Source organism: Herbidospora sp. RD11066, from assembly GCF_054661255.1.
Genome location: NZ_BAAGDO010000004.1, coordinates 270 through 56924 on the forward strand (window position 1 = coordinate 270; position 56655 = coordinate 56924).

At 69.8% G+C, this 56655-nt stretch carries 52 protein-coding genes (1 of these 52 cut by a window edge); 35 read left to right on the forward strand and 17 right to left on the reverse strand.

Annotation, left to right across the window (positions count from 1 at the left end):
- A partial coding sequence (locus ACYQ78_RS16855; protein WP_459801791.1) for a ricin-type beta-trefoil lectin domain protein occupies nucleotides 1-419 on the reverse strand: 419 nt, incomplete at its 3' end.
- Between the two features lie 172 nt (nucleotides 420-591).
- Between ACYQ78_RS16855 and ACYQ78_RS16860 the strand changes: the two genes are divergently transcribed.
- Both ACYQ78_RS16860 and ACYQ78_RS16865 read left to right on the forward strand, forming a co-directional pair.
- On the forward strand, nucleotides 592-1299 hold the full coding sequence (locus tag ACYQ78_RS16860) for a neutral zinc metallopeptidase (RefSeq protein ID WP_459801792.1): 708 nt from the start codon (nucleotides 592-594) through the stop codon (nucleotides 1297-1299).
- A gap of 17 nt (nucleotides 1300-1316) precedes the next feature.
- The gene (locus ACYQ78_RS16865; protein ID WP_459801793.1) at nucleotides 1317-2048 is read left to right on the forward strand and encodes a CPBP family intramembrane glutamic endopeptidase; all 732 of its coding nucleotides are present in this window, start codon (nucleotides 1317-1319) and stop codon (nucleotides 2046-2048) included.
- Here ACYQ78_RS16865 and ACYQ78_RS16870 read toward each other — a convergent pair.
- Together ACYQ78_RS16870 and ACYQ78_RS16875 are read right to left on the reverse strand one after the other, a co-directional pair.
- Entirely contained in the window at nucleotides 2037-2756 is a 720-nt protein-coding gene (locus tag ACYQ78_RS16870) for a PIG-L deacetylase family protein (protein ID WP_459801794.1), read from the reverse strand. The two genes, ACYQ78_RS16865 and ACYQ78_RS16870, sit on opposite strands and share 12 nt — an antisense overlap.
- A 58-nt stretch (nucleotides 2757-2814) precedes the next feature.
- Nucleotides 2815-3651, reverse strand: a complete 837-nt coding sequence (locus tag ACYQ78_RS16875; protein WP_459801795.1) for a M23 family metallopeptidase — start codon at nucleotides 3649-3651, stop codon at nucleotides 2815-2817.
- A gap of 139 nt (nucleotides 3652-3790) precedes the next feature.
- Between ACYQ78_RS16875 and ACYQ78_RS16880 the strand changes: the two genes are divergently transcribed.
- The 3 genes from ACYQ78_RS16880 to ACYQ78_RS16890 are packed head-to-tail and all read left to right on the forward strand — an operon-like array spanning nucleotide 3791 to nucleotide 7840.
- Nucleotides 3791-4555 carry a hypothetical protein gene (locus tag ACYQ78_RS16880; protein WP_459801796.1) on the forward strand — a complete coding sequence of 255 codons (765 nt, stop codon included), beginning with the start codon at nucleotides 3791-3793 and terminating at the stop codon, nucleotides 4553-4555.
- 46 nt (nucleotides 4556-4601) lie between these two features.
- Nucleotides 4602-6830, forward strand: a complete 2229-nt coding sequence (gene pcrA / locus ACYQ78_RS16885) for a DNA helicase PcrA (RefSeq protein WP_459802402.1) — start codon at nucleotides 4602-4604, stop codon at nucleotides 6828-6830.
- 59 nt (nucleotides 6831-6889) lie between these two features.
- Nucleotides 6890-7840, forward strand: a complete 951-nt coding sequence (locus ACYQ78_RS16890) for an amidohydrolase family protein (protein ID WP_459801797.1) — start codon at nucleotides 6890-6892, stop codon at nucleotides 7838-7840.
- A 1-nt stretch (nucleotide 7841) separates the two neighbouring features.
- Here the strand turns inward: ACYQ78_RS16890 and ACYQ78_RS16895 are convergent, their stop codons facing one another.
- On the reverse strand, nucleotides 7842-8693 hold the full coding sequence (locus ACYQ78_RS16895; RefSeq protein ID WP_459801798.1) for a hypothetical protein: 852 nt from the start codon (nucleotides 8691-8693) through the stop codon (nucleotides 7842-7844).
- Between the two features lie 184 nt (nucleotides 8694-8877).
- Between ACYQ78_RS16895 and ACYQ78_RS16900 the strand changes: the two genes are divergently transcribed.
- The 4 genes from ACYQ78_RS16900 (at nucleotide 8878) to ACYQ78_RS16915 (ending at nucleotide 13205) form a co-directional block, all read left to right on the forward strand.
- Nucleotides 8878-9279 carry a cobalamin B12-binding domain-containing protein gene (locus tag ACYQ78_RS16900; RefSeq protein ID WP_459801799.1) on the forward strand — a complete coding sequence of 134 codons (402 nt, stop codon included), beginning with the start codon at nucleotides 8878-8880 and terminating at the stop codon, nucleotides 9277-9279.
- A gap of 203 nt (nucleotides 9280-9482) precedes the next feature.
- A complete protein-coding gene (gene sucC, locus ACYQ78_RS16905; RefSeq protein ID WP_459801800.1) occupies nucleotides 9483-10664 on the forward strand; it encodes an ADP-forming succinate--CoA ligase subunit beta in 1182 nt (393 codons plus the stop codon).
- Nucleotides 10664-11539 carry a succinate--CoA ligase subunit alpha gene (gene sucD, locus ACYQ78_RS16910; RefSeq protein WP_459801801.1) on the forward strand — a complete coding sequence of 292 codons (876 nt, stop codon included), beginning with the start codon at nucleotides 10664-10666 and terminating at the stop codon, nucleotides 11537-11539. The genes sucC and sucD overlap by 1 nt, the downstream gene beginning before the upstream one ends.
- A gap of 130 nt (nucleotides 11540-11669) precedes the next feature.
- On the forward strand, nucleotides 11670-13205 hold the full coding sequence (locus ACYQ78_RS16915; protein WP_459801802.1) for a cell division protein PerM: 1536 nt from the start codon (nucleotides 11670-11672) through the stop codon (nucleotides 13203-13205).
- On the opposite strand, the gene ACYQ78_RS16920 is transcribed toward ACYQ78_RS16915, so the two are convergent.
- Nucleotides 13202-14500: a hypothetical protein gene (locus ACYQ78_RS16920; RefSeq protein ID WP_459801803.1), complete on the reverse strand. Its 1299-nt coding sequence runs from the start codon at nucleotides 14498-14500 to the stop codon at nucleotides 13202-13204. The genes ACYQ78_RS16915 and ACYQ78_RS16920 overlap by 4 nt on opposite strands.
- A 99-nt stretch (nucleotides 14501-14599) precedes the next feature.
- Nucleotides 14600-15001: a hypothetical protein gene (locus tag ACYQ78_RS16925; RefSeq protein ID WP_459801804.1), complete on the reverse strand. Its 402-nt coding sequence runs from the start codon at nucleotides 14999-15001 to the stop codon at nucleotides 14600-14602.
- Nucleotides 15002-15101: 100 nt separating this feature from the next.
- On the opposite strand from ACYQ78_RS16925, the gene purN reads away from it, so the two are divergent.
- Genes purN through ACYQ78_RS16940 form a run of 3 tightly spaced genes read left to right on the forward strand, consistent with a single transcriptional unit; the run spans nucleotide 15102 to nucleotide 18144 of the window.
- The gene (purN, locus tag ACYQ78_RS16930) at nucleotides 15102-15707 is read left to right on the forward strand and encodes a phosphoribosylglycinamide formyltransferase (protein WP_459802403.1); all 606 of its coding nucleotides are present in this window, start codon (nucleotides 15102-15104) and stop codon (nucleotides 15705-15707) included.
- 23 nt (nucleotides 15708-15730) lie between these two features.
- Nucleotides 15731-17272: a bifunctional phosphoribosylaminoimidazolecarboxamide formyltransferase/IMP cyclohydrolase gene (gene purH, locus ACYQ78_RS16935; protein ID WP_459801805.1), complete on the forward strand. Its 1542-nt coding sequence runs from the start codon at nucleotides 15731-15733 to the stop codon at nucleotides 17270-17272.
- 11 nt (nucleotides 17273-17283) lie between these two features.
- Nucleotides 17284-18144, forward strand: a complete 861-nt coding sequence (locus ACYQ78_RS16940) for a bifunctional methylenetetrahydrofolate dehydrogenase/methenyltetrahydrofolate cyclohydrolase (RefSeq protein WP_459801806.1) — start codon at nucleotides 17284-17286, stop codon at nucleotides 18142-18144.
- A gap of 45 nt (nucleotides 18145-18189) precedes the next feature.
- On the opposite strand, the gene ACYQ78_RS16945 is transcribed toward ACYQ78_RS16940, so the two are convergent.
- On the reverse strand, nucleotides 18190-18852 hold the full coding sequence (locus ACYQ78_RS16945; protein ID WP_062344906.1) for an FHA domain-containing protein: 663 nt from the start codon (nucleotides 18850-18852) through the stop codon (nucleotides 18190-18192).
- A 181-nt stretch (nucleotides 18853-19033) separates the two neighbouring features.
- On the opposite strand from ACYQ78_RS16945, the gene ACYQ78_RS16950 reads away from it, so the two are divergent.
- The 4 genes from ACYQ78_RS16950 (at nucleotide 19034) to ACYQ78_RS16965 (ending at nucleotide 23753) form a co-directional block, all read left to right on the forward strand.
- Nucleotides 19034-20155: a citrate/2-methylcitrate synthase gene (locus ACYQ78_RS16950; protein ID WP_459801807.1), complete on the forward strand. Its 1122-nt coding sequence runs from the start codon at nucleotides 19034-19036 to the stop codon at nucleotides 20153-20155.
- 60 nt (nucleotides 20156-20215) lie between these two features.
- Nucleotides 20216-20530 (forward strand): DUF3017 domain-containing protein, encoded by a 315-nt coding sequence (locus ACYQ78_RS16955; protein WP_459801808.1) that lies wholly within the window; start codon nucleotides 20216-20218, stop codon nucleotides 20528-20530.
- 49 nt (nucleotides 20531-20579) lie between these two features.
- A complete protein-coding gene (locus ACYQ78_RS16960) occupies nucleotides 20580-21794 on the forward strand; it encodes an NADP-dependent isocitrate dehydrogenase (RefSeq protein WP_459801809.1) in 1215 nt (404 codons plus the stop codon).
- A gap of 105 nt (nucleotides 21795-21899) precedes the next feature.
- Complete coding sequence (locus ACYQ78_RS16965; RefSeq protein WP_459801810.1) at nucleotides 21900-23753, forward strand: serine/threonine-protein kinase; 1854 nt, start codon at nucleotides 21900-21902, stop codon at nucleotides 23751-23753.
- Here ACYQ78_RS16965 and ACYQ78_RS16970 read toward each other — a convergent pair.
- Nucleotides 23750-24121 (reverse strand): hypothetical protein, encoded by a 372-nt coding sequence (locus ACYQ78_RS16970; protein WP_459801811.1) that lies wholly within the window; start codon nucleotides 24119-24121, stop codon nucleotides 23750-23752. The two genes, ACYQ78_RS16965 and ACYQ78_RS16970, sit on opposite strands and share 4 nt — an antisense overlap.
- A gap of 60 nt (nucleotides 24122-24181) precedes the next feature.
- Between ACYQ78_RS16970 and ACYQ78_RS16975 the strand changes: the two genes are divergently transcribed.
- Nucleotides 24182-24973: a COG1361 family protein gene (locus ACYQ78_RS16975; protein ID WP_459801812.1), complete on the forward strand. Its 792-nt coding sequence runs from the start codon at nucleotides 24182-24184 to the stop codon at nucleotides 24971-24973.
- Here ACYQ78_RS16975 and ACYQ78_RS16980 read toward each other — a convergent pair.
- Nucleotides 24948-25076, reverse strand: a complete 129-nt coding sequence (locus ACYQ78_RS16980) for a hypothetical protein (RefSeq protein WP_459801813.1) — start codon at nucleotides 25074-25076, stop codon at nucleotides 24948-24950. The two genes, ACYQ78_RS16975 and ACYQ78_RS16980, sit on opposite strands and share 26 nt — an antisense overlap.
- Nucleotides 25077-25117: 41 nt before the next feature.
- Nucleotides 25118-26056 (reverse strand): UDP-glucose 4-epimerase GalE, encoded by a 939-nt coding sequence (gene galE, locus ACYQ78_RS16985; RefSeq protein ID WP_459801814.1) that lies wholly within the window; start codon nucleotides 26054-26056, stop codon nucleotides 25118-25120.
- Between the two features lie 111 nt (nucleotides 26057-26167).
- Between galE and ACYQ78_RS16990 the strand changes: the two genes are divergently transcribed.
- Genes ACYQ78_RS16990 through ACYQ78_RS17000 form a run of 3 tightly spaced genes read left to right on the forward strand, consistent with a single transcriptional unit; the run spans nucleotide 26168 to nucleotide 29464 of the window.
- Nucleotides 26168-27457 (forward strand): hemolysin family protein, encoded by a 1290-nt coding sequence (locus ACYQ78_RS16990; protein ID WP_459801815.1) that lies wholly within the window; start codon nucleotides 26168-26170, stop codon nucleotides 27455-27457.
- A 42-nt stretch (nucleotides 27458-27499) separates the two neighbouring features.
- The gene (gene trpS / locus ACYQ78_RS16995; protein WP_459801816.1) at nucleotides 27500-28507 is read left to right on the forward strand and encodes a tryptophan--tRNA ligase; all 1008 of its coding nucleotides are present in this window, start codon (nucleotides 27500-27502) and stop codon (nucleotides 28505-28507) included.
- Nucleotides 28508-28531: 24 nt separating this feature from the next.
- Nucleotides 28532-29464, forward strand: coding sequence for a YihY/virulence factor BrkB family protein (locus tag ACYQ78_RS17000; protein ID WP_459801817.1), 933 nt, complete (start codon nucleotides 28532-28534; stop codon nucleotides 29462-29464).
- Here ACYQ78_RS17000 and ACYQ78_RS17005 read toward each other — a convergent pair.
- On the reverse strand, nucleotides 29449-30555 hold the full coding sequence (locus tag ACYQ78_RS17005; protein ID WP_459801818.1) for a D-alanyl-D-alanine carboxypeptidase family protein: 1107 nt from the start codon (nucleotides 30553-30555) through the stop codon (nucleotides 29449-29451). The two genes, ACYQ78_RS17000 and ACYQ78_RS17005, sit on opposite strands and share 16 nt — an antisense overlap.
- 197 nt (nucleotides 30556-30752) lie before the next feature.
- On the opposite strand from ACYQ78_RS17005, the gene ACYQ78_RS17010 reads away from it, so the two are divergent.
- The 8 genes from ACYQ78_RS17010 (at nucleotide 30753) to ACYQ78_RS17045 (ending at nucleotide 40095) form a co-directional block, all read left to right on the forward strand.
- Nucleotides 30753-31925, forward strand: a complete 1173-nt coding sequence (locus ACYQ78_RS17010; RefSeq protein WP_459801819.1) for a glutamate--cysteine ligase — start codon at nucleotides 30753-30755, stop codon at nucleotides 31923-31925.
- Nucleotides 31912-33183: an amidohydrolase gene (locus ACYQ78_RS17015; protein ID WP_459801820.1), complete on the forward strand. Its 1272-nt coding sequence runs from the start codon at nucleotides 31912-31914 to the stop codon at nucleotides 33181-33183. Before ACYQ78_RS17010 ends, ACYQ78_RS17015 begins: the two co-directional genes overlap by 14 nt.
- Nucleotides 33184-33339: 156 nt before the next feature.
- On the forward strand, nucleotides 33340-34413 hold the full coding sequence (locus ACYQ78_RS17020; RefSeq protein ID WP_459801821.1) for a BMP family lipoprotein: 1074 nt from the start codon (nucleotides 33340-33342) through the stop codon (nucleotides 34411-34413).
- A gap of 45 nt (nucleotides 34414-34458) precedes the next feature.
- The gene (locus ACYQ78_RS17025) at nucleotides 34459-36021 is read left to right on the forward strand and encodes an ABC transporter ATP-binding protein (RefSeq protein WP_459801822.1); all 1563 of its coding nucleotides are present in this window, start codon (nucleotides 34459-34461) and stop codon (nucleotides 36019-36021) included.
- Nucleotides 36018-37154, forward strand: a complete 1137-nt coding sequence (locus ACYQ78_RS17030; RefSeq protein WP_459801823.1) for an ABC transporter permease — start codon at nucleotides 36018-36020, stop codon at nucleotides 37152-37154. The genes ACYQ78_RS17025 and ACYQ78_RS17030 overlap by 4 nt, the downstream gene beginning before the upstream one ends.
- The gene (locus ACYQ78_RS17035) at nucleotides 37151-38419 is read left to right on the forward strand and encodes an ABC transporter permease (protein WP_459801824.1); all 1269 of its coding nucleotides are present in this window, start codon (nucleotides 37151-37153) and stop codon (nucleotides 38417-38419) included. Before ACYQ78_RS17030 ends, ACYQ78_RS17035 begins: the two co-directional genes overlap by 4 nt.
- Nucleotides 38416-38811, forward strand: a complete 396-nt coding sequence (locus ACYQ78_RS17040) for a cytidine deaminase (RefSeq protein ID WP_459801825.1) — start codon at nucleotides 38416-38418, stop codon at nucleotides 38809-38811. The genes ACYQ78_RS17035 and ACYQ78_RS17040 overlap by 4 nt, the downstream gene beginning before the upstream one ends.
- Nucleotides 38812-40095, forward strand: a complete 1284-nt coding sequence (locus ACYQ78_RS17045; RefSeq protein WP_459801826.1) for a thymidine phosphorylase — start codon at nucleotides 38812-38814, stop codon at nucleotides 40093-40095.
- Nucleotides 40096-40173: 78 nt separating this feature from the next.
- Here ACYQ78_RS17045 and ACYQ78_RS17050 read toward each other — a convergent pair whose 3' ends face one another.
- Both ACYQ78_RS17050 and ACYQ78_RS17055 read right to left on the reverse strand, forming a co-directional pair.
- Nucleotides 40174-41895 (reverse strand): MFS transporter, encoded by a 1722-nt coding sequence (locus ACYQ78_RS17050; protein WP_459801827.1) that lies wholly within the window; start codon nucleotides 41893-41895, stop codon nucleotides 40174-40176.
- A complete protein-coding gene (locus tag ACYQ78_RS17055; RefSeq protein ID WP_459801828.1) occupies nucleotides 41892-42548 on the reverse strand; it encodes a chorismate pyruvate-lyase family protein in 657 nt (218 codons plus the stop codon). The genes ACYQ78_RS17050 and ACYQ78_RS17055 overlap by 4 nt, the downstream gene beginning before the upstream one ends.
- Before the next feature lie 434 nt (nucleotides 42549-42982).
- Between ACYQ78_RS17055 and ACYQ78_RS17060 the strand changes: the two genes are divergently transcribed.
- The 3 genes from ACYQ78_RS17060 to ACYQ78_RS17070 are packed head-to-tail and all read left to right on the forward strand — an operon-like array spanning nucleotide 42983 to nucleotide 45845.
- Nucleotides 42983-44383, forward strand: coding sequence for an ATP-grasp domain-containing protein (locus ACYQ78_RS17060; RefSeq protein ID WP_459801829.1), 1401 nt, complete (start codon nucleotides 42983-42985; stop codon nucleotides 44381-44383).
- A complete protein-coding gene (locus tag ACYQ78_RS17065) occupies nucleotides 44380-45603 on the forward strand; it encodes a GNAT family N-acetyltransferase (protein WP_459801830.1) in 1224 nt (407 codons plus the stop codon). Before ACYQ78_RS17060 ends, ACYQ78_RS17065 begins: the two co-directional genes overlap by 4 nt.
- Nucleotides 45604-45611: 8 nt before the next feature.
- Entirely contained in the window at nucleotides 45612-45845 is a 234-nt protein-coding gene (locus ACYQ78_RS17070; RefSeq protein ID WP_459801831.1) for a hypothetical protein, read from the forward strand.
- Here the strand turns inward: ACYQ78_RS17070 and ACYQ78_RS17075 are convergent.
- On the reverse strand, nucleotides 45751-48966 hold the full coding sequence (locus tag ACYQ78_RS17075) for a transposase (protein ID WP_459801832.1): 3216 nt from the start codon (nucleotides 48964-48966) through the stop codon (nucleotides 45751-45753). The two genes, ACYQ78_RS17070 and ACYQ78_RS17075, sit on opposite strands and share 95 nt — an antisense overlap.
- Before the next feature lie 543 nt (nucleotides 48967-49509).
- On the opposite strand from ACYQ78_RS17075, the gene ACYQ78_RS17080 reads away from it, so the two are divergent.
- A complete protein-coding gene (locus ACYQ78_RS17080; RefSeq protein WP_459801833.1) occupies nucleotides 49510-50694 on the forward strand; it encodes a hypothetical protein in 1185 nt (394 codons plus the stop codon).
- On the opposite strand, the gene ACYQ78_RS17085 is transcribed toward ACYQ78_RS17080, so the two are convergent.
- Nucleotides 50621-51505, reverse strand: a complete 885-nt coding sequence (locus ACYQ78_RS17085) for a hypothetical protein (RefSeq protein WP_459801834.1) — start codon at nucleotides 51503-51505, stop codon at nucleotides 50621-50623. The genes ACYQ78_RS17080 and ACYQ78_RS17085 overlap by 74 nt on opposite strands.
- Nucleotides 51506-52020: 515 nt before the next feature.
- Nucleotides 52021-52425, reverse strand: coding sequence for a MarR family winged helix-turn-helix transcriptional regulator (locus ACYQ78_RS17090; protein ID WP_459801835.1), 405 nt, complete (start codon nucleotides 52423-52425; stop codon nucleotides 52021-52023).
- Between the two features lie 107 nt (nucleotides 52426-52532).
- Here ACYQ78_RS17090 and ACYQ78_RS17095 point away from each other — a divergent pair, with 107 nt between their 5' ends.
- The 3 genes from ACYQ78_RS17095 to ACYQ78_RS17105 are packed head-to-tail and all read left to right on the forward strand — an operon-like array spanning nucleotide 52533 to nucleotide 55646.
- Complete coding sequence (locus ACYQ78_RS17095; RefSeq protein WP_459801836.1) at nucleotides 52533-53945, forward strand: MFS transporter; 1413 nt, start codon at nucleotides 52533-52535, stop codon at nucleotides 53943-53945.
- Between the two features lie 37 nt (nucleotides 53946-53982).
- A complete protein-coding gene (locus tag ACYQ78_RS17100; RefSeq protein WP_459801837.1) occupies nucleotides 53983-55050 on the forward strand; it encodes an adenosine deaminase in 1068 nt (355 codons plus the stop codon).
- A complete protein-coding gene (locus ACYQ78_RS17105) occupies nucleotides 55047-55646 on the forward strand; it encodes a PH domain-containing protein (protein WP_459801838.1) in 600 nt (199 codons plus the stop codon). The genes ACYQ78_RS17100 and ACYQ78_RS17105 overlap by 4 nt, the downstream gene beginning before the upstream one ends.
- Here ACYQ78_RS17105 and ACYQ78_RS17110 read toward each other — a convergent pair.
- On the reverse strand, nucleotides 55643-56655 hold the 3' portion of the coding sequence (locus ACYQ78_RS17110) for a phospho-sugar mutase (protein ID WP_459801839.1). Its footprint extends 622 nt past the window's final position; 1013 of the gene's 1635 nt are visible here — the last part of the coding sequence; its start codon lies beyond the right edge, outside the window; it ends in the stop codon at nucleotides 55643-55645. The two genes, ACYQ78_RS17105 and ACYQ78_RS17110, sit on opposite strands and share 4 nt — an antisense overlap.

A 56655-nucleotide genomic window follows, 5' to 3' on the forward strand; every position in this document is an offset into this window, starting at 1 on the left:
GTGTTGTTGGCGCGGCTGTTGGTGGTGTCGAGGCAGACCTCGCGGGCGGTGCCGATGGTGTCCTTGACCTTGATCTGACCGGCGTCGATCACGAACTTCTGGTTGGCGTGGTCGAGGCACGTCCAGAGACGGACCTTGGTGTTGTTGGCGCGGCTGTTGGTGGTGTCGAGGCAGACCTCGCGGGCGGTGCCGATGGTGTCCTTGACCTTGATCTGGCCCGCGTCGATCACGAACTTCTGGTTGGCGTGGTCGAGACACTCCCACAGCCGGACTTCGGTGTTGTTGGCGCGGCTGTTGGTGGTGTCGACGCAGACGGGAGTCGCGACGGCCTGGACGGAGGCCGAGACGGGCAGGGCGAGGCTCACACTGGTGGCGGCCGTGAGGACGGCGCCGGACAGGATCGTGCGAATGATGGTCATGGTCGCTCCTTCGGAGAGGGTTGATCAGAGCGGAACCACCCTCGCTCACGAGCAGTAGTCGATCAAGCACCCCCGGTGACCCTGCATGTCCGGTGAGAACTCCGGTCTTCTCAAGAAATATCCGTATTTGATAGGCAGGATTGGGGGTGTGCAATTAACCAGGCTTCTCGTCGTGTCCCTCCTGGTCCTGACCGCCGCGTGTGGAGAGGTCACCGCCGCCGACCCATGGACGACCGAGCCCGTCCCCGAAGTGACGGTCCCCGACGCGATCGAGACCGACTTCGACCGGCCCGCCGCGGCCGTTCCCGGTGACGACTGCAGCGTGCAGGGTGAGACCTTCTCCGAGGACGTACGGCTGGCCCGCTGCCTGACCGAGGAGTTCTGGACCAAGCAGTTCGCCGAATCCGGCGGCACCTACCAGCCGATCAGCGAGTTCATCGAGTACAACGGCACCGACGGCCCCGCGTGCGGAGGCCAGCCCTCCGTACCGAACAACGCCTTCTACTGCCCCGACGGCCACTTCATCGCCTACGACGCGACGTGGCTCCAGAGCCTGTACGACCAGCTCGGCGACGCCGCCGTCTACATCGTGATCCCGCACGAGTTCGGGCACGCCGTACAGAACCAGCTCGAATCCGACCACGAGTTCACCATCCAGTCGGAGCTTCAGGCCGACTGCTACGCCGGCGGGACCCTCAACGGCCTGATCACCGGCAACCGCCTCCAGGCCCAGGAAGGCGACGACGCCGAGCTCATGGCGAACCTCGAGGCGGCCGGTGACCCCACCGACGCCTGGTGGGAGCCGGGCGCCCACGGAACGGGCGAGCAGCGGCAGCTCAACTTCTCGCGCGGCTTCGAGCGGGGGGTTGGGGCCTGCTGAAAGGGCAGACCTTACTGATGGCTCACGCGATGGCGAGTGGACAGGCCCGGCGACGAGGAGTTCAGCGACCAGGTGCGGCGATCGGGGCCGCGGTCGGGGTGCTGGCCGTGGCCAACGTCCTCAACAACACCGTGGCCAGGCGGTACGCCCCGCTGACCTCGGCCGTGGCGACGGGGGCGCTGCTCCTGATCGCCCGTCGGGCCGGTTCCGGCGCCCGTGACCTCGGGTTCGCCTCGCCCGCCCGGGGCGCGCTGATCGGCGGCGGCCTGGCCGCCGCCGTCGCGGCCGGTTACACCGGCGGGGTCCTGCTGCCGCCCACCCGTCGGCTGTTCCTCGACGAGCGGGCCCTGGCGCTGAGCCGGGCCCGCCTGCTCGAGGAGGCGCTGCTCCAGGTGCCGGTCGGGACCGTTTTGCTGGAGGAGGTCGCCTTCCGGGGCGTGCTCCCCGAGCTGTTCGGCCACTCGCTCAAGCCCCGGGCGGCCTCGGTGGCCTCCAGCGTGCTGTTCGGGCTGTGGCACGTGCTGCCCGCCCTCGACATGGCCCGCGCCAACCCGGCCGTGGCCAAGGGCGGCACCCCCCGGCTGGTGGCCGGGACGGTGGCGACCACGACCCTGGTCGGGCTGGGCTTCCACGAGCTGCGCAAACGCGGCGGGCTGCTGGCCCCCGCGCTCCTGCACATGGCCACCAACTCGCTCGGCTTCCTGGCGGCCAGAAGCGCCCGGCGTCTGAACCGCAGGTCAGGTCGTTGAGATCACGTGGAAGGCCTCCGCGTAGGTTCCCTCCGGCAGGCCCCCGGCCGCCGCGTTGGCCGACAGGAAGCCCTTGACCATGCCCTCCAGGTCGGGCATGTGGCCGGTCTGCGACTCGTGGGCGCGCAGGGCGGCGATCTTCCGGTCGACCGTGGCCGTGATGTCGACCCAGTGGTTCGGGGTGGGGGAGCCGATCATCCAGACCTCCTTCACCGTCCACGCCTCCAGGCCCTCCTCGGTGAGCAGGCCGGGGAAGGCGTAGGGGTTGCGGGCGTCGGGGTAGACCGCGTCGAGCGTGGCCGAGCCGACCGCGCGGTGGTCGGGGTGGCTGGGGCCGAGGCGCGCGTAGTTCCGCTCGGGCGTCGAGGTGATCACCAGGTCGGGCCTGACCTGGCGGATCACCCGGGCGATGTCCTTGCGCAGTCCCAAGGTGGCTTCGACGGCGCCGTCGGGGTAGCCGAGGTGGCGTACATCGGAGACCCCCACGGCCTTCGCGGCGGCCGACTGCTCGGCGCGGCGGATCTCGGCCATGCCGGCGCCGTCGGTCTCCCGGTCGAAACCGCCGGCGTCACCCGAGGTGGCCAACAGGTAGACGACCTCCACCCCCCGGTCGGTCAACGCCGCGACGGCGCCCGCGCCCCCGAAGTCGATGTCGTCGGGGTGCGCGGTCACCACCAGTACGGTCCGGATCTCAGCGGCGTCCAGCATGTGTCCTCCTCGTAGTCCGTTTCGGCAAACAGTAGGACGGACGCCGCCGATTCCCCGGCTAGCAGTCGCGGATGTCCACGCCGCTGTTGTCCTTGGCGACGTCGTTGCCCCAGCGGGACAGGTAGTAGGCCGAGACCCACTGGTTCTGCCAGGGGCTGCCCTCGTCGAGGTCGGTCCGCAGCCACCAGGTGTTCCAGTCGGAGCCGACCTGGACCTTCGGGCCCCGCGCGCGGCAGTAGACGTAGTTGGTGCCGGCGTAGAGCGTGCCGGTCCGGGTGCCGCCGGGGGAGGAGTGTCCGGGGGCGTTGGCGAACGTGTCGACGTACTGCTTCCCGGTGGAGGGCGGCGGGGTGGTGCCGCCGCCGCAGTTGGTGCTGGTCATGTTGAACGGGGTCGTCGGGGTCGGGTTGGCCACCTGGCCCTGGATGACCGGGATGACGATGTGCTCGTTGTCGGCGTCGGTCGTGCTGTTGGGGTTGGCGAGCTGCTCGTAGTGGAGGTGCGCGGTGCTCGTTCCGACGGTGCCGACGTAGCCGATGACGTCGCCGCGCTTCACGTTGCCGATGCCGCGCACGCCCGTCATGTGCAGGTAGACGGTGAACCAGCCGCCGCCGTGGGCGATCTCCAGGCCGCCGGGGGAGAACGTCTCGTGGATGTAGCCGTCGGCCGAGGCCAGCACGGGCACGCCCACCTGCGGCCCCGGCACCTTGTACATGTCGATCTTGCCGACCGGGGTGTGGCCGTTGTAGGTGGTGAGCGCCACGACCGTGTTGCACGCGTAGGGGAGCCGGAAGTCGGGACGCGGCCCCAGGGCGGCGCCGCTCGCGGCCTGCGGGGCCACCAGTGAGGCGGCGAAGACGGCGGCGCCGGCCGCGATGACGCGAAGTGTTCTCATGGCTGGAATGAAGCACGGGGGTTCGGGCAGGGGGCAGGGGTCCGCCGGTCAGAACGGTTCTGAACGGCGTTCTCGCATGTCAGGGGCTTTGTTCTGAATCGGTTGACCGCCCTGTCAAGGCCGGGGCATGATGTGCCGCGTGGCCGCTGCCGGAGCACCACCGCCCGATCCTGACGACGTCTCCACCTGGCCCGAGCTGACCGAGCGGCTCAGGGAGTTGCACGCCTGGTGCGGGAGACCGAAATATGCCGTTCTGTCGGCCCACTCGAATCTGGCGCCTTCGGCCATATCGGGCGTCATCGGGAAGAACCCGCTGACCCGCCCGCCCGAGGCCACCACCCTCCGCTTCGTCGAGGCGTGCCTGTCGTACGGCAAGGCCCCCGCCAAAGAGGCGCACCGCTGGGCCGCGGCCTGGACCCGGCTGGACCGGCAGCCCGAGATCGTCGAACTCGCCGAGCCGCCCCGATCACGACCCTCGTGGCGCCTGCCCGTCGTGGCCGGTGCCGTCGTCGCCGTCGCGCTGGTCGCCGCCTTCGTCCCGGGGCTGTTCGCCGGGGCCGACGCCCCGGCCACCTGCACGGCTCAGACCGAGCGCATCGACGACGCGCGCCGGGGCCTCGCCTGGAATGGCGTCTTCCGGTGCGCCAACACCCCGGAGATCTCCGTCTACGAGCATCCGCGCGCCGGGCTCGTCGTCGGTTTACTGGTCACCGGCACGAACTGGTTCGTCTGCTGGACGCGGGGCGAACCCCACCGGGGCGGAAACGACATCTGGTACTACACCCAGGGCGACCACTCGGCGGCCAAGAAGGAACTGGCGGCCTGGGGCTTCGTCCCCGCCTTCAACCTCGACACCAAGGCCGACCCCGACCCGGGAGTGGCCCGCGAATGTTCGTTCACGTGAGCGAAGTGTCAGTGGGCAGCCCTACGCTAGACGGGTGACTCATCCCTTGCTCGACGGCCTCAACCCCCAGCAGAAGGAGGCCGTCGTCCACCAAGGCGGCCCGCTGCTCATCGTCGCGGGAGCCGGGTCGGGCAAGACCAGGGTGCTCACCCACCGCATCGCCTATCTGCTGGCCGAGCGCGACGTGCATCCGGGCGAGATCCTCGCGATCACCTTCACCAACAAGGCCGCCCGCGAGATGAAAGACCGGGTCGACAAGCTGATCGGCCCGCGCTCGAAGGCCATGTGGGTGATGACCTTCCACAGCGCCTGCGTGCGGATCCTGCGCCGTGAGGCCAAGCGGCTGGGCTTCACCTCCAGCTTCTCGATCTACGACCAGGCCGACTCGCAGCGCCTGATGGCGATGGTCTGCCGCGAGATGGACCTCGACCCCAAGCGCTACCCCCCGAGGTCGTTCTCGGCCCAGGTCAGCAACATGAAAAACGAGCTGGTCGACTACGAGACGGCCAAGGACAAGGCGCAGACCCATCTGGAGAAGGTGCTCGCCGAGGCGTACACCACCTATCAGCGCCGCCTCACCGAGGCCGGCGCGATGGACTTCGACGACCTGATCATGCTCACGGTCACGCTGTTCCAGCTCTTCCCCGAGGTCGCCGAGCACTACCGGCGCCGGTTCCGCCACGTCATGGTCGACGAATACCAGGACACCAACCACGCCCAATACACGCTGGTCAGGGAGCTGGTCGGCGTCGAGGCCAAGCGCACTGCCGACGGCGACCTCGTCGGGTCGGCCACCGAAGACGCGCTGCCGCCCGCCGAACTCGTGGTCGTCGGCGACGCCGACCAGTCGATCTACGCCTTCCGGGGCGCCTCGATCCGCAACATCCTGGAGTTCGAGCGCGACTACCCGTCGGCCAAGACGATCCTGCTCGAACAGAACTACCGCTCGACCCAGACGATCCTCAACGCGGCCAACGCGGTCATCTCCCGCAACGAGAGCCGCAAGCCCAAGAACCTCTGGTCCGACCAGGGTGCCGGGCCGAAGATCGTCGGCTACGTCGCCGACAACGAACACGACGAGGCCTCGTTCGTCGCCCAGGAGGTCGACCGCCTCACCGACGACGAGGGCGTCAGCCCCGGTCAGGTGGCCGTCTTCTACCGCACCAACTCGGCCTCCCGGGTGTTCGAGGAGATCTTCATCCGCACCGGCCTGCCCTACCGGGTCGTCGGCGGCGTGCGCTTCTACGAGCGCAAAGAGGTCAAAGACCTGCTGGCCTACCTGCGGGTGCTGGCCAACCCCAGCGACACGGTCTCGCTGCGGCGGATCCTCAACGTGCCCAAGCGCGGCATCGGCGACCGGGCCGAGGCCATGGTCGAGGCGTTCGCCTCCCGTGAGCGCGTCTCCTTCTGGGAGGGCCTGCGCCGGGCCGAGGAGGCGCCCGGCATCGCGACCCGCTCCCTCAACCAGATCCGCGAGTTCGTGACCCTGCTCGACGACCTGCGGGCCAAGGAGCTCACCCTCTCCGACCTGGCCGAGGAGATCCTCACCTCGACCGGCTACCGCACCGAGCTCGAGACCTCCGGCGACCCGCAAGATGAGAGCCGCATCGAGAACCTCAACGAGCTCGTCTCGGTCGCCTCCGAGTTCGAGGCCGCCAACCCCGAGGGCACCCTGGTCGACTTCCTCGAACAGGTCTCCCTGGTCGCCGACGCCGACTCGATCCCCGACCCTGAGAGCGGGGCGGGTGGCGTGGTCACGCTGATGACCCTCCACACCGCCAAGGGCCTGGAGTTCCCGGTGGTCTTCCTGACCGCCATGGAAGACGGCGTCTTCCCCCACATGCGCTCGCTCAGCGACCCGAAGGAACTGGAGGAGGAGCGCCGTCTCGCCTACGTGGGCATCACCCGTGCCGAGAAGCGCCTCTATCTGTCCCGCGCGGCCGTCCGCACCGCCTGGGGCGCGCCCTCGTTCAACCCGGCCTCGCGCTTCCTCGCCGAGGTGCCGGGTGACCTGGTCGAATGGCGCAACGACCCGAAGAAGAACGCCTGGGGCGCCGCGACCAAGCGCGAGACCCGGCCGCTGGCCTCGCGGGGGAGCGGCAAGCCGGTCCTCCAGCTGTCGCCCGGCGACCGGGTCACCCACGACCAGTTCGGCCTCGGCACGGTGATGGTGGTCGAGGGCGAGGGCGAGAAGACCCGCGCCAAGATCGACTTCGGCAGCTCGGGCGAGAAGACGTTGATGGTCAACTACGCCAAGACCCTGGAGAAGTTGTAGGGACCAAGATCCCGGAATGTGATATTCCCTGACTCGGACACCCGAGAGACGAGGATCACATGGCCGCGGAACTGATCGACGTACACGCCCATTTCGTCACCGCCGACTACATTGAGGCGGCCGCGAGCGCCGGGCACGTCACGCCCGACGGCATGCCCCGCTGGCCGTCCTGGAGCCCCGAAGACCACCTCCGGCTGATGGACGCCCACGGCATCCGCACTGCGATGCTGTCGGTGTCCTCACCGGGCACCCACTTCGGCGACGACGCGGCGGCCCGGAAGCTGTCGCGGCAGGTCAACGACCACGCGGCCGAGGTGGCCCTGCGGCACCCCGGCAGGTTCGGCCACTTCGCCTCGCTCCCGCTGCCCGACGTCGAGGGCAGCCTGGCCGAACTCGCCTACGCGCTCGACGACCTGGGCAGCGACGGAGTCGCCCTGATGAGCAACGCCCACGGCCGCTACCTGGGCAACCAGGCGTATGAACCGCTCTGGGCCGAGCTCGACCGGCGGGGCGCGGTGGTGTTCGTCCACCCGACCTCGCCGCAGAACCACGAGCAGGTCGCGATCGGCCGTCCGCGGCCGATGCTGGAGTTCATCTTCGACACCACCCGGACCGTCTCCGACCTGGTGTTCGGCGGAGTGCTGACCAGGCATCCCGGCATCCGGTGGATCTTCACCCACGGCGGCGGCACCCTTCCGCTGCTCGCCGACCGCATGGAGCTGTTCCGCACCGCCTTCAACGGCGGTTCCCCCGACGACCCCACGGTCGTCGAGCAGGTGGCCGGGCTGTGGTTCGACATCGCCGGCACCCCGTTCCCCCGCCAGGTCCCGGCCCTGACCAGGGCCTTCGGCACCGACAAGGTCCTCTACGGCAGCGACTACTGCTTCACCCCGATCCCGGCCGTGGCCGCCCAGATCGCCTCGATCGACGAGGCCGGACAGCCCGGAGAAACGACCTGGCGGGCGCTGACCACCGTCAACGCCCGCCGGTTGCTGTCTCGCGACGCCTAGATCAGGACACCCGGCCGACGGCCCGGCCCAGCGGGGCGCTCGACTCGGACATGGCGCCCTCGAAGTCGATCTCGTCGATGTCCGCGACACCCTCGGTGGGGGCCTTGATGGACACCTTCGAGCCCCACGACAGGAACTTCGTGTCGGCGGAGACGATCCCGCTCTCCAGGCCGACGGCGCTCGCCTTGGTGCTGGTGACCAGGCGGACCACCAGGCCCTTGGCGTTCACGTAGACCTTGAAGGAGATGACGGCCTTCTTCTGGGCCGCCGTCGGCTTCTCGGTCGGCAGCGCGCCCTGCATCCACTTCGAGGTCGTGTAGACCTCGCCGAGGGTGATCTTGCCGGTGTACACGGAGCCGGTCCGCTTGCTCTTCTTGATGAGCTTCTGCAGCGTCGCGGGCTCGGTGGGGTTGATGATCTGGCCGAACGGGCCGGTCACACCGGTGGCCGGCCCGCCGGGGGCGCGCAGCCAGGTCTTGTCCTCGGGCAGCAGGCCGCCCAGGATCCCGCCCTTGATGTAGGCGGTGTTGCCGATCTTGATGATCTGCTCGGGCTTGAGCAGCGGCTGGATCTCCTCGGGCATCGCCGCGATGTCGGCGGCCTTGAGGTTGAACTTCATGGTGACGTCCGACGCGGCCACGCCGGCTCGACCGAACTGGAACGTTCCGGTCCGGCGGCTGAAGATCTCGCCCCCGGTGCTGAACTTGTCGTTGAACTTCACGCCGAGCCCGGTCTTGAACTGCGCCTTGAGGGCCGCGACGGGGTTCGGTGCGGCCTGGGCGGGCGCCGCGCTGACGGCGGTGACCGCCGCGACCGCCGTGGCGCATGCCGCAATGGCGAGGATTCGCCTCATTGGTGGGGTTCCTCCGGGATAAGTCCCTAAATGGGAGAGGGGACGGAGGGGATTCTGCCGGAACATCTATCTCAAATCGATCACTTATCGCGTCTTTTCACAAAATTCACACATGAAACCCCAACAAACCCCGTCAAGCGGAGGCTCCAGTGGGGCGTCCGGGCCACCCGGATACAGTGCGAACATGGAATCCAGGATCCGGATCGTCGTCGCCAAACCCGGCCTCGACGGTCACGACCGCGGCGTGAAGGTCGTCGCCCGCGCCCTGCGAGACGCGGGCATGGAAGTCGTCTACACAGGTCTGCACCAGACCCCGGAGCAGATCGTCCGCACCGCCATCCAGGAGGACGCAGCCGCGATCGGGCTGTCGATCCTCTCCGGCGCCCACATGACCCTGTTCGCGAAGGTGATGGAACTGCTCCGCGAGCAGGAGGCCACCGACATCGTCGTCTTCGGCGGCGGAATCATCCCCGAAGAGGACATCCCGGAACTCCGCCGGATCGGCGTGGCCGGTATCTTCACCCCCGGAGCGACCACCGACGAGATCGTCGAGTGGGTGAGGATCACGATCCCTGCCGCCGCCTGAACCGCCCATTCGGTACGTATCCGGGAGTCCCCGCACTCCCGGCGCGGACGTCTAGTACATAACGGGAAAGTCGGCAACCCCCAAACGCCCCCCTATGACCTCGCCGCGTACGCCCTGGGGCTAGGCTTTCTGCGCGGAAATGCCAGGCAGGACGACGGCGCCCTGTCCAGTGGCGCCCTCGACATTCAAAGGGACGGACCCTCGTGGACCTGTTCGAACATCAGGCGAAGGAGCTCTTCGCCGCGTACGGCATCCCGGTGCCGCGCGGAATCGTCGCGCACACCGTGGCGGAAGCGCGCACGGCGGCCGAAGAACTGACCGGACGGGTCGTGGTCAAGGCCCAGGTCAAGACCGGTGGCCGCGGTAAGGCCGGCGGCGTGAAGGTGGCCGACGACGCCGCCGACGCCGAGACGAAGGCCAAGGCCATCCTCGGCATGGACATCAAGGGCCACACGGTCCACAAGGTCCTGGTCGAGGAGGCGAGCAACATCGCGGAGGAGTACTACTTCTCCTTCCTGCTCGACCGCGCGAACCGTACCTTCCTCGCGATCTGCTCCGCCGCCGGCGGCATGGACATCGAAGAGGTCGCGCACACCGCCCCCGAGAAGGTGGCGAAGATCGCGGTCAACCCGATCGACGGCATCGACCGGGCGCGGGCCCGTGAGATCGCGGCGGCCGGTGGGCTGCCCGAGAAGTCGCTCGACGGCGCCGCCGAGCTCATCGAGCGCCTGTGGGCCGTCTTCGTCGACGAAGACGCCTCGCTCGTCGAGGTCAACCCGCTGATCCTCACGGCCGACGGCCAGGTGAAGGCGCTCGACGGCAAGGTCACCCTCGACGCCAACGCCGACTTCCGCCAGAAGGAGCACGAGTCCTACGTCGACAAGGCGGCGGAGGACCCGCTGGAGGCGCGGGCCAAGGAGAAGCACCTCAACTACGTGAAGCTCGACGGCAACGTCGGCATCATCGGCAACGGCGCCGGTCTGGTCATGTCCACGCTCGACGTCGTCGCCTACGCGGGTGAGCAGTTCGCGGGCTCGCCGAAGCCGGCCAACTTCCTCGACATCGGCGGCGGCGCCTCGGCCGAGGTGATGGCCAACGGGCTGGAGATCATCCTGTCCGACCCGGCCGTGAAGTCGGTGTTCGTCAACGTCTTCGGCGGCATCACCGCCTGTGACGCCGTCGCCAACGGCATCGTGAGCGCCTTCAAGCTGCTGGGCGACCGGGGCGAGGCGGTCTCCCGCCCGCTCGTGGTCCGTCTCGACGGCAACAACGCGGCGCTGGGCCGCGAGATCCTTCAGAGCGCCGCCCTGCCGGGCGTCGAGCTGGTCGACACCATGGACGACGCGGCCAAGCGCGCCGCCGAACTCGCTGCGGTAGGTGCGTAATGGCCATTTGGCTCACCGAGAAGAGCAGGATCATCGTCCAGGGCATCACGGGGTCCGAGGGCACCAAGCACACCCTGCGCATGCTGGCCTCCGGCGCCAACGTCGTCGGTGGCGTGAACCCGCGCAAGGCGGGCACGACCCACGAGGGCCTGCCCGTGTTCGCGACCGTCGCCGAGGCGATGGAGAAGACCAAGGCCGACGTCAGCGTCATCTTCGTGCCGCCGGCGTTCACCGCCGGTGCGGTGAAGGAGGCCATCGACGCCGAGATCCCGCTGGCCGTCGTGATCACCGAGGGCGTGCCGATCCACGACACGACCGAGTTCTGGGCCTACGCCACCGCCAAGGGCAACAAGACCCGGATCATCGGCCCGAACTGCCCCGGCATCGCCTCGCCCGGCGCCTCCAACGCCGGCATCATCCCGGCCGACATCACCACCCCGGGCCGCATCGGCCTGGTCTCGAAGTCGGGCACGCTGACCTACCAGCTCATGTACGAACTGCGTGACTTCGGCTTCTCCACGGCGGTCGGCATCGGCGGTGACCCGGTCATCGGCACCACCCACATCGACGCCCTCCAGGCGTTCCAGGACGACCCGGGCACCGACGCGATCGTCATGATCGGCGAGATCGGCGGCGACGCCGAGGAGCGCGCGGCGGCCTACATCGAGAAGCACGTGACCAAGCCCGTCGTGGCCTACGTCGCCGGCTTCACCGCTCCCGAGGGCAAGACGATGGGCCACGCCGGCGCCATCGTGTCGGGTTCGGCCGGCACCGCCCAGGCGAAGAAGGAAGCGCTGGAGAAGGTCGGCGTCCGCGTCGGCAAGACCCCCAGCGAGACCGCCCGCCTGATGCGGGAGATCATGCAGAACCGCTAGATCTTTCCCGAGAAACCCCGGCGCCAAGCGCCGGGGTTTTCTCTTTTCCAAGGACACCCCAAGGACAAACGGGACGCCCATCGGCGCGGCGTGACCGTGTTACGGCCCTCCCTTGAGAGCATCGGCTACTGTGACGGCGCTTCTCGACCAGATTCGGACAGTCCCCCGGGCCGTCTTCGGCGACGACGATCGGCGCCCGCTGCCGGTGTCCGGGATGCTGGCCGCGGCCGGCACGCTCGGCATCGGCCTGGCCGTGCTGACCACGCTGACGCTGATCGGCTGGATCGCGGCGCCGCGTGGCACGTTCGGCGCGGGCCTGCCCGGTGTGTTCCGGACCGCCTGCCAGCTGTGGCTGGCCGCCCACCACGCCGGTTTCGAGATCCCCGGCGGCGGCCGGGTCGGCCTGCTGCCGCTGGGCCTGATGATCCTGCCGGGCACCCTGCTCTACCGGGCCGGGCTGTGGATGGCCAGAGACGCCGACCTGCGGCTGCGCCTGCCCGCGCGGCTGCCGAAGGGTTCGTCCAAGGACCTGGCGAACGCCCGCCGCAAGGCGCAGCTCATCCTGATCGCCCGCGCCGGCATCTCGCTGGCCGCGCCCTACGCCCTGCTCGCCGGGATGATCGCGCTGGTCGGGCGCAACGAGGTGACCGAGCCGTTCGTGGCCGAGGCGCTGATCAGCCACCTGCTGCTGGCGTTCCTGGCCGGGTCTGTGGCGGTGGCCCGCACGATCGGCCCGTGGCGGGCGATGGTCCGGCTGCTGCCCGAGCGGCTGCGCTCGGTCGTGGTCGGCACGTTCGTGGCGGTGTCGCTGATGCTGGCCGCCGGGCTGGTGCTGGTGCTGGGCCTGATCGCGGTCCACTTCGGCGAGATCCAGCGGCTCACCGAGGCGCTCAGCCCCGGCGTGGTGGGCGGGGTGCTGCTCGCGCTGGTCGAGGGGCTCTACCTGTTCAACGCGGTGATCTGGGGGATGGCGTACATCACCGGACCGGGCTTCGCCATCGGGGCGGGCACGCTGGTCGCGCCGACCGGGGTGAAACTGGGCACAATCCCGTCGCTGCCGCTGCTGGGCGCGCTGCCCGAGTCGGGCCCGGTGTCGCCGTGGCTGATGGCCGTGGTGGCGCTCCCGTTCGCGGCCGGGGCCGTGGCCGGGGTGGTGGTGGCCAGGATCGCGCCCACGCCGTCGCTGGAGGCGGCGCCGCTGTGGGGGTTCGTCTGCGGAGTGAGCTCGGGCGCGGTCGCCGGGCTGCTGGCGGCGCTGTCGGGTGGCCCGCTGGGCGACGCGCGGATGGCCGCCGTCGGCCCCTCGGCCTGGGAGGTGGCCTTCACGGTCACCCTCGAAGTGGGGGTGGCGGCTGGCATCTCGGCCGGGCTGGTCAACTGGTGGCTGATCTCCCACACGCCCGCCCAGCAGCCGATCGCCGAGGTCGTGACCAAGGTCAAGAAGAAGCGCAAGGCCAAGAAGGAGCCCCTGCCCGGCCACTGGATGGACGCGACCGAGGCCGACACGATCGCGATCCCGGTCATCCGCGACGTCGAACCCGACGACCACGCGGTGGAGACCTTCGACCGCAAACGCTCGACCCCGATCAGGCCCGACGACGACGAGGAGCCGATCGACGATCCGACCGGCGCCCACGTCACCTATCTGAACAGCAAGACCGACTAACTGATCGTCACCACGCGTGAGATGACGCTCGGGTAGTTCTCTCCGCCGAGGAACTTCACGCGCCAGTGGCCGGGTCTGGTCTCGGCGACCCAGCCGGTGAAGTTGTGGCTCCAGTAGTTGTACGTGCCCTCGAAGACTTCGCGCCGGGTCCACTTCTGGCCGTCGAGCGAGAACTCGAACGCGATCAGCGCCGTGGCGGGAGCGGCGTCCGGGAAGTCGAGCACGGCGGAGAAGACCACGCCGTCGTCCTGGCGGGCTGCGCCGTACGAGGCGAAGACCGGCGGTTCCACGACGGTGATCTCCGCCTGACCCGCCGAGGCGGCCTTGAACGCGTCGTCGTAGGCCCAGTAGTTCACGGGGATCGTGGCCGACGCCTGAGGCGTGATCGTGACCGAGTAGCGGCCGTCCGCGTCGGTGGTGATCTCCTCCCAGTAGCCGGAGACGTAGGTGAGCCTCGCCCCGGCCAGCGGAAGCCAGCCGTCACGTGAGCGCCACTCCGCGACGCCCGACATCACCACGGATTCGCCTCGGAGGATCCGGCGGCTGCTCAGGTTGACCTTCACCCGGGTGGCCTGCTCTTTGGCGTTCACCACGATCTTCTCCGCGGCGGCGGAGAGATGGCCGGGGACGGCGTAGGAGTCGAACTCGGCCCAGATCTCGGCGCGGCTGGAAAGGGCCTTGGTGAGCTCGAACCGGCCCTGCGCGTCGGTGGTGACCGGGACGCCCTCGATGTCCACGTTCTGGTCCTTGATCCAGTACAGGAAGACGAGGTTCACGGTCTGTCCGCCGACGGGCTCGAGCCGGCCCGTCGCGGGCTGGCGGCCCAGCAGCCGGCCGCGAACGACGACGTCTCGGCGGTCGTAGGCGACGGTGTCGCGGTTCGAGCGGAGCGGCTCGAAGATGGTCTCGACCCTGTAGTTCAGGGTGCCGGCCCGTTCCTTCTTGACGTGGGTCCCCATCACGTCGGTCGCCTCGACGTCGACTCGGTAGACGCCCAGCTCGGCGAGCTGGACCCGGCTCCCCGCGGTGTACTCGTACCAGCTGCTTCCCGAGAAGATGGTGAAGTCGTCCACCGTGGCCAGGACGCTGCCGTCCTCGCCGATGACCTGGGCCGTCACCTTGGCGATGGGGTAGGAGGAATTCACGTCGACGGTCAACCGGCCCAGGTCGCCCGTGACGCTCCGGGCCCGGTCGATGGTGATCTGGCCTGGTGGCGAGGCCAGGGCCGGTTGGGCGCTCACCGCGAGCGATAGGGCGGTGAGCATGGTTAAGAGAACAGTGAGGATGCGGCGCATGATGTGACTCCCCGTTGGTGCCGTTGCTCGAAGAGTGCATTCCGCTCATCCGCCGCGCAATTTCATTTCATGCCAAACGCCGCATTTGGCGCAAACGGGCTAACCCGGCAGCGGCATGTTCGCCGGCCACGGCATCCCGAGCTTGGTCTCCAGCGCCGTCTTCAGCGCGTCGGAGCACTCGGTCTGCGCCGTGACGGTGCCGGCGCCCTTCAGGCACTCGGTGTACGCCGTCAGCTCGGTCCCCAGGTAGATCTGCACCCCCGTGGTGACCCCGCCGAGGATGAACGCCAGCGACGAGATGAGCACCGCCCCGGTCGCCATGCCGGTGGGCTGGCCGCCCTTCTTGAGCGTCCGCAGGTCGCGGATGCCCACGATGACGCCGAACACCGACAGGGCCAGGCCCATGGTCGGCACGAACAATGTGAAGATCAGCGCCATCAGAGCGAGCGCCAGCGCACGGCGCCCGCCCATTTCCGCGGCCGTCTGCAGTGGTGTGGTCACGATCGATGTCCTCGCCTTGCTGATAGGGCGTTCATGCCGCACGACGGCCTGACCGATACCCTTTGTCACGCACCCGTTCACTTCCCCGAAGGAGACCGCTCTGTCTTCCCGGCTCGTGGTCCTCGTCTCGGGTTCGGGGACCAACCTACAAGCCCTTCTCGACGCGGCGGCAGATCCGGCCTACGGCGCGACCGTCGTGGCCGTCGGGGCCGACCGTCCGGCCATCGAGGGGCTGGCCCGCGCCGAACGCGCCGGTCTGCCCACCTTCGCCGAGCGGGTAAGTGATCATACGGCCCGTGAGGCGTGGGATTCCGCCCTGGCCGAGAAGATCGCCGCCCACAAGCCCGATCTGGTGGTGTCGGCCGGGTTCATGAAGATCCTCGGCCCGGCCGTGCTGTCGCGGTTCACGGTGGTCAACACCCACCCGGCGCTTCTCCCGGCCTTCCCCGGCGCCCACGCCGTCCGCGACGCCCTCGCCTACGGCGTGAAGGTCGCCGGCTGCACCGTCCACCTGGTCGACGACGGGGTCGACACCGGCCCGGTGATCGCCCAGGCCGCCGTCCCGGTGGAAGACGGCGACGACGAGGCGGCGCTGCACGAGCGCATCAAGGTCGTCGAGCGGGCGCTGCTGGTCGAGGTCGTCGGGCGGATGGCCCGGCAGGGCTGGCGGGTCTCCGGGCGCGCGGTGCGCCTCGGCACCCTCTGAACAGAACAACAGGAGGCTACACAGTGACTCGGATCGCCATCCGGCGCGCGCTCATCGCGGTTTACGACAAGACCGGCCTGGAAGACCTGGCCCGGGGCCTGGAAGCGGCGGGTGTGGAGATCGTCTCGACCGGCGGCACCGCCGCCGCCATCGCCTCCTACGGCATCCCGGTCACCAAGGTCGAGTCGCTGACGGGCTTCCCCGAGTGCCTCGACGGCCGGGTGAAGACCCTGCACCCGCGCGTCCACGCCGGGCTGCTGGCCGACGGCGCCAACCCGTCCCACGTCACCCAGCTCGAAGAGCTGGAGATCGAGCCCTTCCAGCTCTGTGTGGTCAACCTCTACCCGTTCCGCGAGACGGTGGCCTCGGGCGCCTCCGACGCCGACTGCGTGGAGAAGATCGACATCGGCGGCCCGGCGATGATCCGCGCCGCCGCCAAGAACCACGGCACGGTCGCCGTGGTCGTCGACCCGCGCGCCTACCCGGCCGTGCTGGCCGCGATCGGCGAGGGCGGCTTCACCGTCACCGACCGCCGCCGCCTGGCCGCCTCGGCCTACGCCCACACCGCGAGCTACGACGTGGCCGTCGCCTCCTGGTTCGCCAACGTCTACGCCCCCGAGGGCGACTGGCCCGCGTTCATGGGCGCCGACTGGAATCTCAAAGACGTGCTGCGTTACGGTGAGAACCCCCACCAGCGCGCCGCCCTCTACTCCACGGGTTCGGGCGGCCTGGCGGGTGCCGAGCAGCTTCACGGCAAGGAGATGTCCTACAACAACTACGTCGACGCCGATGCCGCCTGGCGCTCGGCCTGGGATTTCGAAGACCCGGCCGTCGCGATCATCAAGCACGCCAACCCGTGTGGCATCGCGGTGGGGTCCGACGTCGTTGAGGCTCACCGCAAGGCCCACGCCTGCGACCCGGTTTCGGCCTACGGCGGTGTCATCGCGGTCAACCGCGAGGTCACCAAAGAGCTGGCCGAGCAGATCGCGCCCATCTTCACCGAGGTCGTCGTGGCGCCGTCGTTCGCGGCCGACGCCCTGACCGTCCTCCGGGAGAAGAAGAACCTCCGGCTGCTCGCCTGCCCGCAGGGCCCCCGCAACGCCGCCGAGTTCCGGCGGATCGACGGTGGCCTGCTCGTGCAGACGGTCGACCGGGTCGACGAGCCCGGCGACAAGGTCGACGGCTGGGAGCTGAAGGCCGGCCCGGCCGTCTCCGCCGAGGTCCTCGCCGATCTCGAGTTCGCCTGGAAGGCCGTGCGGTCGGTCAAGTCGAACGCGATCCTGCTGGCCAGCGACGGCGCCTCGGTCGGCGTCGGCATGGGCCAGGTCAACCGGGTCGACTCGGCGCGCCTGGCGGTCACCCGGGCGGGGGAGCGGGCGACCGGCTCGGTGGCCGCGTCCGACGCGTTCTTCCCGTTCGCCGACGGCCTGCAGGTGCTGGTCGACGGCGGCGTGACCGCGATCGTGGAGCCCGGCGGCTCGATCCGTGACGACGAGGTCATCGCGGCGGCGCAGGCCGCCGGCGTGAGTCTCTACTTCACCGGCACCCGCCACTTCTTCCACTAAGAGGAGTGTTCATGAGCGCAGGGATTCTCGACGGCAAGGCCACCGCGGCCAAGATCAAGCTCGACCTGGCGCTGCGCGTCGGCAAGCTCGCCGAGGCGGGCGTCACCCCGGGTCTGGGCACGGTCCTGGTCGGCGACGACCCGGCCAGCCACATCTACGTCGCCAGCAAGCACCGCGACTGCGCCGAGGTCGGCATCAACTCGATCCAGCGCGAACTGCCCGCCGACGCCTCGCCCGGCCAGGTCGAGGACGTCATCGACGAACTCAACGCCGACCCGGCCTGCAACGGCTACATCGTCCAGCTCCCGCTGCCGCGTCACCTCGACACGATGGCGCTGCTGGAGCGCATCGACCCGGCGAAGGACGCCGACGGTCTCCACCCGGTCAACCTGGGCCGGTTGGTCCACATGGTCGACGCGCCGCTGCCCTGCACCCCGCGTGGTGTGGTGCAGCTCCTGCGGGAGTACGACGTGCCGATCAACGGCGCCGAGGTCGTGGTGATCGGCCGCGGCATCACGGTCGGCCGTCCGCTGGGCCTGCTGCTGACCCGCCGCTCCGAGAACGCCACCGTCACGCTCTGCCACACCGGCACCCGTGATCTGGCCGACCACGTGAGGCGGGCCGACATCGTCGTCGCGGCGGCCGGGGTGCCCGGCCTGATCACCGCCGAGATGGTGAAGCCCGGTGCGGCGGTGCTCGACGTCGGCGTGTCACGGGTCGACGGAAAGATCGCCGGCGACGTCGCGCTCGACGTCGCCGAGGTCGCCGCGTGGGTCGCGCCCAACCCCGGTGGGGTGGGCCCGATGACCCGCGCCCTGCTGCTGACCAACGTGGTCGAGGCCGCGGAGCGGGACGCGGGTCTGCTGAACTAGAAGCGGAGACCCCTCGCCGAGCCCCGCGACACTCTCAGCCGGTGATCAACTCGCTCGGCGCCCCGCTGCGGGCGCCGACGCGGGATGTGCCGGAGTTCCGCCTCCCTCGGTCGCCCTCTGCGGGGGGACGACCGGGGTCGGGCGTACCAGCCCGAGCGCGACCACCTCGTTGGCGAGGCGGGTGCGCCGGTTGGTGCCCTCGGGAATGCGGAACTTCTGGTAGAGCCGCAGCAGGTGCTGCTTCACCGCGGCCTCCGTGACGACCAGGTCGTCGGCTATCTCGCGTGCGGTCGCGGGCGCCACGAACGCTTCGTCCGAGAGCGCCGGGCGACACAGCGAGGTCAGGACGTCGACCTCGCGCCGGGTGAGCTCGGGTGCGGCGGCCCGCCGCAACTCGACCTCTGGCGCCAGGTCTTCGCGCGGTATACCGCCCACCCGCGCGCGGGCGGCGCCGAACGAGACGACGTCGCCATCGTCAAGGACCCTCCGGGCGATCGGCCTGCCGTTCACCCGTGTGCCGTTGCGGGACAAGCCCAGGTCAACGACATACAGGTAAGGTCCCCGTCTGACGAACTCGGCGTGTAAACGCGACACGCTCGGGTCTGTCAGCCGGATGTCGGCACCTCGGCCCCGGCCGATCGTGGTGATCTCGGGGCGCAAGGGCACCACTTCGCCGGTGTCCTCGATCCGTATGAACGGCCCCTCCACGGCAGTTCCTCCCCAGGTAGCCCGCCGTTACTTTCACATCAGCTCCGGCTTACCCAAACGTGGGGAACGGGAATCGCCTTTACCTTGACCAGAATCGGCGCACGATTGGTCTGGACCTTTGGAGGGGTGCTTTACCAGCTCACGGGTAGACTTTCGCGGTAGATAAGCGGAGGAAACACTCATGGCAGACAAGCCCACCAAAGGCCTCGCCGATGTCGTCGCCGCGTCAACAGCGCTCAGCGACATCGACGGCAAGGCCGGTCTGTTGTTCTACCGCGGATACGACATCCACGACCTGGCCGGCCGCACCACCTTCGAGGAAACCGCCCACCTTCTCCAGCACGGCACCCTCCCGAACCGCGACCAGCTCGCCGAATACGGCGCGGAACTCGTCCGGGGGCGCACGCTCGGCAGTCTCGTCGAGCAGAACGTCGTGGAGATCGCCGAGAAGCAGGAGCCCATGGAGGCCCTGCGCACGCTGCTCTCGCTGACCAGCGCCGACGATCCCGACAAGGACTCCAACGCCGCCGACGCGAACCTGCGCAAGGCGGCCCGGCTGACGGCCCTGCAGCCCGTTCTGGTGGCCCGCTTCCACGCGGCCCGCCGGGGCGTGGAGATCCCCCAGCCCGATCCCGACAGGTCGATCGCGGCCAACTTCCTGCTCCAGATCACCGGCAAGGAGCCGACACCCAGGGAAGTCGAGATCTTCGACGAGTGCCTGGTGCTCCACGCCGACCACACGATGAACGCCTCGACGTTCGCCGCCCGGGTGTGCGCCGCCACGCTGTCGGACATGCACTCGGCCGTCGTCGCCGCCATCGGCACCCTCAAGGGGCCGCTGCACGGCGGGGCCAACGAGCAGGTCATGCGCACGCTGGAGACGATCGACGCCGGCGGCGTCGCCGAGTCGGTCCGCGCCAAGCTCGCCGGTGGCGAGAAGATCATGGGGTTCGGCCACCGGGTCTACAAGACCGAAGACCCGCGGGCGACCCACCTGCGCCGGTTGTCGGCGGAGCTGGGCGAGGCGTCCGGCGACGACACCTACTATCGGATGTCGAAGGAGATGGAGGAGGTCGTCTTCGCGGAGAAGGGCCTCTACCCCAACGTCGACTTCTACGCCGCCACGGTCTACCACTTCCTCGGCATCCCGACCGACCTGTTCACCCCGGTGTTCTCGGTCAGCCGGATGGCGGGGTGGACGGCCCACGTCATCGAGCAGCACGCCGACAACCGGCTGATCCGCCCGGACAGCGAGTACATCGGCGCGCGCGACCAGAAGTGGGTCCACATCGACGAGCGGTGAGAACCGCCACCACACCTGACACAAGAGACGGAACCGACCATCAACACCAACGCGAGGCGCATGGCCTGGGGGGCCTACATCATGGTGGCCGCGGGCGCGGCCACCGGCTTGGTCCTCATCGACATGTTCCCGGAACCCTGGCTGGGCGGCGTCGTATTGGGCGCCGCCTTTCTCGCGGGCGCGGTGCTGCGGCTACTGCTTCCCCGGCGCCACTCGGGCGGGCTCTCCGTCCGCTCCCGTGTGGCCGACACCGTGACGCTGACCCTGTTCGGGCTGCTGATGGTGGCGGCCGGGGTCCTGCTGGAGGTCGACCTCCATCCCTCCGACCTCATCGTCGACCAGGTGCGGCCGTCCGATAGCCTCGTCGGCCAGTGACCTCAAAAAGGACTCCGGCCACAGTTCGTTCAGAAGGGGAACCCCACGCATGCCCAAGATCAAGGTAGCGGGTCCGGTCGTCGAACTTGACGGCGACGAGATGACCCGGATCATCTGGCAGTTCATCAAGGACCAGCTGATCCTGCCCTACCTCGACGTCGACCTCAAGTACTACGACCTCGGCATCGAGCACCGCGACGCCACCGACGACCAGGTCACGATCGACGCCGCCAACGCCATCAAGCAGTACGGCGTCGGCGTCAAGTGCGCGACGATCACCCCCGACGAGGCCCGCGTCGAGGAGTTCGGGCTGAAGAAGATGTGGAAGTCCCCGAACGGGACCATCCGCAACATCCTCGGCGGCGTCATCTTCCGTGAGCCGATCATCATGTCGAACGTGCCGCGCCTGGTGCCCGGCTGGACCAAGCCGATCATCGTCGGCCGTCACGCCTTCGGCGACCAGTACCGCGCCACCGACCTGAAGGTCCCCGGCGAGGGCACGCTGACCCTGACCTTCACCCCGAAGGACGGCAGCGAGCCGATCGAGCTCAACGTCTTCGACTTCCCCGGCGGCGGCGTCGCCATGGCCATGTACAACCTCGACGAGTCGATCCGCGACTTCGCCCGGTCGTCGATGCGCTATGGCCTGTCGCGCAACTACCCGGTCTACCTGTCGACGAAGAACACGATCATGAAGGCCTACGACGGCCGGTTCAAGGACATCTTCGCGGAGGTGTTCGAGAGCGAGTTCAAGGCCGACTTCGAGGCGGCCGGGATCACCTACGAGCACCGCCTGATCGACGACATGGTCGCGGCGTCCCTCAAGTGGGAGGGCGGCTACGTCTGGGCGTGCAAGAACTACGACGGTGACGTCCAGTCCGACACGGTGGCGCAGGGCTTCGGGTCGCTCGGCCTGATGACCTCGGTGCTGATGACCCCCGACGGCCAGACCGTCGAGGCCGAGGCCGCCCACGGCACGGTGACCCGCCACTTCCGGCAGCACCAGCAGGGCAAGCCGACCTCCACCAACCCGATCGCGTCGATCTTCGCCTGGACCCGTGGCCTCCAGCACCGCGGCAAGCTCGACAACCAGCCCGAAGTGATCGACTTCGCGACCAGGCTCGAAGAGGTCTGCGTCGAGACCGTCGAGAGCGGCAAGATGACCAAGGACCTGGCCCTGCTGGTCGGCGGCGACGCCGAGTGGCTGACCACCCAGGACTTCCTCGCCACGCTCGACGAGAACCTGCAGAAGAAGATGGCCTAAAGACCCTCTTCCCCCAAGAGCCGCTCGCCTTCCCCGGTGGGCGGCTCTCGCGTTTGCCGTAAAGTCAACCTTCTTAGTTGATGACGAAAACGGTGGGAATCATTCATGATCGAGCCGCTCGGGTCGGGGGACCCGAAACAGCTCGGTCCCTTCACCCTGTCCGGGCGGATCGGCGAGGGCGGCCAGGGGACCGTCTACCTCGGCACCAATCCTTCGGGTGAGCGGGCCGCGGTGAAACTGCTCCACGTCAAGTTCACCGGCGACGCCATGGCCCGCGCCCGCTTCGCGCGCGAGTTACGGGCCGCCGAGCGCGTCGCCAGCTTCTGTACGGCCAGAGTCGTCGGCGCCGACCTCGAAGGCGACAATCCCTACATCGCCAGCGAGTACATCGACGGCCCGTCGCTCCGCGAGAAGATCGACGAATCGGGCCCGCTGACCGGCGACGACCTCGAACGGCTGGCCGTCGGCACCGCGACCGCGCTGACCGCCATCCACCAGGCGGGCATCGTCCACCGCGACTTCAAGCCCGACAACGTGCTGCTGGCCACCGAGGGCCCCCGGGTGGTCGACTTCGGCATCGCCCGCATCCTCGACTCCACCGGCACGATCACCAGCCGGGCGATCGGCACCCCCGCCTACATGGCTCCCGAGCAGGTCTCCGGAGACGACGTCGGCGCCTACACCGATGTCTTCGCGTGGGGCGCGACGATCGCCTACGCCGCCACCGGGCAGGCCGCGTTCGGCGCGAAGTCGATCGCGGCGGTGCTCAACCGGATCCTCAACCACGAGATCGACCTGACCCCGCTGCCCGAGCCGCTGAAGAGCGTCGTGGCGGCGAGCGTCAGCAAGCGCCCGGCCGACCGCCCGACGATGGGACAGATCCTGCTGCGCCTGCTGGGCCACCCCGAGACCGGCGACGCCTCGACCGTGGTGATGTCCGAGGGCGCCCTGGTGGCCAATCCGGAGACGGGCCCCTTCCCGGTGATCAGGGACGTCAACGAGGAGACCCGGATGTTCCGGCTCCCCGCCCCGCCGCCGAAGGCGCCCCCGGCGCCGAAGAAGAAGTGGTGGCTGCCCGCGTCCATGGCCGGCGCCGCGGCGCTGGTGCTGGGCGGGGTCGCCACCGTGGTCACGCTGATGATCAACTCCCCGGCGAACGATCCGGCGCCGTCCCCGACCCCGGGCCCGACCGGCCAGGCGGGCGCGGGGGTGCTGGAGAAGGCCGAGAAGACCGGCCGCCTCACGATCGGGGTCAAGGGCGACCTGCCCGGCCTCGGCTTCGACAACGACGCCGACGGGACGCCCGAGGGCTTCGAGGTCGAGGTCGGCCGCTACATCGCCAGGGAACTCGGGGCGAAGGTCGTCGAGGTGCAGACGGTGTCGGCGTTCAACCGGGTGCAGGCGCTGACCAGCGGGGCGGTCGACCTCGTGGTGGCGACCTACGCCTCCGACTCCTCCCAGAACGACGAGGTCACCTTCGCGGGGCCCTACTACCAGGCCCACAACGACGTGCTGGTGGCCGACGACTCCGGCATCTCCAGCGCCGCCGACCTGCGTGGCAAGCGGCTGTGCATCCGGCCCGGCACCAACCCGCCCGAGATCAAGCAGTGGCTCTCCGACCAGGGGATCGCCATGCAGGACGTCGCGGGCAAGGACGCCGGCGACTGCATGGACATGCTGCGCACCGGCCTGGTCGACGCCCTCCCCGGCGACGACATCATGCTGGCCGGGTTCGCCCACCGGGAGCAGGTCAAATACCGCGTGCTCGGGCTCGGGGTGGGGCTGGCCCGCTATTCGGTGGGCCTGCCGAAGGGCGAGGTGAAGACCTGCGAGGCGGTGCGCGCGGCGATCGTGAAGCTCTACAAGACCGGCACGGCCCGCCGTCTCATGACGAAGTATTTCGGCAACGCCGTCTTCACCCCCGACCGGGACATCCCGGCCGGGCTGCCCTGCCGTTAGCCGCGGCGGCGCGGCCGCAGCAGCAGGAGGATCATCACGAGGACCTCCAGCGCGAACGCCGCGCCCATCGCCGTCGGCGTCACCCATTCGGTGGAGCCGGGGCAGGTGGTCCGGTAGGGCCTGCCGTCGAGCAGCACGGCCTCACAGCTGAAGATCATCAGCGGGACGACGTACACCCACAGAACGCCCAGGGGCCAGACCAGCAGACCGAGCGCCTTCTCCCACGGCCGCCACCGTTTCGAGGCGAGCAGCATGTAGGCGCCGACCAGCCAGCCGACGACGAGCAGCAGGCCGCCGAAGGTCAGCAGCAGGACCGTGCAGACGTCGTAGAGCAGGGCGCGGACTTTGCCGTCCCGTGTCCCTTCCATGGGGTCGACGGTAGCGTGTCCGAACGATCATCTCGATGCCCCGGACGTTGAATTGGGGCCATGGGTCGATGGACGGTCGCGGCGCTCGCGTTCCTGGTCTGCGGTGCCACCGGTGGTCCCGCACTGGCGGCCGGGCCGGGTGGCCACGAGGGCCAGTGGGGCGGGGCCGATCTGTCGGTCTCCATCGTGGCCACGCCGAAGGTCGCCCAGCCGGGACAGTCGCTGACCTACAAGGTCATGGTGAAGAACGCCGGCCCCGGCGACGCCGTGCTGCCGACCCTGACGGTCCGCGTCCCGACCGACTTCAAGATCGTCAATGTGGACGTCGCCGAATGCCAGCCCGGCCGGGGCCTCGCGGAGGTCGTCTGCCGCTCGTCCAAGGACGTCGCGCCCGGCCAGTCGGGCGGGGTGGTGATCACCGGGGTGGTCCGGCCCAACGCGCTCGGCCCGCTGCGCGCGCAGGCCCGGCTGACCTCGGAGGTGGTCGACGGGCACGACTCCGACAACGAGGCCGAGTCGGTCACCAGGGTCGACGAGGGCGCCGACCTGATCGTGAAGCTGTCGGCCCCGCAGCGCGACGGCCGCCGCACGATGGTCGACGCGGCGGTCCGCAACCGGGGCCCGAGGGTCGTCCGCGACGCGATGGTCTACGTCGACGGCGCCCACTGCGGTGGCCGGAGCGGCTGCGTGGTGCCGCCGATCCGTCCGGGGGGCACGGCCTGGTTCCGGCTGGCCGTGCGGCCGGGCAAGGGCGCGGTGACGGCGATCGTGCGCTCCCAGGGGCGCGGCGACCGCCATCCCGCCAACAACCAGGCTTCTCTGACCCTCACGGACAGGGCGGCGTCCCGGTGACCATGTAGGCGCCACTGGTGGCGAACACCACGCCCGCTGCGGAGGCGAGGCTGCCCAGCACGACCAGCAACGCGACCCCCGCATATGCCAGCACTCGTCTCATAGCCGAGACCCAATCACATTTAACGCTGCGAATCCGGACAATTACCGAAGTGATGCCCAGGCGTCCGCGATCATCGAGGTCAGCCCGGTGTGCTCGGGCTGCCAGCCGAGCTCCTTCTGGATCAGATCCGACGACGCCACCAGCACCGCGGGGTCGCCCGCCCGCCGGGGCGCGATGTCCGACGGGATCGGATGGCCGGTCACCTCGCGGCAGGCGTCCACGACCTGCTGGTTGGAGAAACCGGCGCCGTTGCCGAGGTTGAAGATCTTGTGTACGCCCCTCTCGCACGCCGCCAGCGCCAGCAGGTGGGCGTTGGCGACGTCGGAGACGTGCACGTAGTCGCGGACGCATGTGCCGTCGGGCGTGGGGTAGTCGCCGCCGAACAGGCTGATCGACTCGCGCTCGCCGAGCGCGACCTTGAGGACGTTGGGGATCAGGTGGGTCTCGACCACATGACGCTCGCGGTAGCGGCCGTAGGCGCCGGCCACGTTGAAGTAGCGCAGGCTGACGGCCGCGATGCCGTACATCGCCGCGAAGGCGGTCAGCGTGGTGTCGACGGCGAGCTTGGAGGCGCCGTAGGGGTTGGTCGGGCGGGTGGGGTCGGTCTCCTTGATGGGGGTGTTCTCCGGTTCGCCGTAGGTGGCGGCGGTGGAGGAGAACACGATGCGGCCGACGCCGCCCTTGCGCATGGCCTCCAGCAGGCGGAGCGTTCCACCCAGGTTGTGGCTCCAGTAGAGTGCGGGCTTCTCGACCGACTCACCGACCAGCGACCGGGCCGCGAAGTGGAGGACCGCGTCGAAGCCGGACAGGTCGCCTGGTTCCATGAAGGAGCCCTGCACGAACCGCGCGCCGTCGGGCACCGCGTCGGCGTGGCCGGTCGAGAGGTCGTCGAGCACCGTGACCTCGTGTCCCGCCTCGACGAGCTGCGCCGCGGTCACGCTGCCGATGTAGCCCGCGCCTCCGGTAACCAGTAGCTTCACGTTGGATTCCGTTCGACTATGTTCGATTTTGTACGAGGCCCAGCCTAGCCGCGCACTGAGTACGCTTTCAGCTCTCTCGTCATCGGAAGTCGCCAGGGCGGAAACATTCCAGTGAACAGTCTCGCGGCCAATATCGCCCTCGTCTTGGTGTTCATCCTGATCGGCGGCTACTTCGCGGCGGCCGAGATGGCCCTCGTCTCGCTGCGCGAAAGCCAGGTCCGGCGGCTGGAGAAACTCGGCCGCCGGGGTGCCCGGGTGGCCAAGCTCGCCCGTGACCCCAACCGGTTCCTGTCGGCCGTGCAGATCGGGGTGACCGTGGCGAGCATGCTGTCGGCCGCGTTCGGCGCCGACAAGCTGGCCGGCGAGCTGACCCCGGCGCTGGAGCGCTGGGGCCTGCCCACCTCGGCCGCGCCGCTGGTCTCACTGGTGGTGGTGACCCTCTGCATCTCCTACGTCTCCCTGGTGCTCGGCGAGCTGGCGCCCAAACGGCTGGCCCTCCAGCGGGCCGAGGGCCTGGCGCTGTTCGTGGCCCCCTTCGTCGACCGCATCGCGTCGCTGTCACGGCCGATCATCTGGGCCCTGTCGAAGTCGACCGACGGCCTGGTGCGCCTGGTCGGGGGCAACCCCCAGGCCGACCGCGAGGCGATGACCATAGAGGAACTGCGCGACATGGTCGCCGGGCACGCCGAGCTGACCGCCGACGAGCGCCACCTGATCGCCGAGGTCTTCTCGGCCGGCAAGCGGCAGCTGCGCGAGGTGATGCTGCCGCGCACCGAGGTGGAGTTCATGGCGGCCGACACCACGCTGGCCGAGGCGGCGGTGCTGGTGGCCTCGCTGCCCCACTCGCGCTTCCCCGTCTACCGCAACTCCTACGACGAGGTGGTCGGGTTCGTGCACGTGCGCGACCTGCTCGACCCGGTGCTCACCGGCCGCATCGACCCGATCTCCGAGGTGGTGCCGATCCGCCCGGTCAAGCAGGTGCCGGTCACCAAGAGGGTGCTGGCCACCCTGTCGGAGATGCGCGACGAGGGCCACCACCTGGCCATCGTGGTCGACGAATACGGCGGCACCGCCGGCATCGTCACCCTGGAGGACCTGGTCGAGGAGCTGATCGGCGACATCCGCGACGAATACGACCAGGAGGAGCCCGGTTTCCGCCGCATCGCGGGCGACGTGGAGGTCGAGGGCCTGCTCCGCCTGGTCGACGCGCTGAGCGAGCTCGGCATCCGGCTGCCCGAAGGGCCCTACGAGACCATCGGCGGTTTCATGATGGCCCGGCTCGGCCACCTGCCCGAGGTGGGGGAGACCGTGGAGGTCCCGGGGGCCCGTCTGGCGGTCACCGAGATGGACGGCCGGAGGGTCTCCCGGGTCAGGGTCACGCCCGCCACCCCGGAGGCGTAAATCGTCGCGACCTGCCCGGGGTTGCTGGAAGAATGACGTGTTATGGCTCGTCCTCGTGTTCTTTCCGGCATCCAGCCCACTGCGAACTCGTTCCACCTGGGCAACTACCTGGGCGCGGTCCGACAGTGGGTCGCCCTCCAGGACACGCACGACGCTTTCTACATGGTCGTCGACCTCCACGCGATCACGGTCACGCCGAGCGCCGCCGAGCTGCGCTCCCGCACCCGCATCGCCGCCGCGCAGCTGTTCGCCTGCGGCCTCGACCCCGAGCGGTCGTCGGTCTTCGCGCAGAGCCACGTTCGTGAACACTCCGAGCTGGCCTGGATGCTCATCTGCATGACCGGCATGGGCGAGGCCGGCCGGATGACCCAGTTCAAGGACAAATCGGCCAAATACGGTGAGGGTTCGGCCTCGGTGGGCCTGTTCACCTATCCGATCCTCCAGGCCGCCGACATCCTGCTCTACCAGACCGACCAGGTCCCGGTGGGCGCCGACCAGAAGCAGCACATCGAGCTCACCCGCGACCTCGCCCAGCGGTTCAACACGCGCTACGGGCAGACGTTCACGCTGCCCAAGCCGTACATCCTGAAGGAAGTCGAGAAGATCACCGACCTGCAGGACCCGACGGCGAAGATGTCGAAGTCGTCGTCCAGCCCGCAGGGCATCCTCGACGTCCTCGAAGACCCGGGCCCGCTGCGCAAGAAGGTCATGCGCGCCGTCACCGACACCGGCACCGACATCGTCGCCGACGACGAGAACAAGCCCGGCGTCACCAACCTGCTGCGCATCCTGTCGGCCCTGACCACCACGCCGATCCCCGACCTGGAGGCGCGCTACGTCGGCGCGGGCTACGGCACCTTCAAGAAGGACGTCGCCGAGGCCGTGATCGAGACCTTCACGCCCATCCGCGAGCGGGCCGAGAAGCTGCTGGCCAACGAGACCGAGCTCGACCGGATGCTGGCGATCGGCGCCGCCAAGGCCCGCGCGGTGGCCAACGAGACCATGGAGAAGGCCCGCGACGCGATGGGATTCCTGCCCACCCACGGGTAGTACCCGGGCGTGATCAGTTCGTTGATGAGGTGGGTCGAGGCCGCCAAGGCGTGGACCCGCGGCAGAACCGAGAGCGCCCGCATCCGCTGGCGGTGGGTCGACCATCTCATCCGGACGATCCACCGCTACCAGGTGCTCCACGGCGACCGGCTGGCCGGGGCGGTCACCTACTTCGCGTTCCTGTCGTTCTTCCCGATCATCGCGCTGGCCTTCGCGGTGTTCGGCTACGTCGTGACGTTCCGGCCCGACGCGCTCCAGACCCTCAACCAGGCGATCAACGAGCAGCTCCCGGGCCTGGCCGACAAGCTCGACCTCAGCTACCTGGCCCAGGCCCGCAGCGCCGCCACGATCATCGGCCTCATCGGCCTGCTCTACTCGGGGCTCGGCGCGGTCGACACCCTGCGCACCTCACTGGCCGACATCTGGATGAACCGCAAGCCCCCGGTGAACTTCTTCCTGGGGAAGCTGTACGACCTCATCGCCCTCGTCCTGATCGGGCTCGCGATGATCCTCTCGACCGTCGTGTCGGGTGTGGCCAGCGGCGCGACCACGACGGTGGCCCACTGGCTCGGGTTCGGCGACTCGTGGTTCGGCTCGGCCAGCCTGGTGGTGGTCGGCATCGTGGCCTCACTGGCCGCCGACACCCTCGTGTTCCTCGTCATGTTCTGGTGGCTGGCCCGGCCGGCCCAGCCGTTCAAGGTCGTGCTGCGCGGGGCGGTGCTCGGCGCGGTGCTGTTCGGCGTCCTCAAGCAGTTCGCCACGCTGATCCTGTCGCACACCCTGGCCAACAACTCGCTCTACGGCGCGTTCACCGTCATGGTCGGCCTGCTGCTGTGGATCAACCTGTCGGCCCGGGTGATCTTCTACTCGGCCGCCTGGACGGCCACCGCCACCCTCGGCCCGCCGCCGGAGCCGACACCGGCCCCGGCCACCCACGACGGCTACGACGTCGACTGACGCCTCTTGCGGCGCACTCCCCAGCCGAGCAGCCCCACTCCGGCGACCAGACCGCCGCCCAGGACAATCGTGGCGAGCATCCCTGAATTTTCAGGTTTTGCGGCCGGGACGGGCTCGGAGACGGCGGCGTTGCCTTCGGGAACAGGTGCGGCCAGGGCCGACGGCGCCGGGGACGGCGGCGTGTCCGGCAGCGGGTCGACCAGGGCGCCCACGGCGGCGGTCCTGCCGCGGTTGGCGAAGCCCCAGTCCATGAGCGACTCGACGTCCTTCCAGAACGACTCCTCGTGCCGCATGACCGACACGATGATCGTGTGGCCGTCGCGCTTGGCGGCGCCGACGAAGCTGCCGAAGGCCTTGGACGTCCAGCCGTTCTTCACACCGAGCATGCCGTCGTAGGTCCACAACATGCGGTTGTGGTTGCCGATCTCGTAGTGGCCCTTCGGCGCCGGGAACTTGGCGGTCTTGGTGGAGATGTACTCGCGGAAGTCCTTGTTCTGCAGGCCCGCGCGGGCGATCAGCGCCAGGTCGTAGGCGGAGCTGCTCTGGCCGGGCTTGTCGAGGCCGCTGGGCGTCTTGGCGACGGTGTCGTTGGCCTGGAGGCGCTTGGCCACCTCGTTCATGTCGGCCAGGGTCGCCGGGATGCCGCCGTTGGCCTCGGCCAGGGCGTTGGCGCAGTCGTTGCCGCTGACCATCATCAGGGCGCGGAACAGGTCGTGCACCTTGTAGATGGGCTTGGGCACGAGGCCGACCGCGCTGCCCTCCTCGTTGACGGCGGCCCGGCTCGGCTTGATCGTCTTGTTCTTGTCGAGCTTCGGGATCAGCGTGAGCGCGGTCAGCGCCTTGAGCGTGCTGGCCGGGAGGAACTTCCCGTGCGGGTTCTTGGCCGCCAGCACCTCGCCGGTCTCGGCGTCGGCGATCACGTACGAGCTCGCCTTGGTCTTCGGTGGGGCCTTCACACCGGCCTGGACGATGACTCCCGTACCGGCCAGTTGCGGGCCGCCGATCGCGTCGGCCGCCCAGGCTGGAGACCCTCCCGCGAGCAGTCCCGTCGTGAGAACGGCGAGGCTGAGGGCACTCGTACATCTACGCATATCGCGAAAGATCCCCCAAAGATCACAGGCGTACGCATTGGACCCTACTCGTTGATTGACCGTTTGGGGGCAGTTGGCTGATCTGGGGGGAGAGGTCACGATGCACAAGAGGCCTTGATCGGATGTGGGCTTTCGGTTTGGCCGATTAACGCCACGTCGAGTGACGGTGCCTGAGACGATGGACTATGGAGGTTGTTGTGCCGATCGAGTTCAATCCGTCCCGCGGTGCGACTCTGGGCGTCGAGTGGGAGCTACAGCTCATCGACACGCACACGCGACGGCTCCGGCAGGACGCGCGCCACATCCTGGCCGCCGTGCCCGAACTGAGCGAGGGCGCCCGGCCCAAAGCCATGCACGAGCTCATGCAGTCGCAGATCGAGATCGTGACGGACATCTGCCACACCGCGGCGGAGGCCGTACAGGACCTGGAACGGAGCCTCACCCGGCTCCGCGAGGTCGCCGAACCCCGTGGCGTCTCGCTGGCCTGCACCGGGACCCACGCGATCAGCGACTGGCGGGACGCGGAGTATTCGCCGATGCAGCGCTACGCCGAGCTCGTCGAAGAGATGCAGTGGCTGGCATGGCGCATCCAAACATTTGGCGTACACGTTCACGTGGGGGTGCGGGATCGAGATAAAGTCATTCCCATAGTCAACGCACTTGCGGCCTACCTGCCGCATTTCCTGGCGCTGACGACCTCCAGCCCGTTCTGGGGCGGCCAAGACACCGGGCTCGCCTCCAGCCGGGCAATCGTTTTTGGGGCACTGCCCACGGCCGGGCCGCCGCATTTAATGGCGGACTGGGCGGGGTTCGAGGAATACATGGAGACCCTGATTCGTGCCGGCACGATCAAGAGCATCAAAGAGGTCTGGTGGGACATCCGACCCCATCCCGACTTCGGCACGATCGAGATCCGCATGTTCGACGGCATTCCGACCCTTCGAGAGGTCGGCATGGTGACCGCCTTGTCGCAGTGCCTTGTGACGCAGTTCGACCAGCAGCTCGACCGGGGCTACAAGCTTCCGAGCCCGGCGGCCTGGGTCGTACGCGACAACAAGTGGCGGGCCACCCGTTATGGCCTGGACGCCGTCGTCGTCACCGACGACAAGGGCTCGACCGCCCCGCTGCGCGACATGTTGTACGAACTCCAGCGTGAACTCGAACCGGTGGCCGAACGCCTCGGCTGCGCCGACGAACTGGCCGTGTTGGGCGATGTGCTCGACCAGGGCAGCTCGTGCGAGCGGCAGCGGGGAATTCTCGCCGCCGGTGGAACTCTTGAAGACGTTGTCGACGCGACCATTACCGAGCTGGCCCAAGACCGGTTCGTCACCGCGAGGAAGGCAGATGGAGCAGATCATGCAAAGCCATGATCAGGAGACGGAGTCCCCCGAGGGACATGGTCTGACGGGGGAGCTGGACGCGTTCCTCGCCGCTCACGAAAGTGAGCTCGTCGCGCTGCGCCGCGACATCCACATGCACCCCGAGCTCGCTTTCAACGAGCACCGCACCACCGGCAAGGTCGTCGACCTGCTGAAGGGGGCCGGTCTGGAGCCGCAGATCCTGCCCCGCGGCACCGGCATCCTGTGCGACATCGGCCCGGGTGGCGGCCCCACGATCGGCCTGCGCGCCGACATGGACGCCCTCGCCATGCCCGACGAGAAGGACGTGCCCTACCGGTCTCTTCAACCGGGCCGCTGTCACGCCTGCGGCCACGACGTGCACACCGCGATCCTGGCGGGCACCGGCGTCTTCCTGGCCCGCCAGGCGGCGGCCGGGCTGCTGCCCGGCCGGGTCCGGCTGATCTTCCAGCCGGCCGAGGAGATCGTCGAGGGCGCGCTCGAGGTCATGGCGGCGGGCGGCATCAGCGGCCTCGACCGGGTGTTCGCGCTGCACTGCGACCCGCGTCTGGAGGTGGGCCAGCTCGGCCTGCGTTCCGGCGGCATCACGGCGGCGTGCGACCGGCTCACCGTCCGGCTGCGCGGTCCGGGCGGGCACACCGCCCGTCCGCACCTGACGGCCGACCTCGTCTACGCCCTGGCGAAGATCGTCACCGAGCTGCCCGCGGCCCTCAGCCGCCGGGTCGACCCGCGTTCGTCGCTGTCCCTGGTCTGGGGCCGTGTGCAGGCGGGTTCGGTCGGCAACGTGATCCCCGAAGACGGCGTGATCGAGGGCACCGTCCGGTGCCTGGAGGACGAGGCGTGGCACGCCGCGCCCGACCTGATCAAGGCGCTGCTCGACGGCGTCGCCGGGGCCTACGGGGTGGAGGCCGAGCTCGACTACCGTCGCGGCGTGCCCCCCACGGTCAACGACGCCGCCAGTGTCGAGATGTTCCGCGACGCCGCGGTGCAGGTGCTCGGGCCCGACGCGCCCGCGCCGACGTCCCAGTCGCTCGGTGGTGAGGACTTCGCGTGGTACCTGGAGTCGATCCCCGGCGCGCTGGCCCGTCTGGGCGTGCGCACCCCGGGTGACAACCGCGACTTCGACATCCACCAGGCGACCTTCGACGTCGACGAGCGCTGCGTGGGTGTGGGCGTCCGGGTGCTGGCCGCCACCGCTCTGACCGCTCTCTGGGACGGTCAGCGCACGGCGGTCCGCAGGGGCTCCGAGTCGGAGGCTCTTCTGGCCTGACTCGGTCACAAGGTGGGATGAGCTGCATAACAGGGTGATTGCGGAGCTGTGCTGCCGTTTTGAGCATCCTTCCGGAACAACTATCTTCCGTGCAGGTTGCCGTGCGTTCCTTCGCGCGTGCGACGGAAGTGAACGTCACGGAAGGGGAGTCCCACCTTGCTCCGCAATCGTTTTGGCAAGGTCGTCGCCGGTGCCGCCACCGGTGCGATGCTGCTTGCCGCCGCCGCCTGTGGCGGCGGCGACACCACTGAGAGCGCTCCCAGCGCCGCAGCGACCGACGCCGCGTCGTCGGCCCCCGCGGCCGCCGGCGCCAAGGTCGGGCTCGCGTACGACATCGGCGGCCGTGGCGACCAGTCCTTCAACGACTCCGCCGCGGCGGGCCTGGACAAGGCCAAGGCCGAGCTCGGCGTCGAGGTCAACGAGCTGGAGGCCGGCAACGGCGAGGCCGAGTCTGCCAAGGAGGAGCGCCTGCGGCTGCTCGCCTCGGGCGGCTTCAACCCGGTCATCGCGGTCGGCTTCGCCTACTCCGCTTCGGTCGCCAAGGTCGCGGCCGAGTTCCCCGACACCAAGTTCGCGATCGTCGACGACGACGCCGCCAAGGGCGCCAACATCTCGAACCTGGTCTTCGCCGAGGAGCAGGGCTCGTTCCTGGTCGGCGCCGCGGCGGCGCTGAAGTCGACCAAGGGCGACGTCGGCTTCGTCGGTGGCGTCGAGGTCCCCCTGATCAAGAAGTTCCAGGCCGGTTTCGAGGCGGGCGCCAAGGCCGTCAAGCCGGACATCAAGATCCAGTCGAAGTACCTGACCCAGCCGCCGGACTTCTCCGGCTTCGGCGACCCGGCCAAGGGCAAGACGGCCGCCGAGGGCATGTTCGACGCGGGCGCCGACGTGGTCTACCAGGCCGCCGGTGGCTCGGGCGCGGGCGTCTTCGAGGCCGCCAAGGCCGCGGGCGGCATGGCGATCGGCGTCGACTCCGACCAGGCCAAGACCGCCGACCCCACCGTCGCCGACGTCATCATCACCTCGATGCTGAAGAAGGTCGACGTCGCGGTCTTCGACTTCATCAAGAGCTTCACCGCCGGCACGGTCGCGGCCGGCCCGAAGGTCTACGACCTCGCGGCGGGCGGCGTCGACTACTCGACGACCGGCGGCAAGGTCGACGACATCAAGGCCCAGCTCGACGACTTCAAGGCCAAGATCTCCAGCGGTGAGATCACGGTTCCCAAGGAATAACACGGCGACGTGAGTCGAGAGGCCCGGTGATCCCCACCGGGCCTCTTGGCACGCTTACCGCAGGAGGCCAGCATCAGCACCGAGACCACCGTCTCCGAGGTCGCCGTCCAGCTCGAGGGGATCACCAAGAGGTTCCCGGGAGTCGTCGCCAACCGCGACATCCACCTGACGGTCCAGAAGGGGCACATCCACGCCATCGTGGGGGAGAACGGCGCCGGCAAGTCGACCCTCATGAAGATCCTCTACGGCATGCAGCGCCCCGACGAGGGCGAGATCCGCGTCAACGGTTCCCCGGTGACCTTCCACACCCCGGGCGACGCGATCTCCGCCGGAATCGGCATGGTGCACCAGCACTTCATGCTGGCCGACAACCTGACGGTGCTGGAGAACGTGATCCTCGGCAGCGAGCCGAGGAAGGGCGGCCTGGCCCTCGACTTCGCCACCGCCCGTACCAAGATCAAAGAGATCTCCGACGCGTACGGCCTGGGCATCGACCCCGACGCCCTCGTCGAGGACATCGGCGTCGGCGCCCGCCAGCGGGTGGAGATCCTCAAGGTCCTCTACCGGGGCGCCCGCATCCTGATCCTCGACGAGCCGACCGCCGTGCTCGTGCCCCACGAGGTCGACGAGCTCTTCGAGAACCTCCACGGCCTGGTCCGTGAGGGCATCACCATCATCTTCATCTCCCACCACCTCGACGAGGTGCTGAAGGTCGCCGACGCGATCACGGTCATCCGGCGCGGCACCACCGTGGCCGAGGTCTCCCCGGAAGGCGTGACCGCCCGCCAGCTCGCCGAGCTCATGGTCGGCAGCGAACTGCCCAGCCCGGAGACCCGCGAGTCGACCGTCACCGACGTCGTCGCCCTGCACGTCGACGGCCTGACGATCGGCGCCGACGGCGAGCGCAAGGTGCTCGACGGGGTGACCCTGACCATCCACAAGGGCGAGGTCCTGGGCATCGCCGGCGTCGAGGGCAACGGCCAGGCCGAACTGGTCGAGGCGATCATGGGCATCCGGGCCTCCACCGGCACGATCACCCTGGCCGGCGAGGAGATCACCTCGTGGTCGACGCTGCGCCGGCGGGACGCCGGGATCGGCTACATCCCCGAAGACCGGCACCGCCACGGCCTGCTCCTGGAGGCCCCTCTCTGGGAGAACCGGATCCTCGGTCACCAGAAGGAGAAGGTCAACGTCCGGGGCTGGTGGATCAACCGCAAGGGCGCCCGCGCCGACACCGAGCGCATCGTCCGCGACTACGACGTGCGCACCCCAGGCATCGACGTCCTGGCCTCCGCCCTGTCGGGCGGCAACCAGCAGAAGCTCATCGTGGGCCGGGAGATGAGCGGTGAGCCGAAGCTGCTCATCGCCGCCCACCCGACCCGGGGCGTCGACGTCGGCGCGCAGGCCGCCATCTGGGACCACCTGCGGACCGCCCGCGCCGCCGGGCTCGCGGTGCTGCTCATCTCCGCCGACCTCGACGAGCTGATCGGCCTGTCCGACTGGCTCAAGGTCATCCACCGAGGGGAGATCGTCGCCGAGTTCGACCCCGCGACCGTCACCCCCGAACAGCTCGGCTCCGCGATGACCGGCGCCGGGGAGGAAGCATGAGCTCGTCATTCACCGACCGGCTGCTCGGACGGGTGAAGCTGACCGGCTGGGTGTCGCTGGCCGCGCCCATCCTGGCGATCCTGTTCGCCGCGGCCGTCACCGCGATCGTGCTGGTCATCACCGGTAACCCGGTGCTCGACACCCTCGTCACGCTGGTCGACTACGGCTCGCAGCCGCGCTCGCTCGTGCTGATCGTCAACAACGCGACGACCTACTACCTGTCGGCGATCGCGGTGGCCGTCGGGTTCCGGATGAACCTGTTCAACATCGGCGTCGACGGGCAGTACCGGCTCGCGGGGCTGGTCGCGGCGGCGGTCGGCGGGGCGGTCACGCTGCCCGCGCCGTTCCAGCCGATCCTGATCATCCTGGTCGCCATGCTGGTCGGCGCCGGGTGGGCGGGCATCGCGGGCCTCCTCAAGGCGACGCGGGGTGTCAGCGAGGTCATCTCGACCATCATGCTGAACACGATCGCCACCGGCATCGGCGCCTACCTGCTGCTGGAGCACTGGGGTGTGCAGCTCAGCGCCAACGACATCGGCACCAGGCCGATCCCGCCGTCCGGCCAGGTGTCCGGCCTCGCGCTGATCCCCGGCACCCAGACGAAGGTGTTCGGCCTGATCTTCCTGGCGCTCGCCGTCGGCATCGGCTTCCACGTGCTGCTCAACAAGACCCGCTTCGGGTTCGACCTGCGCGCCACCGGCCGTTCCGAGCAGGCCGCCGTGGCCAGCGGGGTCAACGTCAAACGCATGGTGGTGTACGCCATGCTGATCTCGGGCGCCACCGCCGGCCTGATCGGCATGCCCCAGTTGCTCGGTGAGTCGCACACCTACAACCTGAACTTCCAGGCGGGTCTCGGCTTCACCGGCATCGCCATCGCGCTGCTGGGCCGCAACAACCCGATCGGCATCGCCTTCGGCGCGCTGCTCTGGGGCTTCCTGGACGTCTCGTCCAACATCCTCGACCTCCACAAGATCTCACCGGAGATCGTCACGATCATGCAGGGCGTCATCGTGCTGTCGGTGGTCATCGCGTACGAACTCGCGCACCGCTACAGCGTCGTCGCCGAGCAGAAGCGGGTGAGCCGGGAACTGGCCGGCGCCGCGTCCACCCAGAAGGAAGGAGCGGCGGCGTGACCACCACCATGAAGGCCCCCGCCCCCGCCCCCGCGCCCACGGCGCGGAAGTTCCGGCTGACCTGGCAGATCCTGCTCCTGGGCCTGCTCGCGCTGCTGTTCCTGCTCTCGGTCGCCCGGGTGCTCACCGGCGCCAACGACATCACCTCCGGCGGCGCGATCAGCGCGGCCCTGGTGGCGGCCGTCCCGATCGGCCTGGCGGGCCTCGGCGGCCTGTGGTCGGAGCGGGCCGGTGTGGTCAACATCGGTCTCGAGGGCATCATGATCCTCGGCACCTGGTTCGGTGCCTGGGGCGCCCTGATCACCGGCAACCCCTGGGTGGGCGTGCTGGCGGGCGCGATCGGAGGGGTGCTCGGCGGGCTGCTGCACGCCGTCGCGACCGTCACCTTCGGCGTCGACCACGTGGTGTCGGGCGTGGCGCTCAACATCCTCGGCCTGGGCATCACGAAGTATCTGTCGACGCTGGTCTTCGCCGACATGGCGGGCGGCGGCGACACGCAGTCTCCGCGCATCCCGGTGATGGAGCCGGTCAGCCTGCCCTGGATCGGCGGCCCGCTGGAGGACCTGGAGGCCAGGCACTGGTTCTTCGTCTCCGACCTGGCGGGCGTGCTGCGCGGCCTCACCCAGGACGTGTCGCTGTTCACCATCCTGGGCGTGCTGCTCGTGCCGCTGTCGTTCTGGCTGCTCTGGCGCACCGCCTTCGGCCTGCGGCTGCGCTCGGTCGGCGAGAGCCCGGTCGCGGCCGAGTCGCTGGGCGTCAACGTCTACTTCTACAAGTACGTCGCGGTCCTGGCCTCCGGCGCCTTCGCCGGTGTCGGTGGGGCGTTCCTGGCGATCATCTCGGCGGGCACCTACCGTGAGGGGCAGACCGGTGGACGCGGCTTCATCGGCCTGGCGACGGTCATCTTCGGCAACTGGCGCCCCGGCGGCCTGGCGGCCGGCGCGGGCCTGTTCGGCTACACCGACGCGCTCCAGCTCCGGCAGGGCGGCACCTCCGTGCACGCGCTGCTGCTGGTCGTGGCGTTGCTGCTGGTCGCCGTGGCGATCTGGCAGTTCGTGAAGCAGCAGCGGCAGCGGGCGGCGCTCCTGACGGGAATCGCGGCCATCGCGATCCTCGTGGTGTTCGCGCTGACCGACACGATCCCCGAGCAGTTCACGTCGTTCACGCCGCACCTGACGACGCTGCTGGTGCTGTCGCTGGCCTCGCAGAGGCTGCGGATGCCGGCCGCTGACGGATTGCCCTATCGGAGGGGACAGGCGAAATGACAACTGTTGACTGGGACGCCCTGCGCAAGGCGGCGGGGGAGGCGATGCGGAACGCGTACGCGCCGTACAGCCACTTCCCCGTGGGCGCCGCCGCGCTGGTGGACGACGGCAGGATCGTGACCGGCTGCAACGTGGAGAACGCGTCGTACGGCATCGGCCTGTGCGCCGAGTGCGGCCTGGTGTCGGCCCTGCACGCCACCGGCGGCGGGCGGCTCGTGGCCTTCACCTGCGTCGACGGCCACGAGGAACTGCTGATGCCGTGTGGCCGGTGCCGCCAGCTGCTGTTCGAGCACGGCGGCCCGGAACTGCTCGTGGAAACTCCTGAGGGGCCGTGGCCGATGGCGAAGTTCCTGCCGTTCGCCTTCGGGCCCGACGATCTTTCGGGGAAGTAGATGGCTTTCGACGCGATCGACATCATCGTCACCAAGCGTGACAAGGGCGAGCTTTCGGTCGACCAGATCGACTGGGTGATCGACGCCTATACGTCCGGATCCATCGCCGACGAGCAGATGTCGTCGCTGGCGATGGCGATCCTGCTGAACGGCATGAACCGCCGCGAGATCGCCGACTGGACCGCCGCGATGATCCGGTCGGGCGAACGCATGGACTGGTCGATGCTCGACCGCCCGACCGCCGACAAGCACTCGACCGGCGGCGTGGGCGACAAGATCACCCTGCCGCTCGCCCCTCTGGTGGCGGCCTGCGGGGCCTACGTCCCGCAGTTGTCGGGCCGCGGCCTCGGACACACGGGCGGCACGCTCGACAAGCTGGAGTCGATCCCGGGCTGGAAGGCCTCGCTCTCCAACGACGAGATGCTCGCCGTCATCCGCTCGGCGGGCGCGGTCGTCTGCGCGGCCGGCACGGGCCTCGCACCCGCCGACAAGAAGCTGTACGCCCTGCGCGACGTGACCGGAACCGTCGAGTCGATCCCGCTGATCGCCTCCTCGATCATGTCCAAGAAGATCGCCGAAGGCACCGGCTCACTGGTATTGGACGTGAAGGTCGGCTCCGGCGCCTTCATGAAGACCGTCGCCGACGCCCGCGAGCTGGCCCGCACGATGGTCGAACTGGGCACCGACGCGGGCGTCCGCACCGTGGCCCTGCTGACCGCCATGGACCGCCCGCTCGGCCTGAAGATCGGCAACGCCCTCGAAGTCGAGGAGTCGATCGAGGTCCTGTCCGGCGGCGGCCCCTCCGACGTGGTCGACCTCACCCTGACCCTGGCCAGGGAGATGCTCGAAGCCGCGGGCGTCTCCGGCAAGGACCCGGCGGAGGCCCTGAAGGACGGCTCCGCCATGGACGCCTGGCGCCGCATGATCACCGCCCAGGGCGGCGACCCCGACGCCCTGCTCCCGCGCGCCGCCGAGACGATGCAGATCACCGCCCCGTCCTCCGGCATCCTGACCAGGCTCGACGCGCTGGGCGTCGGCGTGGCCGCCTGGCGGCTGGGCGCCGGCCGGGCGCGCAAGGAGGACCCGGTGTCGTTCGGCGCCGGGATCGTCCTGCACGCGAAGCCGGGCGACATCGTCAGAGCGGGCCAGCCGCTGATGACCCTGCACGCCGACGAGACGAGCCGCTTCGAGCGAGCGCTCGACTCCCTCGACGGCGCCTACGAGGTCACCGAGAACACCGACCCGGGTCTGCTCCCCCTGGTCGTGGAGCGCATCACCGCCTGAGCACAGAAAAAAGCCCGCCCGGTGTCCCGAGCAGCGGGTCACCGGGCGGGCTGGCTTCACGGGGTCATCGGAGCGGGGTCATCGGGGCGGGGGCTTCTGCTCCAGCAGGACGTCGGCGATGAGGTTGATGCGGTTGGTCGTCTCCTTGAGCCTGCGCAGCATCTCGGCGGCCACCGGGTCGCCGGTCTGCTCCGGCACCGGGGCCGACAGCGGGACGGCCCGGCGCGGCAGCGGGATCGACGGGTGGGTGACGGGGCCCTGGGGGGCCGCGTGGCGCTGGGGCGGGGGAGCGGGCGGGGTGGCGGGTTTCGTGGTGGGTTTCATGGCGGGTTTCATGGCGCCGAAGAACAGGCCCAGGCAGCCGGCGAAGACCGCGACCGCCAGGGAGCCCAGGACGACGCTCGTGTAGCCGGGCATCGGCGCCTCGACCATCGGGCGTTCGAGCAGGACGACCGTCAGGGCGACGCCGATCGTGCCGCCGACCTGGCGGACGGACATCGTCGCGCCGACCGCCGTGGCGTAGCGTTCCGGGCCGGCGGTCAGGGCGGCGGCGGCCGAGGAGCCCGCGTTGAGCAGGCCGAAGCCGAAGCCCAGCGCGGCGTTCAACGGGAGCCAGGCGCCCAGGATGTCGAGGTCCTGGCCGGTGCCGATGACCAGGTGCAGCAGGCCGATGCAGCTGGCGGAGATGATGACCGCGCCGCCGTAGATGACGGTGCGGGGGCCGCGGCGTTTGATCAGGGTTCCGGCGATGATGCTGCCGAACAGGACGCCGGCCGCGTTGGGGGCGATGGCGGCGCCGATCAGTTCCGGCGACTGGAGCCACACGTCGCCGAGGAACAGCGGCATGATCACCAGCAGGGGGAGCGAGACCAGGCCGTACAGGGCGGAAAGAGCCCCGGCCAGGGCGAAGCGGCCGTTGCGCCACAGGGCGAGGTCGACGGCGGGGGCCTTGTGGTGGGCCGAGCGGGCCATCGTCGCCAGCAGCATGAGCGTGCCGCCGGACACCGCGGCGATGATCGACGGATCCCAGCCGCGGCGGGGGAACTGGACGATCGCCCAGGTGAGCATCGCGAGGGCGGCGCCCAGCAGGAGGCAGCCGACGATGTCGGGCACCGCGCCCCGGATGTGCGGAGGCCGGGGCAGCGTCATCGCAAGCGTCAGCAGGAGCAGGGTGATGAACGCGCTGGGCACGAACAGCACCCGCCAGCCGAGGTCCATGTTCTGACTGAACCAGCCGCCGAGGGCGTACATGGCCGTGCCGGCGACGCCTGTCGCGGCGCTCCAGATGCCGATGGCGGCGGCCCTCCGGGTGGCGGGCACCGTCGCCAGCAGCATCGCGAGCGAGGCGGGGACCATGAGCGCGGCGCCGATCCCCTGGGCGGCGCGGGCGACGAGCAGCAGGCTCCACAGGGGGGTGACGACCGTGCAGAACGCCGCGAAGGAGAACAGGGACAGCCCGATGGTGAGCAGCCGCCGCGGGCCGAACACGTCGGCGAGCCGTCCCCCGACGGGCAGCAGCGCCGCGTACGGGAGGGCGAAGGCGGTGAGCAGCCACTGGGTGTCGATGGGAGAGGAGGGGCCGAAGGCGCTCTCGGCGAGCTGGGGCACTCCGAGGGTGGCGCCGAGGGTGTCGGCCATCGTGATGCCCATGATCCCGGCGCACACGATGACGGGCAGGTAGCTGGTCCGGCGCTTGTGCGAGGTGACCGGTGGCCGGGTGCGTCCCTGGTGGCGGCGCGGGAGGTCGGTGAGCAGCGGCGGCAGGCCGTCGTCACCGCGCCGCTGCGTGAGAACGCTCATTCGGCCGGCTTGCGCGCGGGTGCGGGGGGCTGGGGGAGGGTGACCCGGGGGTCGCTGATGTACGTGTGCATCTCGGGTCCTTGGCGGGAGTGCGCCGGCCGGGCCGAACGCGCTTTTGTGGGCCACGGCCGGGGATCCTCCTCCAAGAGGGGGAGGTCCCTGATGGGCGTCACGATCGCGGGGTGGAACTGCTCTTCGACGTGGAGGAATGGCCTGCCTCCCGCGAAGACGAGATAGGAGCGGTAGACGCTGGGACGGCCGACGCCTCCCCATTCGCTCATCCGGCAGCCGGTCTCGGTGATCACGCGGCGCTGCTCCACTGCGCCCTGCAGCACGCGGCCGAGAGGGGTGCCCCCGCTGTCGACGATGCTGCGGGCGACCAGGTGACTCGACGTCATGATCACCGTATTGACCGAGATGGCCCTGCCGTCCGGGCGGACGAGTTGCGATTTCCTGACGACCAACGGTTCGTCGGCCTCACCGGGCACCAGAGCCTTGACCGCCGCGCGGTGCCGTACTTGCGAGGACGGCAGCCCCCGCTGGTCGAGCACACGGACGCGCAGAGGGGTGCCGAGTAAAGCCGAAAGTAATTGCGTGGTCGATCCGTCGTTGGCGAGGACCATTCGGGTCACGGCATCTGCCGGGATGCTCATATGACCCTCCCTTCGCGTTCTGACAAAGAGTCTGACACAAGTTGAGATCTTAATTACTTTCTGCATTTCTGCAAGAGGGTTCACTTTCGGCCATAGTGGATTGGTCTCGTTCCTGCACGAAGTCGGTGCTGGTGGGGGTATCGGTCCTGCTGTAAGAGTTCTTGTCAAATTCCTTTACAGAAATGCGAGTGACACAAGATACGTGAGTCCTGATTGTCCGGTTATGTAGTGGTATGTCTACTCCAAGGTCCACGGCAGATATGCATTTCCCCTTCCGTCACATTTCGCCTTGACATCGGACTGTAAATACTTCCAACATCATTCGCAGCAAGCCTGCGCGAACCCTCCTCCGTAAAGGCGGAAGTCAAGTGAACGTGCAATACCTCTTCGTTCTGAATGGTGAAAGGGCCGGCGTCCCCCTCCCCCGGGTGGCCATGACCCGGCGCCATCTGGTCGTGAACCGCCGGATCCCCGAGCGCCGGGTTCCCTGGCCCCACCGGGTCGCCGTACGGCCCTCCGTTCCGCATCGGGGGACCGTGGCGCTGGTGGGCGCCGGCGGTCCGGCGGACGCCGGTTCGCTGCTCGCCCAGCTCCGTGAGGGCGGTTTCGACGTGGTGCTCGTCGACGCCGGCGACGCGCCCGCGGGCCGGGTGGGGCACACCGACCTGCTGCGCGTGCCGTCCATGACGACGGGCGCGGTCGTCGCGGCGATCGAGGGTTTCTCCCGCCGGGTCGACGGTGTCATCTGCTGGGAGCCGCGCTACCAGGAGGTCGCGGCGGCGGCGGCCGTCCGGCTGGGGCTGCCCTCGTTCGGGGAGACGGCCGCCATCGGCAGCGCCGACCCGCTCAGCACCCAGGTCCTGCTGGCGGCGGCGGGCATGCGCACGCCCCGGTCGATCCTCGCCGTCTCGCCCGAGGAGGCGAACCGGGCCGCCCAGCTCATCGGCTGCCCGGTCCTGTTCGTCGCCCGCACGCCCGGGGGCAACCTGTCCCGGCGCCGGGTGAACGACCTGGCCGGCATCCCGGCCGGGTTCGCCGGAGCCCAGGCGTCGACCGGCGACATCGGGGCCGTCCTGGTCGAGGAGGTGCCCGTGGGTTCACCGGTCACAGTGGAGTGCTGGGTGCGTTCTGGCGCGCCGATCGCGGTGGCGGTGATCCGCCACTTCGGCGACTACGACATCGTCGACGCCGCCGACCCCCTGTTCGACGACGACGCCGTGGCCTCGGTGATCGCGGCCGCGGTGGCGGCCGTGGGGGTGCTCGACGGGCACTGCGGCGTCGACCTGCTGCTCGCCGACGACGGCCGCGCCGTCGTGACGGGCCTGCGGGCCGGACCGCCCGAGGGGCTGCTGAGCCACGTCGTCGAGCTGGTCACCGGCGTGAACCTGCCGGCCTCGGCGGCGGCGATCAGCTGCGGCCGCGAACCCGAGCAGACCCGGCACCACCAGCGCCGCTCCGCGCTCGTGACGCCCGTCGACATCCGCGCCCCCCGCCTCGACGACCTCGACCAGGACCTGGCCTACGCGGGCTGGATCGAGCGCTACGAGCCCGGCGGCCGGGCCGTCGTCACCGGGCGCAGCCCCCGCGAGTGCGCCCTGCGCGCCGCCCAGCTCCGGGAGGCCCATCTGCGCGCCGAGCACCTGTACATCCCGGCCGAGTGGCCGTTCCTGCCCCCGTCGGTCCAGCGCGTCCAGGAAGTCGAGCACGTCGTGGAGCCGGAGGACGTGCCCCAGGCCATCGAGAGCCCGGCGGCCCAGCCGGAACTCGAAGCCGCGCCCCCACCACGACCCGAACGGCCGGTCATGCCGCCGAGTATGGCGAAGGCCGTCCAGTGAGGGCGACGGCCGTCTCCTTCTACGAGGAGACGCGGCGGCCGGTCATGCGGCCGGGCGCCGACGAGGTCCGGCTGAGCATGGCCCCCCTCCGCTCGGCTCCGGCGCGGTGGGACGAGCTCGTTCCCCGTACGGCGGCGGGGCTCTTCAACAGCCGCGCCTGGCACCAGACGCACGCCGACCCGGACGCGGCCGCCTGGCACGGGGTCGTGCTCGGCTGGGTGGGCGGCGCGGGACGGCCGTCGCTGCGCACCGTGGTCCCCGTGAGCAACTACGACCGGGCGCCCGCCCGCGCCATGCTCGACCCCTCCCGCCTGTTCGGCTCGATGCTGCGGGGCGGACGCCTGCGCACCCCCGAGGCGTGGGGGCGGGTCACGCTGATCGGCGCCAGCGCCGGATACCGCACCGTCCCGGTCTGCCACCCCGACGACGAGCACCTGTGGGCGCGGGCCGTGGAGTACGCGATCCCCGACGACGGCACGGCCGCGATCCTCTACCTCGACGGCGCCACGGCGGGCCGGCTGACCCGCTACTTCCCGCGCGCGCCCCTCATCCTGACCCACGCGCGGACCACTCTGCGGATGCAGGGCTCCACCTTCGACGAGCACCTGGCGGCGCTGCCGCGCTCGCGGCGGACGCTGGCCCAGCGCGAGGAGCGGGTGTTCGGCGACGGCGCCCGCGCGATCAAGGTGGTGCCGCTCACCGCGGCCCTGCTGCCCGACCTGGCCCGCCTGCACCCGACGCCCAAGGAGGCGACCTCGGCCGAGCGGGAGCTGCGCCGCTACCTCGCCTCGCCGCTCGCCGGGTCGGCGCACGTGATCCTCTGCACTCACAACGGCGTCCCGATCGGCTACCGGCTGGTCTTCCAGCACGGCGACGGCCTGGTCGCCCACCGCATCACGATGGACCCCCGGCGCACCGGCCACTTCGCCGAGCAGCCGGTCCTCCAGTCGCACGCGCCGGTCCGGATGTGCCTGTCGCGGCACCTCCAGGAGGTCGACTTCGGGGTCGGCGGCTTCACCGAGAAGCTGCGGCGCGGCGCCCGGCTGGTGCCGCTGTGGTCGATGCTGCTGCGCACCCCGCTCGGCTGGACCGCCCGGCACACCCGCGAGGTCAACCGCAGGCGCGCGGGCGAGCTGTTCGACGCCTACGCGCCGGACATGGACGTCGACGACCTGGCCCTGCTCAGGCTCATCTCACAGACCGGCATGTTCGCCGCCTAGGGAGAGACATGACGCACTCCATCTTCGGCTCGTTCGAGGACGAACCCGCCGGCCGTCCCTTCGTCGACGCCGACTCCATCACGACCCTGGTCCACTCCTTCCGGATGACGGCCAGCGACGACGACGTCCGCGAGCTGTTCGACCAGCTCAACTACCATCTGGTCGCGGTGGAGAGGCTGCTGACGTCCTGGTATGCGCGGAAGCACCCGGAGCGTCCGCTGCCGCGCCGACCAGCGTCGTGATCGTGCGGGAGTCGGTGCCCGCGCAGACGGCCAGCACGGCCGGGTCGCCGACTCCACCCGCCCAGGCGGCCAGCACGGCCGTGTCCCGGGCCACCGTGGCCAGCGCCTCGGCGTGGGCCGCCTCCGCGACGTCGCGGAGGGTGCGCGCCACCTCGTCCAGCAGCGGACGGCAGGCCCGCGCCAGGCCCGCCGTCCGCCTGTCCAGTTCGGCCCGGCTCGCCGCCAGGGCCGCCAGGGCCGTCTCGCGGGTGGGGGCGGGCCGCAGCCCGCGTACCCGCGCCTGGGTGAGGTCACCGGCCGCCGCGAGCAGCCCGACGACGTTGACCCCGGCGGCCAGCGCCGCGCGCACCTCGTCGTCGCGGGCGGTCCGCGCCTCGGCCAGCAGCAGCGCCGCGCGCGACACCCGCGCCAGCACCGCCGTTCCGGGGTGCTGAGCCGGCCGCTCCATCAGCTCGGCGCCGAGCCCCTCCAGGATCCGGGCCAGCGTGTACGGGCTGATCCGCGCCACCTCGCACATCGTCGTCACCGTGCGGTGTCCCTCGCGCCAGGCGCGGCGGACGGCGTCCCCGTGCTCCTCCCGCCTGGCCCTTACGGCGGCCGCCGCGGCGGTGATCCGAGCCAGGAACGCGGCCTCCTGGGCCCGCGCCTTCACCCGCACCTCCCGCCGCAGGGCCCGCACCCGCGTCTCCGGCAGCCCACTGACCCGCATGAGGGTGGCGAGCGAGGTGACCCCGGTCCGGACGCACGCGCGCAGCAGCTCCACGTGCTCCCGGTCGAGCGGCTCGGAGACGAACGGGATCTCGCTCTCCGGCAGCCCGGTCCACGCGGCGACCAGAGCGGTGTCCCCGGCCCCGGCGGTCCGCAGGGCGGTCAAGGCGGCCCGTGAGGCCCTCCCGGCCCTCTCACCGGCCGTACGGGCCACCGTGAGCTCGGCCGCGGCGGCGCGCACGGCGTCCAGCAGCGGGCCCGACCGCTCCCCGTGGATGGCCAGGCGGCGCGAGCGGCGGGCGTGGGTGCGGCACTGGTCGCCCATGACGGCCCGGTTGGCGCACCCGGCGGGCCACACGCACAGGTAGGGCACGCCGTGCGCGACGACCAGGACGGGCCGCAGGGCCAGGGCGGCGGCCAGTTCCTTGGACTTCCACCCGGCCTCGTCGGTGACGACCAGGCAGAGGGGGGCCTTCACCTCGTCCAGGAGGAGTTCGGCGAAGGAGATCAGCGTGGCCGCGCGGACCCGGCCGCGATAGCGCGCCTGCGGGTACCAGGCGAACCGGGTCTCCCCGTCGCGGTCGAGGGCGACCAGGAGGCTGAGGTCGCCGCCCAGCCGCGCCTCGGCGACGAACCGGACGGCCGCGCCCTCCCCGGCGTGCGCCAGGTAGCGCGGCAGCGTCGCCTCCTCCCAGGGGCCGGGCTCGACCACCGGGGTCTCCTCGGGCCACAGCCCGCCCTCGCGGAGCACGGCGACGGCCCGCGCCGCGTCGACGGGCCGCCCGTACGCCCGGGTGAGCAGGGCGGTGAGCGTCCGCATGGTCAGCAGGGCGGGCGGGCCCGCCAGGACGAGCTCGCGCAGCCGCTCGCCCGCCGACACCGGTTGCCGCCGGGCGCGCTCGCGGGCGGCGGCGATTCGCACCTGGCGGTCGGCCGTCCCCACGGGGCCGCGCGGCGGGTGCTCCATCTCCAACGAGGGGGTCTCGTCGTGGCCGAGCTCGTGCCGCCGGGGGTGGTGGCGGCGGCACAGCGCCTGGACGGGGTCGCCCTCCACGGTCCGCCAGACCCGTTCGCCGCAGCCGTCGGGCCAGGTGCAGTAGAAGGCGTCGCCCACGGTCGTCGCGGTGGCGTCGAGTTCGCGGGAGTGCCAGCCGGAGTCGTCGGTGACGAGCAGGCACAGCGGGTCGGGGAGGTCGCGGCGCAGCCGCCCGGTGAAGTCGGCCAGCGTCGCGGCGCGCATGCGGCCCTGGTAGCGGGCCTCCTCGTACCAGGCGAAGCGCCGTTCGCGCCCGGGAGCCACGGCCACCAGCAGCGTGCGCCCACCCGGCAGCGGCACCTCCTGGACGAACCGGACGTCGGCCCCCACCCCCGCCTCCGCCTGGAACAGCGGCAGCACGTCGTGGCACCAGCGGCCTACGGAGGGTGACCCCGGCGGCACCACGGGCGGTAGCGGTCCCTCAGGCCACAGGTTCTGCGCGTAGAGCAGGACCTCGGCCTCGCCGGTACTGACCGGATGCCCGAAAACCCGGCCGAGTTTCCGGGCCAGCGCGTCCATCGTCCACAGTCCCCGCGACGGCTCGCCCAGGACGATCGGCAGCAGATCGGGCGCCGTCGCGGTGGGCCGGACCGGGGCCGGCCGCAGCGCCCAGGCGTCGCCGCCCTCGCGCACCCAGACGGTCATCGGCAGCCCCGCCACGCCGCGCGCGCACTCGTCGAGGTCGAAGACGTCGTGGTGGGCCGTGATGAGGCAGGTGTGACGGCCGGTCTCGGCCGTGAGCCCGGCGGCGAAGTCGAGGAACGTCGCCGCGCTCGCCGGCCCCGAGTAGGCGCGGAACAACAGCGGGCCGCCGGGAATCAGCGCGTAGGCCAGGTGAAAGCCGAAAGTCGCGGCGGGGTGCGCCGAACGGGGCAGGGGGGCGCCGATGTCCACCAGCCCCCCGCGCATCAGGAGCGCGTCGTGTTCCCGGGCTTTCTCTTTTATGTACGCGTAACGCTGTTTCCACAATCGGGCGGAGCCGTCCGGCCATGTGACGAGAGAGTGACGCGGCCATAAACCGAGTGAACGCAGCAGGCGGCCGATGCTGGTGAGCGTCAAAGAGACGCCGTGGTCACGGGTGACGAGCTCGTTTACGAGTTCCCGCGTCCACAACCGTCCTGTCAAGCCCGACTCCGACGGGTCGGCCAGCAGCGCGGTCGCCAGGTCGTGCAGGCCGTCGGGGGAGAGCGCGGACGGGCGTCCCTGGAGCGGGCTGGCCAGCAGCTTCTCCGGCGCCGAACGGGCCTGGCGCAGCCACTCGTACACCGACGACCGGGAGACGCCCATGTTCCTGCTCACCTGGGCGACCCGCTCACCGGCCTCCACCCGGGTCACGGCTGCGGTGCGTAGCGACGCGAGGAAGGCGCGTCCGTCCACATCCCGCATTCGATGCGGTCGACTTGTCAAATTCTCGTCAATGACCGTGTAATGATCCACGTGCGACCAAATAACACGAATTCCGCACTAATGCAAACATTCATCCCGTCAAACGTGTCAGGAAACCTGACACAAATAGCCCCCATCCGGGGGAGCCGCCCTGACCAGTGCCCCGGAGGGTGGGTATCTGACAGCCGGAACCATAATTTCGGTCCAGGCAAGACGGGTATGGCCCGAGAAAGCCACACTGATTAGTCCTGTGAACACGTTTGCTGGTGGTCAAGTTGCTCTGTCACGTCTATGCTCCGTTTGACGCACTTGATCTAGGCGTCGATATACGCACCGTGTTAGGCGAGGAGCACAGTGCCCGAGAAGATCGCTCAACGCGTTCGAGCCGCTCGCCTGCAGAGAGGGTTGTTGCCATTCCAAGTGACGTCCGAACTGGACGCCGACTCGATCGAACGGATTGAAAGCGGAGACCTCGAACCCACCGCGGCCATGATCAGAATCATCGCGCGAGGACTCCACTGCTCCCCTCTGTGGTTGACCGACGGACTCGACCCCCACACGATCGCCGGCCTGAGAGCCGAGGCCGCCAAGGCGGGCACCGCCCTGGCGGCCGGTCTGTTCTCCGAGGCGAGGGACCGCTACGCCGCGCTGCTCCGGCAGCCGTCGCTCGGCATGGTCCCCAACCTCTGGCGGCAGGCCGAGCTCGGCCAGGCCCAGGCGGGTGAACGCGAGGGCGACCTGTCCCAGGTGATCAGCCGCGTCACCCGGCTGCTCGACTCCCACCTCGACGAGCCCTCCGAGGCGCTGGCCCGGTCGAGCGGCCACTGGACGCAGTTCGTCGACTACCGCGTCCGGCTGGCGACGCTGCTGTGCCGCTGTCTGCTCGAGTCGGGTGACATTTCGGCCAGCGTGACCGTGGGAGAGCGGGCGCTCGACCGTGAGATCGCCGCGGCCGGATGGACTTCCAGCGTGATCGAACTCGGTTGCGCCCTCGTCGCGACGTACAGCGAGCAGTTCGACCTCGGTTCCCACCCGGAAGAGGCCGGACATGGTTCGCATCTGCGATTGCATCTGCTGCTGAGCGAGTTGACGAGTGCCGCGATAGAGCTCGGAGAGCCCCGCGGACGAATTTCGGTCGCCTGGCAGAACGGAATCGCCGCGGCGAGGTCGGGATTGTCGACCACCGCTCGGGGTCTTTTCGAGCAGGCCCTATCTCTCTACGCCGAGGGCTTCCACGATCCCCACGGTCTGGCGTGCCTGAAGGCGGCCATGGCCGGCGAGCTCGTACGGGCCGAACCGGGGGCGGTGGAGGAGTTCTTCCCGCTGCTTCTGCGGGCCCAGGCCGAACTGGTGGAGGCGGGGGCCGGAGTCGTCGACAGGGGCTTCTGCGCCCTCGCGCTGGCCCGTGCCGACATCGTCAGAGGCGAGTTCCACCACGCGATCGACCGGGCCAACGAGGTCGTCAAAGCGGTCGGTGAGACCGCCGCGCTGCTGCTCGTGCACGCCTCGGAGGTCATCGCCGAGGCACACCTTCGGCTCGGCGAGACCTGGGAGGCCGAACAGGCCCTCGTGGTCGCCGCCGAGCACTGGGAGGCGATGACCTCCCGGGAACGCGCCTCGGCGATGTGGATGCGGGTCGCCGACCTCAGATTCCGTGGTGACGACGTGGAAGGCGGTCGCGCGGCCCTGGACCGGGCGCTCGCCGTAATGGCGGTCTGAGCCCGCGCAGCAGGTCGCCAGGCTCCCGTCCCAGATGCCGCAGCACGCAGCACAGGTGCGGGTAGACGACGTCGGCGCGCGGGTAGCGGTCGGTGGGAGCGGCGCGTTCGTGCGCCTCGAAGGCGGCTACCAGCGCCTCCGGGTAGTCGGCCAGGTAGACACCGGAGATGCGCGGCGCGAACGCCGACAGCTCGCGGTCGAGCTGCCAGTAGTACGACACCAGATCGGTGAGCGGCTCACAGGCCTTGACCAGGTCGTCGTGGTTGTCGAAGCGGGGCACCGGATGGTCGTGGTCGCAGAAGGGCACGTCGTCCTCCGGGGCCGTCTCGGGCCGTCCGGGGTCGAGCGGTACGTCGGGGAACTCGATCTCGTTCTCTCCGCCGATCTCCAGGAGGATCCGGCGGGCCGTGGCCAGCGGCGGGTAGCCGAGGGTCAGGCCGCGCAGGGCCCTCGGCAGCTCGGCGAACGCGTCCATGCCCGCGAAGGTGTGGTTTGCGGGGGATTCCTTGCGGTGCGACAGCAGCGCCCAGGCGGCCGTCTCAGCGGCCTCCGGCGGCAGGACGTCTCGATAGCTGGCGACGAGCGCGTCCAGTTCGAACAGCTCGCCGTACGTCTCCTCACGGCCCGCGGTGATGTGCAGCGCGTTGCCGTCGACCCTTTCGCGGTGGTACTCCAGGCCCACTCTGCGGGCGCGGGTGCACCAGGCCTGTGCCTCGTCGAGCGGGAGGGTGAACCGGCCGAACGGCTTGCGCCCGGTGAGGAGGGCGCCGGCGATCCAGCGTTCACTCCAGCCGGTTCCGTCGTAAGGCACGGGATTGGCGGGATCTCTGAGTAGTCCCTGCGAAAGGATCTCGTTCCAGGGGCTGACTAGAGAACTTCTGAATCCGTTCATGACGGGCCCGGTGAAATCCCAGATCCGGTATCCGTGCCAGACGGCCAGTAACCGTGTCCAGGAGCCGAACTCGCTTTCCGTCCGCTGTCCCTCGTAAAGGCCGTGTAATGGGTTGCCGAAGTCGTCCTGGAAGGGTCCGGGCTGGCACCGTCCAACGGGGCTCACCGGCGTTCGATCATCAATTAGGGGCATCCAGCCGCGCACGGGGCCGGGCCTCCTTTCCGCCATAGGGATTGTCAGGCTCCCCACCGGCACCTTCAGAAGCGCGCCGAAACCGAAAAGAATTTTGCCCGATCAACGATCGGTCGCGCAATGCACCAAATTAACCATGGTGGGCAATTTGAGCTGCACGTGCATCTTCGCGTGCCTTCGAAAACTACTTTCCCTTTTGTACGGTCCGAATTCACCGTCTCTTCGGGACCGTTGGGACGGGATCAGCCAGCGGTGGCGGCTGACGCCGGTTCGAGGTGCGCCCGCAGCACCCGCCGCTGCGTCGGCAGGGCCTCAGAATGACGTACGCGCCCGGCGTCGGTGAGGTTCACGAACACGCCGCGCCGGTCGTCGGAGCACATCGACCGCAGCACGAACCCCGACTTCTCCAGGCGGGCGATCAGCCGCGACAGGGCGCTCTGGCTCAGGTTCACCCCGGCCGCCAGCTCCTGGACGCGGAACTTCCCGTCGGGGCTCAGGCAGACACCCTCGACCAGCCGGTCGAGCACTTCGAACTCGCTCACGCCGAGGTCGTGGTGCTCCTGCAGCTCGCGCTCCAGGTCGGACACGATCGCGGCGTGCCTGGCGGAGAGCTCACGCCAGGTCGAGACGACATCGGTGTCGGTCATCGTTCCACTCCTGAATTCCTTCGCCGCACCATAGCACCGGTCCGGTGTATGTGCAAACGCATTATTTGCTTGTGCATTGAATGCATGTGCATGTAACGTCCGTGACCATGATGTCTACTCGTGAGGGCCGCTGGGGGGCCTCCCTTTGGGGCGTCCTCATCGTGCTCTGCACCGTCGTCTTCCTCGACGGTCTCGACGTTTCGATGGTCGGCGTGGCGCTGCCGTCCATCCAGGCCGAACTCGGCATGTCGACCTCGGCGCTCCAGTGGGTGGTCAGCGGGTACGTCCTCGGTTACGGCGGCCTGCTGCTCCTCGGCGGTCGGACCGCCGATCTGCTGGGGCGGCGCCGGGTCCTGCTCGTGGCCCTGGGCGTCTTCGCCTTCGCGTCCCTGCTCGGCGGCATCGTCGACAGTGGCGCCCTGCTGATCGCGGCCCGGTTCGTGAAGGGCATGTCGGCCGCCTTCACCGCGCCCGCCGCACTGTCGATCATCACCACGACCTTCGCCGAGGGGCCCGAGCGCAACCGGGCCCTGAGCATCTTCACCGCCTGCGCGGCCAGCGGCTTCTCCCTCGGGCTGATCCTGTCGGGGCTGCTGACCGAACTCGGCTGGCGCTGGACCTTCCTCATGCCCGTGCCGGTCGCCCTGGTGGCGCTCGTGGTGGGGGCGCGGCTGCTGCCCCGCTCCGAGGAGAGGGCGCAGGGAGGCTACGACGTCCTCGGCGCGCTCACCATCACGGCCGGGATGCTGCTGCTGGTGTTCACGGTGGTCGAGGCGCCCGAGGTGGCCGTGGCGCGGACCGTCGCGACGGGGGTCGCAGCGGTGGCGCTGCTCGCGCTGTTCGTCTGGTGGGAGCTGCGGGCCAGGCACCCGCTGGTGCGGCTCGGCATCCTGCGCGCGGCGCCGCTGCGGCGGGCCAACTTCGGGCTGGCGATCCTGTTCGGCTCCTACGTCGCGTTCCAGTTCGTGGCGATGCAGTACTTCCAGAACATGCTCGGATGGTCGGCCCTGGCCACCTCGCTGGCGTTCCTGCCCGCCGGACTGCTGGTCGCGCTGTTCTCCACCAAGATCGGCTCGCTGGCCGACAGGTACGGCACGCAGAAGATCATCCTTGCGGGTTCGGGCTCGCTGGTCCTCGCCTACCTGGTCTTCCTGAACCTCGATCTCGACCCGTCGCTGTGGCTGGTCATCCCCGGCATGCTGCTGCTCGGCGGGGCCTTCGCACTCTCCTTCCCCTCGCTCAACATCCAGGGCACCAACGGGGTCGCCGACGCGGAACAGGGGCTCGCGTCGGGCCTCGTCAACACCTCGGGACAGGTGGGCGGCGCGATCGTCCTCGCCATCGTCACGGCCACGCTGACCTCGGGCGTCGGGGGCGGTGACCCGCTCGGGCCGACACGGGCCGCGATCGTCATCTCGGCCGTGTTCGCACTGATCGGGCTGGGCATCGCGATCATGGGCGTGGTGGCGGAGAGGAGGCGGCGTACCCGCGTGACCGAACCGGTTCTGGAGACCGTGTAACAGATCATATTTGCGCAGGTGACGCTAGTATGCCGCAATGAGCCTGCCCACATTTGAGCAGATCCGCCAGGCCCCCAAGGTGCTTCTTCACGATCACCTCGACGGGGGCCTGCGCACGGAAACGATCATCGAGCTGGCCCGCGAGACCGGCTACGACAGACTGCCCTCCACCGACCCGGCCGAGCTGGCCGCCTGGTTCCGCGAGTCGGCCGACTCGGGGTCGCTGGAGCGCTACCTGGAGACCTTCGCCCACACCGTGGGCGTCATGCAGACCCGCGAGGCCCTGATCAGGGTGGCCGCGGAGTGCGCGGAGGATCTCGCGAACGACGGAGTGGTGTACGCCGAGGTCCGCTACGCCCCCGAGCAGCACACCGAGCGCGGGCTGAGCCTCGACGAGATCGTCCAGGCGGTCAACGAGGGGTTCCGCATCGGGTCCGAGGGGCGCGGCATCCGGGTCGGGGCGCTGCTCACGGCGATGCGGCACCAGGCCAGGTCGATGGAGATCGCCGAGCTGGCCGTGCGCTACCGCGACGTCGGGGTCGTCGGGTTCGACATCGCCGGGGCCGAGGCGGGCTACCCGCCCACGCGGCACATCGACGCCTTCGAGTACCTCCAGCGGGAGAACGCCCACTTCACCATCCACGCCGGTGAGGGGTTCGGGCTGCCGTCGATCTGGCAGGCCATCCAGTGGTGCGGCGCCGACCGGCTCGGCCACGGCGTGCGGATCATCGACGACATCGCCGACGACGGGGCCAAGCTGGGCCGGCTCGCCGCCTACGTCCGCGACAAGCGGATCCCGCTGGAGATGTGCCCGACGTCCAACATCCAGACCGGGGCGGCCGACTCGATCGCCGACCACCCGATCGGGCTGCTGCGCCGCCTCCAGTTCCGGGTCACCGTCAACACCGATAACCGGCTGATGAGCGGCACCTCGGTGACCAAGGAGTTCGCCCAGCTCGTCGAGGCCTTCGGCTACGGCTGGGACGACCTCCAGTGGTTCACGGTCAACGCCATGAAGTCGGCGTTCATCCCGTTCGACGACCGGCTGGCGCTGATCAACGGGGTGATCAAGCCGGGGTTCGCTCAGTTGAAATGGCGCTCATGACCTTCCGCTCGAAGACGGCCTGGTTCTTCGGCTGGGCGTGGGTGGTGTTCGTCGTGCTCAACACGGTCGACCTGATCGTGCGCGGCACCCTGCCGTCGGCGCTGGTCGTGGGGGCCTTCCTCGGTCTAGTGACGTGGATGACCTACTTCCTGGCGCTGCGCCCGGCGACGATCACCGAGGCGGGCGGGGTCCGGGTGCGCAACCCGTTCCGCACCGCCTACGTGCCGTGGGCGGCCATCGACGACGTCACCGTCAGCAGCGCGATCACGATCACCGCGGGTGAACTGACCGTCCGCTGCTGGACGCCCATGCCGACCGCCCGCGAGCGGGCCAAGAGCCTGCGCCAGGCCGACCGCCAGGAGAAGCGCGGCCGCTACCCGACCTCACAGCCGACCCTGTCGAAGGGCGAACAGGCCGCCCGCGAGGCGATGGCCGGCCGCACCCACGCCGACTGGGTCGCCGACCAGATCAGAGAACAGGCCACGACACGGAAGCGAGAGTCCTCCGGCGAACCGGCCGTGACATGGGCGATCGACTCCATCGTCGCGACGGTGGCGATGATCGTCTTGGCCATCGCGGCCATCGTCGTGCTCTAAAGGTTCAGGGCACTCCGTAGGTCGGCCTTCAGGGACTCGATCTGCTGCGCGGCGACCGCTCTCGTCTCGGTGATCTCCGTTACCGGGAGCACCAGTTCCAGGTAGCACTTGAGCTTCGGCTCGGTGCCGCTCGGCCGGATGACCACCCGGCCGCCGCCGGACAGCCGGTAGCGCAGGCCGTCGGTCGGGGGCAGGTCGGGGGAGCCCGCCGCCAGGTCGTCGATCGACTCGACCGCCCGGCCGCCGAGCTCGACCGGCGGGTTCGCGCGGAGCCGGGCCATCGCACCGGTGATCTGGGACAGGTCGTCGACGCGGAAGGAGAGCTGGCTGGTGGCGTGCAGGCCGTACCGGACCGCCTGGTCGTCGAGCAGGTCGGTCAGGCTGAGGCCGCGCTGCTTCGCCTCGGCGGCGATGCCGGCGACGGTCAGCGCCGCGCCGATCCCATCTTTGTCGTGGACGGGCAGGCCCTCGTCCGACCCCACGCTGTACCCCAGCGCCTCCTCGTAGCCGAAGACGAGACCGGGACCGGCTTTCATGATCCATTTGAAGCCGGTCAGGGTCTCGCGGTGCCGTACACCATAAGCCTCGGCGATCCGCCCGAGCAGCGACGACGACACGATCGTGGTGGCCACCAGCCGGTCGGGCGCGCTGGTCGAGCGCAGCACGTGTTCGGCCAGCAGCCCGCCGACCTCGTCACCCGTGAGCATCCGGAACGTGCCATCGGCCTGCCGGGCGCCCACGGCGCAGCGGTCGGCGTCGGGGTCGTTGGCGATCACCAGGTCGGCGCTGACGGCCGACGCGGAGGCCAGCTCCAGCGCCAGGTCCATCGCCCCCGGCTCCTCGGGGTTCGGGAAGGCCACGGTCGGGAACTCGGGGTCGGGCCGCGACTGGGCCCCGACGCTCATCGGCGAGGTGAACCCGGCCTGCATGAACGCCTGCCCCAGCGTGGTTCCGCCGACGCCGTGCAGAGGGGTGTACGCCACCCGCAACTCCCGCGCCGCGCCCAGCG

Bases quoted from the DNA above. Each gene is read 5' to 3' on its own strand.
- ACYQ78_RS16890 (WP_459801797.1), top strand. From the start codon at position 6,890: ATGGCCGCGGAACTGATCGACGTACACGCCCATTTCGTCACCGCCGAC.
- ACYQ78_RS16975 (WP_459801812.1), top strand. From the start codon at position 24,182: ATGGGTCGATGGACGGTCGCGGCGCTCGCGTTCCTGGTCTGCGGTGCC.
- ACYQ78_RS17095 (WP_459801836.1), top strand. From the start codon at position 52,533: ATGATGTCTACTCGTGAGGGCCGCTGGGGGGCCTCCCTTTGGGGCGTC.
- ACYQ78_RS17100 (WP_459801837.1), top strand. From the start codon at position 53,983: ATGAGCCTGCCCACATTTGAGCAGATCCGCCAGGCCCCCAAGGTGCTT.
- ACYQ78_RS16980 (WP_459801813.1), bottom strand. From the start codon at position 25,076: ATGAGACGAGTGCTGGCATATGCGGGGGTCGCGTTGCTGGTCGTGCTG.
- ACYQ78_RS16940 (WP_459801806.1), top strand. From the start codon at position 17,284: ATGAGCGCAGGGATTCTCGACGGCAAGGCCACCGCGGCCAAGATCAAG.
- ACYQ78_RS16920 (WP_459801803.1), bottom strand. From the start codon at position 14,500: ATGCGCCGCATCCTCACTGTTCTCTTAACCATGCTCACCGCCCTATCG.
- ACYQ78_RS17045 (WP_459801826.1), top strand. From the start codon at position 38,812: ATGGCTTTCGACGCGATCGACATCATCGTCACCAAGCGTGACAAGGGC.
- ACYQ78_RS16960 (WP_459801809.1), top strand. From the start codon at position 20,580: ATGCCCAAGATCAAGGTAGCGGGTCCGGTCGTCGAACTTGACGGCGAC.
- ACYQ78_RS17055 (WP_459801828.1), bottom strand. From the start codon at position 42,548: ATGAGCATCCCGGCAGATGCCGTGACCCGAATGGTCCTCGCCAACGAC.
- ACYQ78_RS17105 (WP_459801838.1), top strand. From the start codon at position 55,047: ATGACCTTCCGCTCGAAGACGGCCTGGTTCTTCGGCTGGGCGTGGGTG.
- ACYQ78_RS16950 (WP_459801807.1), top strand. From the start codon at position 19,034: ATGGCAGACAAGCCCACCAAAGGCCTCGCCGATGTCGTCGCCGCGTCA.
- ACYQ78_RS17005 (WP_459801818.1), bottom strand. From the start codon at position 30,555: ATGCGTAGATGTACGAGTGCCCTCAGCCTCGCCGTTCTCACGACGGGA.
- ACYQ78_RS17050 (WP_459801827.1), bottom strand. From the start codon at position 41,895: ATGAGCGTTCTCACGCAGCGGCGCGGTGACGACGGCCTGCCGCCGCTG.
- ACYQ78_RS16865 (WP_459801793.1), top strand. From the start codon at position 1,317: ATGGCTCACGCGATGGCGAGTGGACAGGCCCGGCGACGAGGAGTTCAG.
- ACYQ78_RS17070 (WP_459801831.1), top strand. From the start codon at position 45,612: ATGACGCACTCCATCTTCGGCTCGTTCGAGGACGAACCCGCCGGCCGT.
- ACYQ78_RS17090 (WP_459801835.1), bottom strand. From the start codon at position 52,425: ATGACCGACACCGATGTCGTCTCGACCTGGCGTGAGCTCTCCGCCAGG.
- sucD (WP_459801801.1), top strand. From the start codon at position 10,664: ATGGCCATTTGGCTCACCGAGAAGAGCAGGATCATCGTCCAGGGCATC.
- ACYQ78_RS16900 (WP_459801799.1), top strand. From the start codon at position 8,878: ATGGAATCCAGGATCCGGATCGTCGTCGCCAAACCCGGCCTCGACGGT.
- ACYQ78_RS17000 (WP_459801817.1), top strand. From the start codon at position 28,532: ATGAGGTGGGTCGAGGCCGCCAAGGCGTGGACCCGCGGCAGAACCGAG.
- ACYQ78_RS17015 (WP_459801820.1), top strand. From the start codon at position 31,912: ATGCAAAGCCATGATCAGGAGACGGAGTCCCCCGAGGGACATGGTCTG.
- ACYQ78_RS16870 (WP_459801794.1), bottom strand. From the start codon at position 2,756: ATGCTGGACGCCGCTGAGATCCGGACCGTACTGGTGGTGACCGCGCAC.
- trpS (WP_459801816.1), top strand. From the start codon at position 27,500: ATGGCTCGTCCTCGTGTTCTTTCCGGCATCCAGCCCACTGCGAACTCG.
- ACYQ78_RS17060 (WP_459801829.1), top strand. From the start codon at position 42,983: ATGACCCGGCGCCATCTGGTCGTGAACCGCCGGATCCCCGAGCGCCGG.
- ACYQ78_RS17040 (WP_459801825.1), top strand. From the start codon at position 38,416: ATGACAACTGTTGACTGGGACGCCCTGCGCAAGGCGGCGGGGGAGGCG.
- ACYQ78_RS16955 (WP_459801808.1), top strand. From the start codon at position 20,216: ATGGCCTGGGGGGCCTACATCATGGTGGCCGCGGGCGCGGCCACCGGC.
- ACYQ78_RS16895 (WP_459801798.1), bottom strand. From the start codon at position 8,693: ATGAGGCGAATCCTCGCCATTGCGGCATGCGCCACGGCGGTCGCGGCG.
- ACYQ78_RS16875 (WP_459801795.1), bottom strand. From the start codon at position 3,651: ATGAGAACACTTCGCGTCATCGCGGCCGGCGCCGCCGTCTTCGCCGCC.
- ACYQ78_RS16965 (WP_459801810.1), top strand. From the start codon at position 21,900: ATGATCGAGCCGCTCGGGTCGGGGGACCCGAAACAGCTCGGTCCCTTC.
- ACYQ78_RS17030 (WP_459801823.1), top strand. From the start codon at position 36,018: ATGAGCTCGTCATTCACCGACCGGCTGCTCGGACGGGTGAAGCTGACC.
- ACYQ78_RS16970 (WP_459801811.1), bottom strand. From the start codon at position 24,121: ATGGAAGGGACACGGGACGGCAAAGTCCGCGCCCTGCTCTACGACGTC.